The sequence below is a fragment of the Pseudomonas sp. NPDC089407 genome (assembly GCF_044900445.1).
Classification (GTDB): domain Bacteria; phylum Pseudomonadota; class Gammaproteobacteria; order Pseudomonadales; family Pseudomonadaceae; genus Aquipseudomonas.
The window spans coordinates 1-56,610 of sequence record NZ_JBJDNB010000039.1 but is presented as its reverse complement, the minus strand read 5'-3'; the positions used below and the strand labels follow the sequence as shown (position 1 = coordinate 56,610).

The window sequence follows — 56,610 nt, the reverse complement described above, 5'->3', positions numbered from 1 at the left end:
TGACTACCTGTTGGTCGGGCGGCGGGTCTGGCAGCTGGCGTTCACCCCGAATCAGAGCCAGTTGCTGGCGACCAACGGGGTCAGCGGCGACGTGTCGGTGATTGACGCAAAAACCCTGAAAGTGCTCAAGTCGGTGAAGGTCGGGCGCTACCCTTGGGGTGTGGTGGTAACACCATGAACGCCCTCGAAGTCACTGGCGTGAGCTTCGCCTATGGCCCGCGTGAAGCGCTCAAGCAGGTCGGCTTCAGTCTCGCGCCCGGGCGCTTCGCCGCGCTGCTGGGCCCCAACGGCGCCGGCAAGTCGACCTTGATCGCTCTGCTTACCCGCCTGTACGACGTGCAGCAGGGCGACATCCGCGTGTGCGGCTGCTCGCTGCGCGACGCCCCGCGCACGGCCCTGCGCCAGCTGGGCGTGGTGTTTCAGCAAAGCACCCTGGACCTGGACCTGAGCGTCGAGCAGAACCTGCGCTACCACGCCGCGTTGCATGGTTTGTCGCGGCGCCAGAGCAGCCAGCGGGTCGAGGCCGAACTGGCTCGCCAGGGCCTGGGCGAACGCCGCCATGATCGCGTGCGCGAGCTGAACATCGGCCATCGCCGGCGGGTGGAAATTGCCCGCGCGCTGCTGCACGAACCGCGCCTGCTGCTGCTCGACGAAGCCAGTGTCGGCCTCGACCCGGCCAGCCGCCTGGCACTCAACCAGCACCTGCGGCGGCTGTGCCGCGAGCAGCAGCTAAGCGTGCTGTGGGCCACCCACCTGCTGGACGAAGTACAACCCAGCGACGACCTGCTGATCCTCCATCAGGGTCGCCTGGTGGCTAGCGGCACCGCCGATGCGCTGAGCCTGGAGCACGGCGGCGACCTCGACAGCGCCTTTGCCCGCCTGACCAGCGCGCCCACAGGAGCCCATGCCCGATGAACGCTTACTGGCAATGTTTCAACGGCATCATGCTGCGCGAATGGCTGCGCTTCGTGTTGCAACGCACGCGCCTGCTCAGTGCTTTGGTACGCCCGCTGCTGTGGTTGCTGGTGTTCGCCGCCGGCTTTCGCGCAGCGCTGGGCATCGCGATCATCGAACCCTACACCACCTACATCCCCTACGAGGTGTACATCATCCCCGGCCTGGCCTGCATGATCCTGCTGTTCAACGGCATGCAGGGGTCGTTGTCGATGGTTTATGACCGCGAGATGGGTAGCATGCGCGTGCTGCTGACCAGCCCTTTACCGCGGCCGTTCCTGCTGGGTAGCAAGCTGCTGGCGACCTCGCTGATTTCACTGCTGCAGGTGTATGCCTTCCTGGCCATCGCCTGGGTGTACGGCGTGCAGCCACCGGCTGCGGGGTTGCTGCTGGCACTGCCGGCGTTGCTGCTGGTGGCTTTCATGCTCAGCGCCCTGGGCTTGTTGCTGTCGAATGCCATCCGCCAGTTGGAGAATTTTGCCGGGGTAATGAATTTCGTGATCTTCCCGCTGTTTTTCCTGTCTTCGGCGCTGTACCCGCTGTGGAAGATGCGCGAAGCCAGCGAGTGGCTGTACTGGCTGTGCGCGGTGAACCCGTTTACCCATGCCGTGGAACTGGTGCGGTTTGCATTGTATGAACGGCTGAACCTGCTGGCACTGGCGGTTTGCCTGGGGTTGACTGCGCTGTTCACGCTGCTGGCGATCCTTACCTTCAACCCCCAGCATGCAGCGCTGCGCAAGCCGCGCTGACTAATAGAAGCGATCCTGCAAATGCAATCCCTGTAGGAGCGGCCTTGTGTCGCGATCGGGCTGCAAAGCAGCCCCAAAAATTTCAGCCTTCGCCGCCTGAATTGCTGGGGCTGCTTCGCAGCCCGATCGCGACACAAGGCCGCTCCTACAGGGGCCCGCGTCAAGGCAGATGCAGTGTTTACCGTCTACTACTTTAGTACCGCATTTACTGTCTATCGTCGCATTCACAAAGCACCGCCACTGGCATGTAATGGGCCTATAACAAAAAGGAAAAACCCGATGCCACGTGCCCTGCCCCGGCTGCCACGCCTTTTGCTGGCGGCACTTTCGTTGAGCCTGTCGCTGGGCATTGCCCACGCCGACAGCACGCAGCTGTTCTCTGCCGAAGGCTATCGCACCAGCCTCTACCGCAGCCCGACCCCGCAGCAGGTCGAGGGCGGCCAGGTCATTGACACCACCGCTCTGCAACGTCTGTTGGGCCAGAACCCCAGGCCGGTGCTGATCGACGTCTACCGCCGCCAGTGGCTGCAAGGCCGTTTCATCGAAGACGCCCCCCACACCAACCTCCCCGGCAGCCTGTGGCTGGCCAACACCGGCGACGGCGAACTGAACCCGGCCTGGCAGGCGTACTTTGTGCAAAACCTGGCAAAAGCCACGGCCGGGCACCCGGAGCAACCTGTGGTGTTCTACTGCCGCTCCGATTGCTGGCTGAGCTGGAACGCGGTAAAACGCGCTAAAGCCCTTGGCTATAACAACCTGTACTGGTACCGCGACGGCCTGGACGCCTGGCAGCAGGCCAGCCTGCCGCTGCAGCCGGCGCAACCGGTGCCCTTCCCCTGACATGCTTGCCTGCGTCTGCGTGCCCTGCTCCATCCAATAAAAACAAGGTGAAAGGCCATGTACAAAATTCTGATTGCCGACGATCACCCCCTGTTTCGCGAAGCCATCCATAACGTCATCAGCGATGGTTTCTCGGGCAGCGAAGTCATGGAAACCGCCGACCTGGACAGCGCCCTGGCCCTGACCCAGGCGCATGAGGACCTGGACCTGATCCTGCTCGACCTGAACATGCCTGGCATGCATGGTCTCAATGGCCTGATCACCCTGCGTAACGAAGCGCCGACTACGCCGGTGGTGATCGTTTCGGCCGAGCAGGAAAAGCAGATCGTGCTGCAGGCCATCACCTACGGCGCCGTGGGCTTTATCACCAAGTCATCGCCACGTTCGCAAATGATTGAAGCGATCGAGCAGATCCTCAACGGCAATGTCTACCTGCCACCCGACATCATTCGCGCCCAGAAAAGCAGCACCAGCAGGCGCCATAACAATGCCCCGAGCTTCCCGCCGGAAATGCTCCAGGCCCTCACCCGCAAGCAGCTGCTGGTGCTGGAGCGCATGACCAAGGGCGAATCGAACAAGCAGATCGCCTACACGCTGGATATCGCCGAAACCACGGTCAAGGCGCATGTTTCGGCGATATTGCGCAAGCTCAATGTGCACAACCGGGTACAAGCGATTCTCAGTGCTGGGGATATCGATTTCGCTGATTACCTGCGGCGTTGACCTGTTTCGGCCTATTCGCGGGTAAACCCGCTCCTACAACGATCGCAGTCCCTTGTAGGAGCGGGTTTACCCGCGAATAGGCCGGCGCTATGAAATGCTGCTGCCCAGCAAATGGCTCATCGCTGTCTTCAACTTCAACGGCCGCACCGGCTTGTGCATCAAGGTATGGCCCAACTCGCGAATCTGCAGCTTGAGCTCGTTGCTGTAGTTGGCAGTAATCATCAACGCGGGCAGTGGTTGGGTGCGCCGGGCATTGATCCGCGCCACGGCGTCGACACCATTGCAGTCATTGTCCAGGTGGTAATCGGCAATCAGCAGGTCGGCTTCGGCGTGGTAGTTGTCCACCTGGCGCGCCAGGTCTTCCTCCGACAACGCGGTAATCACCTTGCAACCCCAGCCCTCAAGCAGGGTGCGCATGCCGGCACAAATGGCCGCGTCATTATCCAGCACCCACACCCGCGCCCCGCGCAGGCGCTCGAACATCGGTTCGCAAAGCACTTGGCTCGGCTGGGCCTTGGGTGCTGTGGCGCTCAACGGCACCTCGATGGCAAATACCGAACCCTTGCCCAGCCAGGAGCGAACACGAATCCGGTGGCCAAGAATGCCGGCGATCTTCTCGACGATCGCCAGGCCCAGGCCCAACCCGCGGTCCTGGTCCGGGCGCTGCACGTCACCGCGCTTGAACTCCTGGAACATCTCGTCCAGGTGCTCTTCGGCAATGCCGATGCCGCTGTCCCACACTTCAATCCGCAGGCCGCCCCGCAGGCGCCGGCAACCCAGCACCACACGCCCGCTGCGGGTGTAGCGGATAGCATTGCTGAGCAGGTTGCGCAGGATCCGCGCCAGCAACTGGATATCACTGCGCACCACGGCAGAGCACCCCACGAAGTGCAGTGCCAAGCCCTCGCTGCGCGCCACCTGGGCATATTCGGCGGCCAGGTTGTCCATCAGCTCGCTGAGGGCGAACGGGGCGATATCGGCCTTGATCACCCCGGCATCGAGTTTGGAAATGTCCACCAATGTACCCAGCAGGTTTTCCACATCTTCCAGCGAGTTGCTGACATTGCGCACCAGGTGGGCACTGGCGTGCGGCTCGCGGTTTTCAAGCAAGGCACTGGTAAACAGCCGCGCCGCGTTCAACGGTTGCAGCAGGTCGTGGCTGACCGCCGCGAGAAACTTGGTTTTGGAGAGGTTGGCCTGTTCGGCTTCGCGCTTGGCCTCGCGCAAGCGCGATTCAGCCCGGCTGCGCTCTTCGATTTCGCGCAACAACTGGTCGTTGAGGCTGGTCAGTTCGGCGGTGCGCTCACGCACGCGTTGCTCCAGGTGCTGATAGGCCTGGTGCAGCGCCTGCGCGGTATTGCGCCGTTCGGTAATGTCGCGGATCAGCACGAAGATGCCCACCACCTCGCCGCTGACCAGGCGGTTGGGCACATAGGAGCGCAACATGTAACGCTCTTGGCCATTGATGTTGGTTTCGGCGAACTCGAAGGTGACGCTCTCACCCGCCAGCGCCCGCGCCACATAGGCCTCCAGGCGCTGGTAATGCTGCTCGCTGTGCGCCTCGCGCAGGCTCTGGCCCAGCATGACGCCGCGTGGCCAGCAGTACCATTCCTCATAGACCTTGTTGGTGAACTCGTAGACCAGGTCGGCGTTCAGGTAGGCGATCAGTGCCGGGACGTTGTCGGTGATCAGGCGAATCTGGTGCTGGTGGGCGGTCTCGGCCCGCTGCCGGGCTTCACTGAGCAGGTGGTTGACCGCCTTGAGTTCGGCCATCGCCTGGCTCAGGGCATCGGTGCGTTCGCGCACCTGTTCGGCCAGCACCACCGAATGCTGGAAGGCGGCATAAGGGTCGTTGCCACGGGTTACCCCTGACTCGATGCGTTCGATCAACGCCCCATTGATGCGCTGCAGCTTGTGGTTCTGCAGCTGCAGCCGGGTCACCTCGGCCTGCAGTTCAGCGACCGACAGGAGGCCGGTTGCGGGCAATGGCGACGCCGGTGAAGGTCTGGTTGATGTGCATGCCATTGAACTGTTCTCCGTAGGTGTTGAAGCCGATCACCCGTTGCTCACGCAAGAACGCGCCGACTGGTTCCAGGTCGTGCCGGCCCTCCAGCTCCAGGCGCCGTAGGAAGCAGTCACAGCCGATGGTCAGCAGCAGCGGCCCGAGGCGCTGATGCAGGCCGTCGAACAGCTGGTGCAGGTTCGGCAGCAGCGGGCCGGGGGTCATCGCCGTGAGCACGATGCCGTTCTCCACGGCGCAGTAGAAGCTCAGGCTCAGGTCGGCGTGCATTTGCTGGATCGCCCGCACGTAGTACTGGTCGTGAATGCGCACGGCCAGCGGGTGGGCGGCAAACACCCTGTGGTCGAGGGCCGCCACCGGCACACCGATATGGCGGGCGTACTCTTCGGCTGCGGGTTCGGCATTCAGCTCGAAAACCCGGCGCTGGGCACTGTCGGCACCGGTCACCACCAGCTTTTCCTGGCGCGGCTGGATGTGATGGGTGGTGAACACCTCGAAGTCGAGCCAGGTGTTGACCAGCACCACCACGGCGGCACCGTTGTGAAACGCGCCGCCGTAATACACGTGGGTGCGGTTGAGGTAGTTGTCGTCACCGGCCGAACCGCCAAAATGAGGGATGTCGCCCAAGGCAGCGCTGAGCGCGGCAAGGACCATTTCCTCGCGGCTGGAAAGGCCATCCAGCAAGGTCAGGGCAAAGCTGTGGCCCTTGATCGGCGCCAGGGAATTGCTGCGGCAGGTGCCGACCAGGCGCTCGACCATTTGTTGAGCATCGATCAGGCTGAAGTGCTCCATTTCATCGATCAGCCCGGTGGCGATGGAAAATTGCCGGTGATCGAAGCCCACCGCTGTCACGCAGTTGCGGCCGTAGCCCTGCGGGGTGATTTCGCCGGCGCTGGTGCAACCGACCAGCCGGATACCGCCAAAACACTGCTCCAGGGCTTCGGCCAGCTGTTGCAGGTTGTATTCGGCAGAACAGAAGAACAGCACCAGGCCCAAGTGCGGGTGCAACAGCTGCCGCGCCAGCTCCTGGGCAGCCAGCGTGGCATCGGTGGCCTGGGACATGGCGCTGACCACACCGTCGTAATGAGCCTGTTGCATCGTGGTCTCCGGCGCGGGGTGGCTGAGGGGTCAGTGTACGAAGGTGGGCACGGGGGACGAATGCTACTTGGGTAGTGGGTGGGCTGTTCCATGGGCCTAAATTTGCCAGCATGCGCACAACTTTGTAGGAGCGGCCTTGTGTCGCGATCGGGCTGCGTAGCAGCCCCAGCAATATCAGCATCCATGCAGAAATTGTGGGGCTGCTTTGCAGCCCTTTCCGACCGGTCCGGCGCCCCGGCAAGGCCGCTCCTACAGTTGACCGCGTTGCACCATCTGGTGGGGCTTACCAGGTAAGTACCGCTCCAAGCGCCAAGGTATCAGTATCTTCGTTCTGCGCACTGCCTTCATGCCCGTCGATGGAAAACTGGTTGTACTCGGCCACCAGCTTGAGGTTGTCGTTGACGTCATGGAACAACGCCACGCCACGGGTCTCGTAGTCGGCACCGCTGCCTACCGCGCCGTTGCCATCGTCCTTGGTCTTGCCGTACGACAGCGCCACGCGGTTCTTGCCAAACTTGTACGAGCCTTGCAGCAGGTAGCCGTCACTGTCCACATTGCGCAGCACTGGCTCACCGGCGTTGTTGGTGAAGAACGGGTTGATACCCTTGGCCTGGAACCCCGAGCCGGTCAGCGACCAGCCGCCCATCTTCGCTTGCACCCCATAGCCCACGCCCTTGGACGTGACGGTCTCCACCGACGAGTCGGTGTTGTCGGAGCTCTGGTAGCTGCCGTTGACCCAGCTGTAGATCTGCGCCCCGCCGAGGTCGAACTGGTAGGTGATCTCGCTCTCGGTGCGCGGGTTTTCCTGGTAGGCCTTGCCGGTCGGGCTGCTGTCGTTGGTGTCCACCGGGTCCATGATGCCTACCGCCACCCGCAAGCCGTCCATTACTGGCGTGCGGTAGGTGATCTGCGAAGTAGGAAACGGGTACGGGTAGCCGCTGCCGATATTGCCGAACGACACCCCGCCGCCATCCACCAGGCCCAGGGTGTCACTGACCTGGCCGTAACCGGCCAGCAACTCGTCGAGCAGGATGTTGGAGCGGGCGAACAGGCCGAAGTCTTTACCGATCAGTACTTCGCCCCACTCAGGGTTGGCCACCGTGCCATAGAACTGGCGCACGTCGATGGCGGTGTCGGTGCCGTTGGTTTCGCTGTCGTTGATGGTGACCCAGAACGAGGCACGCGCGCCGAGCTTCAGGTCGTCCACCTGCTTGCCCATGTTGAAGCCGATGTAGTTGGGCAGGAAGCCCATCTTCACCCGCGACTGGCGACGGTCGAATTGCTCGCCTTCGCGGTCGACCTTGCTGTTGACGTAGAAGGCGTTGATGTAGCCGTCAGTGGAAAACGTCGTCTGCTCCTTGTCGTACAGCATGATCTCGGCTTCGGCAACGCTGGTCAGGCCCAGGGCAGAAAGGCTGGCGATGGCGGCGGCGAGGAAACGAGGCGGCAGGTGCTTATTGTTGTTGTGCATGGCGCGCTCCAAACGGGGGACGGGATGTCGGAGGCGATTATCAGAAGTGGCCTGATGCCCAGGAACGCTGCTTTGGCGTGGGGTGGTGGGTGCTTTGGGGCGGAGGGTGGGGCGCGGTGATTTAGTCTCAGGACCTGTTTGGACCTGGGTTCAGAACTTAGGGTGTAGACGGGAGGAGCAGGCGGGTATCAATACGCCTGAACTAATTGGGACCGCCTCGCGGCCCATCGCCGGCAAGCCAGCTCCCACAGGTACTGCACAGGTATCAAGGACCAATGGGGACCATGTGGGAGCTGGCTTGCCGGCGATGGGCTGCAAAGCAGCCCCAATTACACTATCTGAACGGAATAGCTTGGCTTCAGGAAGCCAGCGCCTGCGAACGCTGGCAAGCGGGCATTTCATAGCGGTGCGGTTGCTGCCAGGCCAGGCGTGACTGTACGTCGACCGCCGCTGCCTTCACCTTCTGGGCCCAGTGCTCATCCTTCGGGCACACCACCACCACGCGGAAACCATGGTCGACGCCTTCGAGGCGTACGCCTTCGGAATCGTCCACGTGCAAGTCGATATCGAACGCCGATGGCAGCTTGGACGGCGAATTCTCCAGCCCGTTCTGGGCCAGGATGTGCTGGTGCCGGTCACTGTTGACCACACCGTCGACATGAATGCCATACAGCATCAGCCAGCGGCGGATGTAGGCCGGGGTGCGCCCCGACGAGGTGTAGATCCAGATGCTGCAACCCTGGCGGCGCAGGTCGCGGATCAGTTCACGCGTGCCGCTGCGCAGGGGCTCGCCCAGCCAGCGATGGACAAAGCCCGGCAACTTGCTGTCTTCGGCCGCAGCGTGTTCGGGCTGGCAGGCCAGCGTGTCGTCGATATCGAACGAAATGCGTACCTGGCCGCGCTTGAACTTGCGCTCGATGGCCTGCCGCCCGCGCGCCAGCAGGGATACCTGTTGCATCAGCGGCCCCCCTCACAGGCAGGCACGTGCGTGCCGCGCAGGAAGAACTTGCCGGGCTCAGGCGCCTTCGCTTCAAGGAAAGCGGCGTACTTTTTCTTGATCTTGGGTAGTTCGTACAATGCCTTGACACCGTGTTTAGCGGAGTTGCGTATGACCGAGGACGGGTTGAAGTACCCCTCGGCGTTGTCCAGCGACAGCACGAATGGCGGCAGCCCGGCACGCATCAGCAAGTAGCTGACAATGAGCGAACCCGTGCGGTTGTTGCCTTCGATGAACAGCTGCGGCTTGCTGAGGATACGTACATAAACACCGGCCGCCCGCTTCCAGATCGAGTCACTGCCATACGAGCAGTACCAGTTGTACAAATCCTTGATGCCACCTTCCACGTTGTTGAAAAAGTGCGCCTCGGTTGCGGCAAGGTGCGGGGCGAACTCCAGGCGCCGGGCCGGGTCGCTGCCGCACAGTACGGTGGCGTTGATTTCCAGCATCAGGTTCAGCTGTTGCAGGTCGAACAGGTCGATACCGCGAGCGACATAATCGTCAATCAGGGCATAGCCTTCAACCACATTCAGCAGCACCTCGTCGGTAAACGGGTCGCGCGGTTCGGTGAAGTGCTGGCTCAGTTCGGCAAAGCGGCTCTGCACCTCGCGCAGTGCGCGCTCTACCGCTGAAAGATCTAGACGACGCGTCGCTCGCATTGGAAATCCCGGGTAACACTTTAACGGAAGGTAACGCGGCCGGGTGTTGCAACCTCCCTGGTTGCAACACCCGGCCACCTTGGCTCGGCGTGGCTCAGCTGAACTTGCCGCTGATGTAGTCACTGGTCAGTTGTTCGCGCGGGTTCTGGAAGATCTGCGCGGTCGGGCCCATCTCGACCAGGTAGCCGGTGCGGCTACCCTGGGAAATATCCACCGAGAAAAACGCCGTGGTGTCGGCCACACGAATCGCCTGCTGCATGTTGTGAGTCACCAGGGCGATGGTGTAGTCCTTCTTCAGCTCGACCATCAACTCTTCCACCCGACGGGTGGCAATCGGGTCGAGTGCCGAGCACGGCTCGTCCAGCAGCAGCACTTCTGGCTCGGTGGCGATGGCACGGGCAATGCACAGGCGCTGCTGCTGGCCGCCGGACAACGACAGGCCACTGACTTTGAGCTTGTCCTTCACTTCGTCCCACAGCGCAGCGCCTTGCAGGGCGTGCTTCACGCGGTCGCCCAGGTCGCCCTTGTAGCGGTTCAGGCGCAGGCCGAAGGCTACGTTGTCGAAGATGCTCATCGAGAACGGGTTGGGCTGCTGGAACACCATGCCGATGTAGCGGCGCACCACAACCGGGTCGACACCCTTGCCGTAGACGTCCTGGCCAAGGAAATGCACGTGGCCTTCGAAACGGAAGCCCTTCACCAGGTCGTTCATGCGGTTGAGGCTTCGCAGCACGGTACTCTTGCCGCAGCCGGACGGGCCAATGAAGCCGGTGATCTCGTTCTTGCGGATTGGCACGTGGCTGTCACGCACCGCCATGAAGTTGCCGTAGAAGATCTTGTCCAGCTTGCAGTCCATGACGATCGGGGTTGCTTCACTGACCATGGGAGCGGCTCTTTGCGCAGTGGATACGTTCAAGTTGGATGCTCCCTTTCTCAATACTTGGGTTTGCCGAATACACGGCTAAGGATGTTGATGACCAGCACGATCATGACCAGTACCAGCGAGGCCGCCCAGGCGAGCTCCAGCTGGTTGTCGAACGGCATGCCGGAGAAGTTGTAGATCAGTACGGCAAGCGAGGCAGTAGGGTTCATTACCGCCAACTCGCCGCTGTGGTAGATCCAGTAGTTGCTGAACAGCGCGGTGAACAGCAGCGGCGCGGTTTCGCCGGCAGCACGGGCCACGGCCAGCATTACGCCAGTGAGGATGGCCGGCAGGCCGGTGGGCAGGACGATCTTCCAGATCACCTGCGCACGGGTGCAGCCCATGCCATAAGCGGCGTCCTTCATGATCTTGGGCACCATCTTCATCGACTCTTCGGCGGTCAGCACCACGATCGGCAGCATCAGCACGGCCAGGGCCACACCACCGGCCGGGGCCGAGTAGGTACCGGTGGTCATTACCACCAGGGCGTAGGCAAATACACCTGCCAGAATCGACGGCAGGCCGGTGAGCATCTTGGCGGCAAAGCGCGCAGCGTTGGCCAGCTTGCTCTCGGGGCCCAACTCGGCAAGGAACACGGCGGCAAGGATGCCAACCGGTACTGCGATGGCGGCGGCGATGCCGACCATGACGAAGGTACCGGCCATGGCGTTACCAAAACCACCGCCCATCTCGAAGCCGGTGGGTGGCAGCTCGGTGAACACTTCCAGGTTGAGCCGTGCACCACCGCGGGTAATCAGCATGTACAACACGGAAATCAGCGGCACGCTGGCCACCAGGGCTGCGAACCAGGCCAGGCTGGTCAGGATCAGGCTGCGCAGGGCACGGCCTTCCAGCTTGCGCTGCAGGCTGGGCAACGCGGCCACAGGGGTCGTCAGGTCAGTCATTATTTGTTACCCCGCTGGGCGTAGAGCATGATCATCGAGCCAAGCACGTTCACCAGCAGGGTGATGAACATCAGCACCAGGGCTGCATACATCAGCACTTCAATCTCGTTCGGGCCGGCTTCCGGGAAGTTCAGCGCCAGCAGCGCCGCCAGGGTGTTGGCCGGGGCGAACAGGGAAAGCGACAGCGTGTTGGCGTTGCCGACCAGCATGGCCAGCGCCATGGTCTCGCCGAGTGCGCGCCCCAGGCCCAGCACCAGCGAACCGAAGATGCCGGTAGCGGCGGATGGCACCATTACCTTGAGGATGGCTTCCCAATGGGTGGTGCCCATGCCGTAGGCAGCCTGCTTGGTTTTCATCGGCACGCTGGTCAGCGCGTCCTGGGACACCGCTGCAATGGTCGGCAGGATCATGATCGCCAGGACCAGTGCCGCTGGCAGCAGGCCAGGCCCGCTGAGGGAGGTGCCGAAAAACGGGATCCAGCCCAGCTCGCTGTTCAGCCAGGTGGTCAGCGGGCGAATCGCCGGGATGACCACATAGATGCCCCACAGGCCGTAGACCACGCTGGGGATGGCGGCGAGCAGCTCGACGATGGTGCGAAACACCGCGGCAAGCCTGGCCGGAAGGAAATCCTGGGTGAGGAAAATGGCCATGCTGACGCCGAAGAAACCGGCGATCAACAGTGCGATGAAGGCACTGTAAAGTGTGCCCCAGATCGCTGGCAGAATACCGTACTTGCCTTGGTTGACATCCCAGACGGTGCCGAACAGCACGTCGAAACCGTGCTTTTCAATGCCGGGCAGTGCCTTGCGGCCCACTTCGTAAACCAGCGCGAAGACCAGCGCCAGCACCAGCACCACACCAATACGTGCAAGCGCACGGAAGGTGCGATCGACCAGGAAGTCTTTCGTAGACGGTGGCTGGCACGCGGAGTCGGGGTTATCCGGTATGGCAAAAGGTGTGTTCATGGGCAAGTTCCGGGACTGGGGACAAACACCCCCGGCATGGCTTCATGTCGATGCCGGGAGCGCCTGGGTTTTACTGGATGTTGGCAGACGCTTTACGCACCTGGTCGACAACCGACGGTGGCAGCGGGATGTAACCCATCGAGTCGGCGATCTTCTGGCCTTCGGTCAGGCCGTACTCGACCATTTCACGCATGGCCTTGGCCTTTTCCGGGTTGCCGTTGTCCTTGCGGAAGATCATCCAGGTGTAGGAAGTGATCGGGTAGGACTTGGCGCCTTCCGGGTCCGGCAGGGTCGCGATCAGGTTTTCAGGCATTTTCACCGCAGCCAGTGCCTCGGCACCGCTCTCGGCGTTTGGCACAACGTATTGACCGGCCTTGTTTTCCAGCTGGGCGAAGTCGACCTTGGCCAGCTTGGCGAAGCCGTATTCGATGTAGCCGATAGCACCTGGGGTCTGACGAACGGTGGCGGTTACGCCGTCGTTCTTCGGCGACTTGATGAACTTGTCGGTGGCCGGCCAGTTGACGGTGTTGCCTTCACCCAGCTCTTTCTTGAAGTCGGCGTTGATGGCCGACAGGTGCTTGGTGTAAACGGCGTTGGTACCGCTGGAGTCGGCACGCACGACCACAGTGATAGGCAGGTCAGGCAGCTTCAGCTCAGGGTTGGCAGCGACGATCTTCGGATCGTTCCACTTGGTGATTTTGCCCAGGAAGATGTTGGAATACACATCGCGAGGCAGTTTCAGGCCTTTCGGGTTGCCTGGCAGGTTGTAGGCCAGGACGATTTCGCCGGCGGTCATTGGCAGCAACTGCACGCCCTCGCCTACCTTGGCAATGTCTGCATCGCTCATGCCCGAGTCGCTGGCGGCGAAGTCGACAGTCTTGTTCAGGAAGTCCTGAACGCCTGCGCCGCTACCCTTGGACTGGTAGTCAACGGTGACGCCATCAGTCTTCTTGCTGAAGTCCTTGAACCAGGTCAGGTAGATAGGTGCAGGGAAGCTCGCGCCGGAACCGGTCAGGCGAATGTTTTCTGCGGCAACGGCTGCACCAGTGGCGCAAAGGGAGACGGCAACAGCGAGTGCAGCAGACTTCATCAGGCGTATCATCTAAAAGCGCTCCGTGTGATGGCCGGCACACTTTGCATCAGCTGTGTTACAGCTTTGTGACTGTTGGAAGGCAGGCCGCGTGATAGAGCTTTTTGCCTGTCCATGACGGCAACCTGATGCGATGCGAAGCGATGTGAATGACGGCCATCTGAAATCAAGGCACCGCTCGTCCATTGTCCGGCACTCTTCTGCCGCGCAGGGTTTCAACCGCTCAGGCAAACAGCGGGAGTAAAGACCATGCCACGCGGCGATAAAGACAAATACACCGACAAGCAAAAGCGCAAAGCCGAGCATATCGAGGAAGGCTACGAGCACAAGGGCTTGTCGAAAGATGAAGCTGAAGCCCGTGCCTGGGCCACTGTCAACAAGCAATCCGGGGGCGGCGAGAAGAAAGGCGGCTCGGGGAAAACCACGCCGCCGAACGAGAAGAAGGCCGCCCGCGCCGATTCGGCCAAGCGGGCAGCCAAGTCACGCCAGGGCCATTCGCGTGCCTCGGGCAATTCACTGGAAACCCAGAGCAAACAAAGCCTGATGAAAGAAGCGCGCAGCAAAGATATCAAGGGCCGCTCCACCATGACCAAGGCCGAATTGGTAGAAGCGTTGCGCAAACACGGTTGAGCAACCGCACCCGGGCTGAACAATTGCCTGGCCAGTTCAGTCCCAGCCCATAGACACAGCGCACTGTGCGAACCCGAACCGTGAGGACCTGTCATGCGAGAAACCCTCCCTGAGGGCGCCCACCTGCGCCCCATACAGATGACCGTAAATGGCACACAGCAGGCGCTGGATGTACTGCCGTGGACGACCTTGCTCGACCTGCTGCGCGAACAACTCGACCTGGTCGGCAGTAAAAAAGGCTGCGACCACGGCCAATGCGGCGCCTGTACGGTCATACGAGACGGGCGGCGGATCAACGCCTGCCTGACGTTGGCAGTCATGTGCGACGGGGCCGAGGTGGTGACTGTCGAGGGGCTGGCCGATGGCGAAAAACTCCATCCCATGCAGCGCGCCTTCATCACCCATGATGCCTTCCAATGCGGCTACTGCACGCCTGGGCAGATCTGCTCGGCTATCGGCATGGCTTACGAAGGGCGCGCCGAAACGCGTGCCGACATCCGTGAACAGATGAGCGGCAACCTGTGCCGCTGCGGCGCCTACAGCAACATCGTTGCAGCCGTCGAAGAGGCGTTGCCGCTGATGAAGGAGCAGAATTCATGAGTCCGTTCAGCTACCACAAACCGACCTCGATCAGCGAGGCGTTAAGCCTCGCCGATGCTTCATCGCAGTACATTGCCGGTGGAACCAACCTTGTCGACCTCATGAAAGAAAACGTGGTGCGCCCTCAGCGTCTGATCGACATCACCGGGCTGGCCCTTGCCAACATCGAAACAACAGCCAGTGGTGGCCTGCGGATCGGCGCGCTGGTCAGCAATGCCGACCTGGCCTGGCACCCAGCCATCCAGCAGCACTATCCCTTGCTGGCCGATGCCATCCTGGCCGGCGCCTCCGCGCAATTGCGGAACATGGCCAGCACGGCCGGCAATCTGCTGCAACGCACGCGCTGTTACTACTTTTACGACACCGGCACACCTTGCAACAAGCGCGATCCCGGCAGCGGCTGCCCGGCACGCACCGGTCTGAACCGTATTCATGCCATCCTCGGCGCCAGCGATGCCTGCGTCGCAACCCACCCTTCGGACATGTGCGTCGCCCTGGCTGCACTCGAGGCGGTGGTGCATGTGCAAGGCCCTGCCGGGAATCGCCAGATCGCATTCAGCGATTTCCATCGTCTGCCAGGCGTTGAGCCGGCGCGGGATAACCACCTGCGGCCGGCAGAGCTCATCACCGCCATCGAGCTGCCGCCACCGGCGTTTGCACAGCACTATCGCTACCTCAAGGTTCGCGATCGCGCCTCTTTTGCCTTCGCGCTGGTATCGGTGGCGGCTGCCTTGACCTTCGATGCAGGGCTGATCCGGGACGCCCGCGTGGCATTGGGTGGGGTAGCCCACAAGCCTTGGCGGGACTCGGCGGTGGAAGCTGGCCTGCGTGGTCAGCCGGCATCCGTTGCACTTTTCACGCGTGCGGCCGAACGCCTGTTGCAGGGTGCCAGCCCTCTCAGCCATAACGGCTTCAAGATCAAGCTCGCGCAACGGGCCATCGTCCGGGCGTTGAGTGACGCGGCTTTTGGCGCAACGGATCAGGGAGCGACGGCATGAACAAGGTTATCGGAACCCCTCTGGACCGTGTGGATGGCGTGGCGAAAGTCACCGGGCAAGCGCGTTACGCAGCGGACTTCCCTGAAGCCGGGCTGCTGCATGGCAGCGTGGTGTCCAGCACCATCGCCCGCGGGCGAGTGTTGCGCATAGACAGCACGCGGGCACTGCAGGTGCCGGGTGTGGTTGCCGTGCTGGACCATGGCAACCGGCCTCGTATTTCCAGTTACGATGACGATTACAGCGACGCCGACGCTGCCGAAGGGGCGCCATTTCGCCCCTTGTTCAATGACCGTGTCTTGTATAGCGGCCAGCCCCTGGCGCTGGTGGTGGCACAATCGCTTGAAATAGCGCGCTATGCCGGTTCGCTGGTAGTGATCGAATACACGCCGGACACTCACCAGTCCGATTTGCTGAGCGTGATGGGCTGCGCTCATGAGGCGCCTGCGCAAACGCCAGGGCCCCGAGGCGATTTTGCCGGGCAATTTGCCAGCGCAGCGGTGGCCATTGACGCCACCTACCTCACCGCCAACGAACATCACAACCCGATGGAGCCCCACGCGTCGACGGTGTTCTACCAAGTCGACGGCAAGCTGGAGATCCATGACAAGACCCAGGGTACGCAAAACTGCCAAGACTACCTGCATAATGTGTTCGGTTTGCCCAAAGACCAGCTCAGGGTAAAGGCAGCATTCGTCGGGGGTGCCTTCGGCTCGGGGTTACGCCCGCAATATCAGTTGACCCTGGCGGTAATGGCCGCCCTGCACCTGAAATGTTCTGTGCGTGTCACCCTCAGTCGCCAGCAGATGTTTACCTTCGGCTATCGCCCGCGCACCCAGCAGCGGCTGCGCCTGGGCGCCGACAGTAATGGCCGGTTGCAGGCGATCGCCCACGATGCCATCGGCCAGACTTCGCGTTTCGAGGACTTCACCGAGCACCTGGTGGAATGGAGCGGCATGCTTTACCAATGCGACAACGTCGCTTTGACCTATCGATTGATACCGCTGGATGTCTACACCCCGCTGGACATGCGCGCACCGGGCGCGGGCTCTGGTGTGCTTGCCCTGGAATGCGCGATGGATGAACTGGCCTGGGCAGCGCAGCTCGACCCGTTGGAACTGCGTCGGCGCAACTTCGCCAGCCACAACGGCAACGAAGGCAAACCCTATTCGAGCAAGGCATTGCTGGCGTGTTACCAACAGGGCGCGCAGCGTTTTGGCTGGGCAAAGCGCCCCCTCGCTCCCGGGTCGATGCGTCGAGGCAGGCAGTTGGTGGGCTGGGGCATGGCCGGTGGTGTGTGGGAAGCGATGCAGATGAAGGCCAGTGCCAAGGCGCGCCTTGACGCCCAAGGCCACCTGACCGTCAGCAGCGCAACCACCGACATCGGCACGGGCACCTACACGGTGATGACACAGATCGCAGCGGATGCTGCCGGCACTGACGTGGGCAATGTCACGTTCCTGCTTGGCGACTCCTCATTGCCGACCGCATTACTGCAGGGCGGCTCCTTCACCGTGTCTTCGGTCGGTTCGGCAGTACGCCAGGCCTGCCTGGCGCTGCGCGATTGCGTAATCGATCAGGCGCGCCGGCAACACGCCGACCTGGCATCGCTGGCAGACTCGGCGTTCAGCTTCGCCCACGGGTGTCTGCTGGCCGGTAATCGATCGATCGGGCTCGCCGATCTGCTTGCCGGCAGCCAGCATGCGTTTTTCGAGGTGCACGTCGAGGCGCAGCCGAGTGACAAGCGCAAGCGGTATTCCAGCGCAACACATTCAGCGGTATTCGTAGAAGTGCTGGTCGATGAAGAATTGGGCACGATCAGTGTCAGCCGGGTAGTCAGTGCCGTCGCCGCAGGGCGCGTCATCAACCCGAAAACCGCTCGCAGCCAGATTCTTGGAGGCGTGGTCTGGGGGCTGGGCATGGCGCTGCAGGAGCAGGCACAAACCGACCATCAGCTGGGGCGAATCCTCAACCACAACCTTGCCGAGTACCACATACCCGTCAACGCCGACATAGCGGATATCGACGTGATATTCGTGGAGGAGCATGACGAGGTGGTGAATGAGCTGGGTTCCAAAGGGGTGGGAGAGATCGGTATCGTTGGCGTGGCGGCGGCCGTGGCCAATGCCATTTACCATGCCACCGGCAAGCGTGTGCGAACATTCCCGATCACGCTGGACACGCTGCTTTGACCCCACCTGGAGTACTCATGCCACGCCTTGGTTTCGCCTGCATGTACCGCCACCCGCACCGCAGCCTGACGATCAAGGCGCTGGAAACCATCGAGCGTACCTTCAACCCACGCACCACCACCCTGCGCTGGATGACCGGCGCGGGCGAAGCGGCTGCTCGGGCCAAGCTACTGGAGCTGGTACAGCACAACCTCGATGCCCAGTTGCGCCTGCTGGCCTATGTCAGCGAGCTGCCGCCCATGCTGCGCATGTTGCGCCTGAGCAGCGACCTGCTGCCGCTGTACAGCCACCCAGCCGTTGCCCCGCTATACCGTGAGCCAGCCTTCCAGGCATTGATGGCCGAACGTTTCGCCGCCATCGGCCAGCTGGCCCGCGAGCAGAACATTCGCTTGTCCTTCCACCCGGGCCAGTATTGCGTGCTCGGTTCGGACCGTGCCGAAGTCGTAGAGAACAGCCTGGCCGAGTTCGAATACCACGCCGACATGATCCGTATGATGGGTTTTGGGCAGGCATTCCAGGATTTCAAATGCAACATACACATTGCCGGACGGCTCGGAGTGGCGGGCATACGGCAGGTGTGGCCACGGCTGTCGCAGGTGGCGCGTAACGTGATCACCTTCGAGAACGATGAAAAGACCTACGGTGTCGATGACTGCCTGGCGGTGGCCGATCTGGCGCCCGTGGTGCTGGATATCCACCATTGCTGGATCCATGAGGGCGACTATATGGCCCCGAACGACCCGCGCATCGAGCGCATCATTGCCAGTTGGCGGGGCGTGCGGCCAGTCATGCATTATTCACAGCCGCCCGAGCACCTGCAGGCGCTTGGTTTTGACGCCGGCACCAAGCTGACCCTTCCGGCACTGCTGGACAAGGTCAACAAGCGCGACCTGTACGCGCACAGTGCACAGATGTGGAACGACTGGACCAACCGCTACGCACTGCAGTTTCTCGAGCGGTTCGACATCATGTTCGAGGCCAAGGACAAAAACCTGGCCACGCTGGACTATTACCGCCGCTACGTCGCCTGATGCCTTGGCCGCGGCATGCACTCAACCAATGCCGACAATATCGGCATCATCGGCATCGCGGCAGCGGTTGCGGCACACGCATTCGAATTCCGCTTGGGCACGGGTGGAAAAGTTCAGGCTCAGACGCACCTTGTCATGAGTGTCGTAAAGGTCATAGCCCTCCCCCAATGCGGCGGGAAAACCGAGCCGCCGAGGGTAGACCTCTTTCTGCATTGGCACTGCGGGAACCACAACGAAACGCGTCTGCATGATCATCCCTCTTCGGCAGTGCTTAAGTATTAGTACTGCTATGTGAAAGCATCAAGATGACTCATGCAATATTTTGGATCAGCTACAAATCTTCGCTGCGATGAGTGCACAAAAAACCAGCAGGCAAATAACCCCGACGCCGTAGAACAGCGTGCGCCATGGCTGCAGGCCGAACAGGTAGGCCAGCGTATGCAATACCCTGGCAAAGGTGAACGTAATGCTCAGCCAGAGTATCGGTTGCGCGGGTGCGTTCAGCGCCACAGCCAGCCCGCCAAGGGCGAAGAACGCCGGTATGTTCTCCAGGTCATTGGCCCATACCCTGGCGGCGCGCAACACTTGCGGGCGCTCGACAGCCTGGGCGGCGCGCCCAAACACGGCCGCATCCCACCTGGTCAATGCGCCAGAAATCCGCTCTGCGGCCTGGCAACGCGCGTCCAGGGAGGCCGCCGGCAACCCGGTGCTGGCAGCGCGCTTGCGTAGCTTGCCGGCCCCGGGCAGCGCACTGGATGCGGCAGCGGCCACACCCGTGCTGCTGACCCGCTTGACCACCGCCTATGGCGAACTGGGCTTTTTGTCCACGTTTACCACCTTCGGCATGCCGCAGGACATCACGGTGCAATCGCTGCGCATCGAGCACTTGATACCCGCTGACACCCAGACCCGGCAAAGGATGCAGGCAGCCTTCGACCAGTGGTCGGCCATTGATCAGCAACCGTAACCACAGCCTTTGGCACAGCGCTAACACCGCCCGCCAGAGCGCGACGGCTAGGCGACGCGCTGTGCCTGGGGCAGTATCGTGCGGGTAACGGTATCTTCCTGCAAACGTTGCAAGCGTCGCGCCAGCAACCCGGAAAACACCAGCACCGGGATCAATGCGCACAGGGCCGCAAGCCACAGCAGTTCGCTATAGCCCTGGCTGAGCAACTTGCCGGCCAGCGCCGGCCCGGCCATGGAGCTCAAGGCGAAGGCGCCCGGAATCAGCATGATCGACCGGCCGCTGCTGTCCAGGCGGGCAATGGCTGCCGTCTGATAAACGCAGCCCCAGGTGAAGCCTACCTCCCAGATCCAGGCCCCCAGGGCATAGCTCAGAAAGCCTTCGGCATTGCCCAGCAACAACAGACCAACGCCCAACACCGCCAAAACCAGCAGATGGGGAATGCGCACACCCAAGCGGTCACCCACCAATGCCAAGGCCAGCGCCGCCGCCCCGCCCAGTAATTTCAGCACCGCAAATACAGTGCCCATTTCTGTTGGCTGCAAGGCAAGGCCATGGCCCAAGCGCTCCAGAAACGCCCAAAGGCCGATTTGCCCGCTGCCAAACAGGAAGAAACACACCAGGGCCACGTAGGCTGCCGGCGGAAAGGCGAAACGCGACAGCAGCGAGCCCGTGTGATTCGCGCTGCTTTCAACCATGAAGTCCTGGCGCCTGGGCAACGCCAGCGCACTGACACTCAGCAGCACGATAACCACCGCGAGCATCACGGCTGCACCGGCGTACTGAAAGTGCGTAATCACCAGCGACGGCAAGGCAAACAACACCGCTGCGACAACGCCAAGCTCGATGCCCAGGCGCATGCCCAAGGCCCGCTCCTTGTTGGCCATCTGCCCCATGATGCGCATGCCAAGGCACGTCATCAAAGCGGCGAAGAAACCGATCAGCGCCCACATCGGCAGCTGCACCGCCGCCGGTAGCCATGACGACATGCCGTACGCCGTTGCCGCGCCCAGGGCACAGGCCAAGGTCAACCAGCGCCAGTTCAGGTGGTCGATCAACATCACCGCCACCAACGTGCCGAGCAGATACCCGGCAAAGCATACCGAGCCCAGCAGGCCAACCTGCTCGATGCTGAAGCCAAGGCTGTCGACCATCGCGCCAAGCAGGATCGGCAAGGTATTGAACGGCAACCCGCCAATCGTCGAGGCAAAGCTTGCAGCCAGCATGATCGCCAGCGTCCTACGGCCACTCATGTTCATTGCGTGTTCCTGCCTGGCGGGTGATCAGTGCTTGTCGACGGTGACGATTTCACGGCGCTCGGCCATTGCGGCGGGCACGCTGGCTTCGTCCATGAAGAATTGCTCGTACCATTCGCGTAGCTGGTAGACCGGGCCATCGCCCTCTGCCAGCACCGGGTTGTTGACCCGGACCTTGTGCGCCCAGATATCCACATCCTGATAGAACGACTCACGGTTGCGCAGCACGTAATCCTGGGCCAGGGCTCGGTTTTGCTCCTCACTCCAGCCTTCGATCTTCTTCACCATGCAGCCGAAACGCAGCTCGAAGCTGTTGGCCGTGATCGGTACATGGCAGTTGAGCAGGATCGAATGGATTTCCATGCCCTCGAAAACCGCGCGCATGCGGGTGAAGTGGGTGGCAGGCCCGTAGTAGGCCGACTCCGCTACCAGGTCGCCGCCCAGGCGCTCGGAATCACCATGAAAGATCTGCTGCGCGATGTGGCCCTCGAACACGTTGGCAAAGTACTTGGTCGGCGTGCCATGCACCGGGCCGAAGTGCTGCGCATCTGCCAGGTTGTCGACCAGTTCACGGGGGTTGGTCTCGATGATCAGCTTGTCCATGTGCCAGTCATGCAACCACTCATCGCTGTCCTGCTCGGGCAGGTGTGGTATCACCACGTCGCTTGCCGGGGCCTTGCCTTCCGGGTTGTTCCACACGAACAACAGGTTGTTTTCCTCGCACGTCAGCCAGCTGCGGGTTTTGGCCTTGGGCGGGATGCGCTTGCAGTAAGGGATTTCCACGCATTTGCCGCTGGCATCGTATTGCCAATGGTGGAACGGGCAGACCACCCTGTCATTCTCCAGTGTCCCGCGGGAAAGGTCTGCGCCCATGTGCGGGCAGTGTGCATCGATCACGCTGATCTGGCCGCTGGACGTGGCAAAGGCCAACAAGCGAGTGCCAAAGATGTCCAGGGTATGCAACTGGCCGTCACGGTAGTCGGCAGCCTCACCCAGGCAATGCCAGCCTCGACCGAAGCGAGGTGCCAGAACACTGTCGACGTTGATTGCTGCGAGCTTGGTCATTGTTATTGTTCCTCGTGTGAAAATCCCCGGTAACTTGCCCGGTCAATCTTCACCGAGCAGCACCGGCTGCTCATCCTCCGCATGGACTAGATGAGCAGGTCACGAGCTGTGCTTGCGGCTATCGCCAGTCGTCGACGATACCGTGTTCCAGGGCAAACGGCTGTGCAGCGATGGTACGCCGCTGAAAGCGTGCTGCCTGCTCGCAGGTGGCCAACCACACCATCACCTGCGCTGGCACATGCGGCGGTGCAGTGCCGACGCGCAAGGCCAGCAGGCCGCTTTCGCCCAGCGTGGCCTTGAGCGCGTCGGTGGTTACGACACCGGGGTTGACCGTGTATGCCCTTATCCCCTGCCCGCCCAGTTCTGTCGCGATCACCCCGGATGCCCTCGACACCGCGGCCTTGCCGGCACCATATGCGTAGCCCCAGCCACCTTGCGCCGCGGCCACCGGCGGGTCGCTTTCGCCTGCGCCGGAGGTGACGTTGATCACCACACCCACGCCCTGCGCAAGCATCGCCGCCAGTACCGCCTGGGTCAGCAGCAGTGGCGCCAGCACATAACCCTTGAACACGCGTTCCAGGGTCTGTGGTTGCAATGACATGTAGGCTGCGTTCAGGTCATTGCCCTGATAGATCGCGTTGTTGACCAGCACGTCGATCCGCCCATAGGCTGCCAGCACCGCCTGGCTTGCGGCGAGCACCGAATCGCTGTCCAGCAGGTCCATCGGCACTATCAGGGCCTGACGCCCCAGCGCACGAATGGCTGAGGCGGTGCTGTCGAGGCTGCCCGGCAACGGTACGCCCCGGGCATCGAGCAGGCGATGCTCAGCCTGCGCGCCCTCTGCTACGGTGCGCGCGCTGATGGCCACATCGAACCCCGCCCGGGCGAACGCCAGTGCAGTTTCGCGCCCGATGCCGCGGCTGGCACCGGTAATGAATGCCACTTGGGTCATGGCTAGCCTCCTGCAGGCAATGGTCAGAACCGGGCCGGACGCACCATGGCATCCATGCCGCCATCAACGAAGACCACAGTGCCATGCACGAAGCTGGCCTGTGCCGACTGCAGGAACGCCACCACCTGGGCAATTTCCTCAGGGTGGCCGGAGCGCCCCATGGGCGCGACAAACTCACGCACTGCCTTGGCAAACCGCGGGTCGTTCAACGAGGCCTGGTGCAACGGTGTCTCGACTGCACCGGGGGCAACCACATTCAGACGAATCCCTTGTTTGGCCCATTGCACAGCCTTGCTGCGGGCATTGGCCGTGACGGCATACTTGGAGCAGGCGTAGGCCACGTGTGACAACTCCAGCGCATTGGCCTGCTCCAGTGCCAACGCCTCATTGCCTGCAAGCATGGCGGCAATCATCGGCTGTTGCTCTGGGTTGGCGTGGGTAGCGGCGATCGAGCCGATCACCACCGCTGCTGGGGCTTGGCCTTTGGCCAAGGCATCGGCCAGGCCGTCGAGCAGTTCACTGACGCCAAAGTAGTTGACCGCAATGATGGTATTGGACAGCGCGCTGGAGCCCACCCCGGCACAGCACACCAGGCCGTCGAGCACACCCCCGCTCTGCTCCAGCACCGCCGTGATGGCAGCCTGGCGCCCTTGTGCAGTGGACAGGTCGGCAACGACCTGCGCCTCTGCACGGTCGATGCCGATAACGCGATGGCCCGCGGCGCGTAGCGCCTGGCACACGGCTGCGCCGATTCCTGACGCAGAACCACTGACGGCTGTAACTGGCATAACGTGCTTCCTTGATAAGTGACGGTGGGTCGAGTATTGGTGGCGGGCCGGCCCGGCAACATCGTCCGCACGGACTAAAACGCCCCGGGCTGCAAGCAGACGCGGGGCGCTGGGGTTGTGGCAAAAGGCGCTCAGGCGCTGTGGCGCACCGGCGGGGCCAGCTTCAAGACAGGCGCTTCGAGCCTATCGGCCGCCGACGGGGACAACCTGGGCTTTCCCAAGGCGACCACGCTGTTGAGGATGATGCGCACCAACTCCGTCTGGCGGCGTACGCCGGTCTTCGAAAAGATCGAACGTAGGTGGGCGCGGGCGGTATTGCGACGAACGTTCAACACCTCAGCGGCTTCTTCAAGCGACAGGCCGTTGGCCAGCTCCATGGCCAGGGCGGTTTCGGCACGGGTCAGGTTGAACAGCTGCTTGGTCACGGTCTCGTTGGCCATGGAGCGGCCAACGGCGTCGCGTATGTACACCACCACCACCGGTTTGCTCTTCCCTTCGGCCCAGTCCTGGGTGCGAATGGACTCGACCACTACCCCCAGGTTAACGTTGCCCGAAGGCCGCGCCACCGACATCGCTTCAGCGGCGGCGCTGACTTTTTCGTTGTCCATTTCACGGGCAAATGCACTGCGCACCAACCGCTGCAGCTCACGGTTGTCGCTGGGATAGGTCGCCTCCAGGCGACCACCGACCATCTTCAGGCCGTCTGCGCGGTCAAGCAGCTCTCTGGCCACCGGGTTCAGGCGCAGCACGCTGCCGTTCTGGTCAAGCACGATGGTGGCCACCGACAGCCGGCTGATCGCCTGGGAGTACAGCTCACTGATCGACTCACTTCGGTCGAGCAGGTTGTGCACATGCATGGCCCGGCGCAGGTGCGGCAGGAACATTTCGCACAGGGCGCGCTCCGCAGCGGAAAATTTCGGCGCGGTTTTCGACCGGGTAATGCGAAACCGCAGCTTGCCGCCATCAGGCGTCGAGATATCAGCGCCCATGACATGGTAGATGTCCTGAGGAACGCAAAATGTCTTGAAGTAGGCCGAGCCGGTCCACTCAGCTTCGCTCATCAGGTCTTCGACGGTGAACACGCTGTCCAGCGGCTGGTTGCTGAATGGCGTCATGCCTTGCGGGTAGGCCCAGTAACTGACCTCGCCTTCACCTTCGATGTCGCCAACGACGATCATCAAGCCCATGTCCGGTTGCTCGGGTACCCGCAGGATCAAGGTCACATAGTTGGCCTGGAACAAGCTGCGAATGTGGCGCAACGACTTGGCCATCAGCTTGTGGTCCAGCGCACCGTCGTAAAATTCGCCAACAAGCCGGTCATATTCGTCAAGCTCCAGGCCCATGTCGGCCAACGCTTGCATGCTCAAGCTGGAATTACCCATCGCCCGTCTCCTCGCGGGCGCGGCCAAGGCCGTGCCCGTTCTTATTGTTATGATTTGACCAGTTGCGCATGCAGTGTACGGCGCGCCTTGGCCACCACAAGAGGTTTGCCCTGGTTGAACCAGGCCGCCAGCGCCGGCAGCAGGAAGATCGCACCCAGCACATTTACCAGAAACATGAATGAAAGCAATACCCCCATGTCAGCCTGGAACTTGAGCGGCGCAAAGGCCCAGGTGCACACGCCGATCGACATAGTCAGGGCGGTGAAAACCGCCGCCGTGCCGCGCTGGCACATGGCCTGGTAGAACGCCTGGCGCAAGTCGGCTCCTTCAGCCATCTCGTGCTGAATGCGCTCATACAGGTAGATGCCGTAGTCCACCCCTACCCCCACGCCCAGTGCCATCACCGGTAGCGTCGCGACCTTCAGGCCGATACCCAGCATCGCCATCAGCGCATTGCACAGCACCGCCACGATCGCCAGCGGCACCAGGATGCACAGTACTGCGCGCAGTGAACCGAACGTCAGCCAGCAGAACAACCACACCGACCCGAACAACGCCACCAGCATCACCACTTCGGCACGCTTGACGGCATCGTTGGCAGCTGCCATCACCCCGACGTTGCCCCCGCCCAGAACAAATTCGATTTCCGGCACCTGGACCTGGGCGATGATGCGTTTGGCCTCACTCACCACATGGGCCACGGTGGCGCCATCGTGATCGGTCAGGAACACCAGGATCTGCATGCGCTGGCAGCCATCGGTCACCAGGCCGTCATCCGGTACATAGGCCCGGGCGCCCTGGCTCAAGCCGCGGGACGAGCCCGGAATCGCGGCCCAGCGCGGGTTGCCTTCGTTGTTGCCGGCGATCACGGTCTTGCCGAACCCGGCCACGCTCTGCACCGACTGCACCCCGGCGACACTGCGCATCTGGAAATCGAACGCCTCTACCGCACGCATCACCGCTGGCGACAGGCAGGCCTCTTCCACTCCCTGCGCCTGGACGAACACAGCCAGCACATCCAGGCCAATGGAGTAACTGCCAATGATGCTGGCGTTGTCCAGGTTGTAGCGCGAGTCGGCACGCAGTTCCGGGGCACCTGCACCGACATCGCCCACCTCCAGCTGCCGCGCCTTGACCACGGCAACACCCAGCAACATCAGGCTGACCACCAGCACCGCCAGCGCCGGACGCGGCTCGGCCAGCGCCGACAGTCGCCACCACAGCGGATGCCGCGGCGCCTGCCGCACCTGGTTCAGCGCCCCACGTCCCAGGCGCAAGTGAGAAATGATGATCGGCAACATCAGCTTGTTGGTGATGATCATCAGCATCACCCCGATACAGGCGGTTACGCCCAGTTCATGCACGATCGGGATATCGATCAGCATGATCACGGCAAAACCCAAGGCATTCATCAACAGCGCCAGCGAGCCCGGAACAAAGATCTTGCAGAAGGCCAGCCGTGCGGCCTGCAACGCATCCTCGCCGGCCAGCACTTCCTGTTTCCAGGCGTTGGTCATCTGCACCGCATGCGATACCCCGATGGAGAAAATCAGGAACGGCACCAATATCGACATCGGGTCGATGCCCAGTCCCATCAGTGGCAGCAGGCCCAGCAGCCACACCACGGGTAACAACGCCACCAGCAAGGCCACCACGGTCAGGCGCAGCGAGCGTGAATACAGCCACAGCAACACGCCGGTGATCAGGAACGCGACGGCAAAGAACCCCATCACCGTCATCAAGCCATCAACCACGTCGCCCACCAGCTTGGCGAAACCGACGATGTTGATTTCAACCTGGTCGCTGCTGTATTTGGCGCGAATAGCCTCCAGGCGCTGGGCCACATCAACGTAATCGACAGCGGTGCCCGTTTGCGGGTCGGTGTCCTGAAGGTCGGCACGCACCATCGCCGACTTCAGGTCGTTGGCCACCAGGCGGCCGACTTGCCCGGAACGCGCGGCATTGTTGCGCACCTGGGCCAAGTCCTGTTGGGTGCCGGTAAAGCGCGGCGGCACCACCACATCGCCAAAAAAGCCGTCTTCGGTGATCTCGATGTAGCGCACATTGGCCGTGAACAAGGAGGTCACACTGGCGCGGCTGACGCCGTTGATGAAGAACACATCGTCAGTGACCTTGCGCAGGGTGTCGAGAAACTGCGGGTTGTAGATATCGCCCTCGCCTTTCCAGCGCACACTGACCAGGAAGCGATTGGCACCCGTGAAGTATTGGCTGAACTCCAGGAAGTTGAGCATGTACTCATGACGCACCGGGATCTGCTTGTTGAACCCGGGGTCGAGCCGGGTATGCGTGGCGCTGTAGCCCAAGCCCAGGGTCAGCAGCACGAACAGGGTCAACAGCGGCTTGCGGTGGGCCAGCAACAGGTCGGCGCAGCGCTCGACCGTGCGTGTCACCCAGGTATCAGCGTGCTTCATGAAGCGACTCCCCTTGATTCAGGGCGGCAACAGGATTGCCGTTCCCCTGGAACACACCACGCTCGCCAGCCACCAGCACCTGGCCGGTGCCGACGACAATGGCTGAGGTCAGCGTGCCCAACCCCGCTTGACGCTGGCTTGCCAGCAGGCGCCCCTTGCCATCCAGGCGCACCATCGCACTGCCGGCACCCACAATCAGTACCCCGGCGTCACCGGGTAACAGCACATGCCCATATAGCGGTTGGCCGCTGTCAACCTTGATGGCTTGCCATGTCTCGCCAAAGTTGTCGGTAACGAACACATTGCCGCGCATGCCATAGGTGACCCAGCGCTCAGCGCTGAGGCGCACCACGCCAAACAGTGAACCGTTGTAGAACGCAGGCAACTGCTGCCAGTGCTGGCCACTGTCGGCGCTGCGCATGACCAGCCCCTGCTCACCTACCAGCATGCGCCGCCCGGTACGGTCGCCGTCCATTGCGTTGAGGTGCGCGCGGTCAACCGGCAACGGCAGTGCCTGCCAGCTCGCCCCGGCGTCGTCAGACTGGTAGAACTTGCCGTAGCTGCCGAACGCAAACACCTGTTGCCCGCTCGCGGCCCAGGCACCGAGCAGCGGCTCGCCGGTGTCGGCTTCCAGATGAACTTCCTGCCAGCTGGCGCCGGCATCCTGTGAGCGCAGGATCCAGCCGTCCTGGCCCACCGCAACCAGGTGTTCGCCATCAAGTGCGGCCAGGCCGGTGAGGGAGATATGACGTTGCGGTTGAACCGTGGCTTGCTGCCAGGTTTGCCCGCGGTTTTCGCTGATGAGGATGGTGCCCCGCTCGCCGACAGCAACCTGGCGCTTGCCGAGGTTGAGCAGGCCGTTGACCTGCATGCGAGCGGTGTTCAGCTCGGTATCGGCAACAGGCTTTGGCTCACGAGGCGTAAATGCCAGTGCAACCACCCCGGCGACCGTGATGCACACCAGATAAGCAATCAGTTGGCGCATGGGCGACTCCTTGCAGCAACATCCAGGCGCTCGACAATCTCCATACGGCCACCCTCTTGTTCTTGTAGTAGTGAATCGCTGCCCCCACGGGGCAGCGCTTACAACCGGTGTTGACTGAGGTGTGTAGATAGTCGGCCTGCCTGGCTGCCGGGGCATCGTCCAAATGGCCTAACCCGGCAACTGGCATGCCGATTCCCGATCAGCTGATTTCAAACAGCCCCGCGGCCCCCATGCCGCCGCCAATGCACATGGCCACTACCACGTAGCGCACGCCCCGGCGGCGCCCTTCAAGCAGCGCATGGCCGACCATGCGTGCCCCCGACATGCCAAACGGGTGGCCGATGGCAATGGCCCCGCCATTGACGTTCAGGCGCTCCGGGGCAATGCCCAGGGCATCGCGACAGTGCAGTACCTGGCATGCGAAAGCCTCGTTGATTTCCCACAGGCCGATGTCGGCGACCGTCAGCCCGAAACGCTTGAGCAGCTTGGGTACCGCCAGCACGGGCCCAATGCCCATTTCCTCGGGCGCACAACCGGCCACCGCGATACCGCGGTAGACGCCTAACGGCTGCAGGCCGTGCTGAACAGCCTGGGCACGGCTCATCAGCAGGCTGGCCGAGGCACCATCAGAAAATTGCGAGGCATTGCCGGCGGTAATGAACTCACCCTGAGTAACCCAATGGCCGTTCTTCCACACCGGGTTCAACGCCGCCAGGTCTTCGGCCCGGGTCGAGGGGCGGTTGCACTCGTCGCGATCAGCCAGCACCTGCTGGTGCCCGGCCGGCTGGCCCTCTTTGTCAAACAGTTGCTGCTGCGCAGTCAGGGGCACGATTTCATCAGCGAACAAACCATCGCGTTGCGCTGCGGCCGTACGCTGCTGGCTTTGCAGTGCGTAGTCATCCTGCGCCGCGCGGCTGATGCCGTAGCGGCGCGCGACGATCTCGGCGGTTTCTATCATCGGGATATAGGCGGCAGGCGTGCACGCCAGCACGGCCTGCGACTGGTTGCGGTAGGTGTTCTTGTGCTTGTTCTGGGTCAGCGACAACGACTCGACGCCACCGGCGACAACAATGTTCATTTCACCGGCCAGAATGTTCTTTGCCGCCACACCGATGCTCATCAGGCCAGAGGCGCACATCCTGTCCAGGGCCATGCCTGGCACGCTCTCGGGCAAGCCGCCGGTGTAGGCACACAGCCTGCCGATGTTGTAGCCCTGGGTACCTTGCTGCACGGCGGCGCCCATGATCACATCCTCCACCGAGGCCGGCTCGATGCCGGCACGCGCCACCACGGCACGCACCACATGCCCCCCCAGCACCGGCGCCTCTGTGTCATTGAACGAGCCGCGGAAGGATTTGGTCAGCGCAGTACGCGCCGTGGCAACGATAACAACGTCATTCATGCTCATGTTCAGGCTCACTCGGTTACGGGGTTGAAGGTGTAGCGGCTGATGGTGTCGACCACGCAGCCGGGGCGCTCGGCGCCTTCGATCTGCACGGTGATGCGCACCACCACCTGCACCGCGGTATCGATCACCTGGGCGCTGACAAGCTGGCCGTGGCCGCGCACACGGCTGCCTACACGCACTGCCGCCGGAAAGCGCACGCGGTCAGTGCCGTAGTTCACGCCCATGGCCATGTTCTCCAGGGTCATCAGTTGCGGCATGAACAGGTTGGCCAGGGCCAGGGTCAGGTAACCGTGGGCGATGCACGCGCCGAACGGGCCGCTGGCCGCACGCGCCGGGTCGACGTGAATCCATTGCCGGTCGCCGGTTGCCTCGGCGAACAGGTTGACCCGCGCCTGGGTCATTTCCAGCCACTCGGTCACGCCCAGGTCCTGGCCCTGGGCGGCCAAAAGCTGCGCTGCACTGCTGAATCGTGTGCTCATTGCCTACCCTCACGCCTGTTGGGAACTGACCGACAGCACTTCGCCGACCATGTACGAGGCGTAATCGCTGGCCAGGAACACCATCACATTGGCGACTTCCCACACCTCGGCTGCGCGGCCAAAGGCCTCACGGCCGGCCAACTGGCCCAGCAATTGCTCACTGGCAGCCTTTTTCAGGAAGTCGTGCAAGGCGATCGACGGCGACACCGCATTGATGCGCACCCCATGCTCGGCGGCCTCCAGGGCACTGCAGCGGGTCAACGCCATGACCCCGGCCTTGGCCGCGGCGTAATGCGCCTGCTCCTTCTGCGCGCGCCAGCCCAGCACCGAGGCGTTATTGACGATTGCCCCGCTACCACGACGCTGCATGTGGGGCAACATTGCCCGGGTCATGCGGAAGGTGCCGGTGAGGGTGACGTCGATGACCCGCAGCCATTCTTCGTCGCTCATATCGACCACACGCTTCTGGCCACCGAGGCCCGCGTTGTTGATCAGCACATCGACGCCACCCAGTGCCTGTTCAGCGGCACTGACCAGCGCCTGCACCTCGGCTTCGACGGTGACGTCGCATAACTGGCCGTACACGGCATGCAGGCCGGTGTCGGCCTTCAACTGCTCAACCGCCTGTTCCAGGCGACGCGGGTGGACATCGGACACCATCAATGCCCGGCAACCTTCTTCGGCGCAGCGCTTGGCTGCGGCATAGCCGATGCCGGCGCCAGCAGCGGCTGTAATGAGTACGGACTTGCCCGCCAGCAACTGGTGGCCGGGCACATAAGGAGGGGCTTGCTTCACGATGAATACCTCTGACGGATAAGCTTTCCGACAGGTATAAAGCCCGTGATCATCGGGCACATCGTCAAAACGGACGGGGTGTACGCCGTGCCTTAAGCGTCGCCAATGCAATCGAGCGCCGCCCGCGCGGCGCTTCGCGGCACAAGCCCTAATGCCGGTCAGTTAATACTGCCGGGGCTGCTGCGCAGCCCATCGCCGGCAAGCCAGCTCCCACAGGTATGGCGCATGGCTTGAGATTAGTGCTATCGGTGTGGGAGCTGGCTTGCCGGCGATGGGCCGCAAAGCGGCCCCAAATTGCTTAACTGACTGGCATAGAGGCTTTCCGCGCGGGCGGCGCTCGGTCTCACAGGCGCTGCAATACCCAAGGCATACGCTCAGCTGCCCCAGACTTTCTGTGCCTTGGGCGCTTCGTCGAGAATGGCTGCTACCACATCACCCACCTCGCCTACCTCCCAGCGCGCGCCTTTGTCACGCGTCACACCGGTGCGCCAACCGTCGCCAAGGGAAATCCGCCCGCCCTGGCTTTCAAACAGCTGGCCGCTGACGTGCCCGGACTCGACACTGCCCAGCCACACCACCAAGGGCGCAACGTTGTCTGCCGCCCAGGCGTCGAAGCTGTCGTCTTCGGGTTTCTTGACCATGTCCGGCATCGCGCTCTCGGTCATCGCGGTACGCGCCGCCGGCGCCAGGGCATTGGCAGTGACCCCGTAGCGGCCCAGCTCTGCCGCCTGTACCAGCGTCAGTGAAGCAATACCGCCTTTGGCGGCCGAATAGTTGGACTGCCCGATCGAGCCCTGCAGGCCCGCACCGGAGCTGGTATTGATGATGCGCGCAGCCACCGGCGAACCGGCCTTGGCAAGGTCCCGCCAACGCCGGCCAAGGATGTTGGCCAGGCAATAATGGCCTTTGAGGTGCACGCGCATCACTTGGTCCCAGTCTTCTTCGGACAAGCTGATGAACATGCGATCGCGCAAGACCCCGGCGTTATTGACCAGCACATGGACTTCACCAAACGCTGCCAACGCGGCATCCACAATCTGCTGCGCCGTGTTCAGGGTGGTGATGTCGCCATCGTTGGCAATGGCGTGGCCGCCCTTGGCACGGATCTCGGCGACAACCGCCTGTGCGGCGTCAGCACGGATGTCGTTGACCACCACATTGGCGCCTTCGGCGGCAAATGCCAGTGCATAGGCACGGCCCAGGCCGCCACCAGCGCCGGTGATGATCACGGTACGGGCGTCACAAATACCCATGGAGGTGCTCCTGTTGTTGGATGTAGGCGGCTTCAGAGCCGTTCGATGATGCTGACGTTGGCCTGGCCACCGCCCTCGCACATGGTTTGCAGCCCGTATCGCCCGCCCGTGCGCTCCAGCGCATGCAGCAAGGTGGTCATCAGGCGCGCCCCGGTGGCCCCAAGCGGGTGGCCGAGGGCGATGGCGCCACCGTGGACGTTGGTGCGCGCAGGGTCGTAATCCAGTTCCTTGGCCCAGGCCATTACCACCGAGGCGAAGGCTTCGTTGATCTCCACCAGGTCGATGTCGGCCATGCGCATGCCGGCCTTCTTCAGCGCCGCGCGGGTTGCGGCAATCGGCGCGGTGAGGTGCCAGATCGGGTCATCACCCAGCACCGACAAATGGTGAATACGCGCCCTGGGGGTCAGGTTGTAGCGTTTCAGCGCTGCCGCCGAAACCACCAGCAAGGCCGCTGAGGCGTCGCAGGTCTGGCTCGATACCGCCGCCGTAATCGACGGGTACTCCGGGCTTACCGGCTCCAGGCTGGCCATTTTTTCCAGGCTGCTGACACGCGGCGTTTCATCGTGTGCCAGCCCCTGGCACGCCACGATTTCCCGCGCGAAGTAACCCGCATCGGCTGCGGCCAATGCCCGCGCGTGGCTTTGTAACGCGAACGCTTCCATGGCCTGGCGGCTAAGCTGCCAGTGATCGGCAATGCGCTGCGCCGCATAGAACTGGTTGACCGGCTGGTTGCCGAAGCGCGCCTGCCAACCCAGGCTGCCGGAAAACGGGTCGCTGAAACCCAGCGGCTGGCCGGCCAGCATGGCCGATGAAATGGGGATTTGCGTCATGGTCTGCACCCCGCCCACCGCCACCACATCCTGGGTACCACTCATCACCGCCTGGGCGGCAAAGTGCAGCGCCTGCTGCGAAGAACCGCACTGGCGGTCCACCGTGGTACCCGGCACGTTCAGCGGCAAGCCGGCGGCCAGCCAACTGGTCCGGGCGATGTCGCCGGCCTGCGAGCCGATGGCGTCGACACAGCCAAAAATGACATCGTCATAGTCTTCGGCCGGTACGCTATTGCGCTCGACCAGCGCCTTCAGAACGTGTGCGCCCAGGTCAATCGCATGTACGTGGGCAAGGCTGCCCTTGCGCTTGCCGGTAGGGCTGCGCAGGGCGTCGACAATATAGGCTTCGGGCATGGCTCAATCCTCGAATGTTGCGCCAGGCCCAAGCCGGACCTGATCACTGAGCACGTAGGCGGCGACACGGGACTTGTGCGTGGCACGGTCACCCCAGGACGGGTCGAGCGACCACACCCGTTTCATGAACATCTGCAGGTCGACCTCCCAGGTGTAACCCATCGCCCCGTGCACCTGGATACCGTGACGGGCGGCCAGCCAACTGGCCTCGCAGCAGGCCAGCCTGGCCTGCGAAACATACACATCTGCGCCCTGCTCGCCCTTGCTCAGCGCGTAAGCGGCCCGGTACAGCACAGGCTTGGCAAACTCGATCTTGCTGGCTATATCGGCCAAGTGGTGCTTTACCGCCTGAAAACTGCCGATCGGCTTGCCGAACTGCTTGCGCTGGGCCACGTAGTCCACCGACAAGTCGAGTATCCGCTGAGCCAGGCCCAGCAGTTGGCCGGCTACTGACAAGGCACCGCGGTTCAGCGTTTCGGCCCACAGCGCGCGGCCCTGCTCGCCGCCGACCAGGCGCGTGTCGGGGCTGGGGTTCCAGCTGACCTTACCCAGCCGCCGCGAGGCATCGATACTGGCATTGGGCTGCACATCCACCTGCGCACGCGGCACTGCGTGTACCTCATCGCCATGGGCCAGGATCAACCACTCGGCCAACGGTGCATCGGGCACCAGCGGGTTGATCGGGTGGCCGATGGCGATGCGCACGCTGCCATCGGCAATGCGCGGCAACAAGCTGGCTTTCACCGGGCAGTCGGCAGGCAGGCCGTTCAACAAGCCCGTTACCACATAGGCGGTATCGGCCAGTGAATCGGGGATGGCGTAGTACCCCAGCTCCTGGGTCATCAGCGACCAGGCGACATCGTCCATGCCCAAACCGCCAAACTGCTCGGGCACCGACAACGCGGTAAGCCCTTGCTCGGCGATCTTGCCGCGTAAATCGGCAGACCGGCCGGCGTCTGTTTCCCAGATCTGGCGCAGCATTTCCGGCGCCGCCTCGGTCATCAGAAAGCGGCTGATGGCTTCACGGAAGGTGAGCTGATCATCGGTAAAGGTAAAGTCCATGGCCGGCTCCTACTTCGGCAGGCCGAGCATGCGCTCGGCAATGATGTTGCGCTGGATTTCGTTGGTACCGGCATAGATCGGCCCGGCCTGTGCGAACAGGAACCCCTCGAGCCAGGCCCCGGCAACCGCCTGCGGCGCACTGCTGAGCAGTTCGCCGTGAGCCCCAAGGATGCGCATGGCGGTGGCATGCATGCGCAGGTCCAGCTCGGACCAGATGATCTTGTTGATGCTCGACTCGGCGCCAATCTGCGCACCGCGGCTCAAGCGGCCAACGGTGTGGTAGGAGGACAGGGCATAACCTTCTGCACCCAGCCAGGCGTCGACCACTGCTTCGCGGATGCTCGGGTCGCGGTCTGCGCTGGCGCGGTGGGCGTGGTACAGCTGTACCAGCTTGCGCGCCGTGGCCTGGAAGCGCGCTGGCGAGCGCAGCAGCAAGCCACGCTCGAAGCCAGCGGTAGCCATTGCCACCTGCCAACCCTGGCCTTCTGCACCGATGCAGTTTTCGACCGGCACGCGGACATCGTCGAAAAACACTTCGGCAAAGGTATTTTTGCCATTCAGCGCCTTGATCGGCCGAATGGTCACGCCGGGCGCATCCAGTGGCACCATGATGAACGACAGGCCATGGTGCCGGCTTGAATGCGGGTCACTGCGGAACAAGCCAAACAGCCAGTCGGCGAACAGCGCCCGGCTCGACCAGGTCTTTTGCCCGTTGAGCACGTAGTGGTCACCCTCCCGGATGGCCTTGCTGGTGATTGCGGCCATGTCCGAGCCCGCGTTGGGTTCGGACCAGCCTTGCGCCCACATGTCGACGCTCGACGCCATTCGCGGCAAGAACCGTTGCTTCTGCGCCTCGGTACCAAACTCCATCAAGGTGGGGCCAAGCATCAGCTGGCCGTTCTGGTTGATGCGCATGGGGGCGTCAGCGCCGTAATACTCTTCTTCGAAAATCAGCCATTCGATCAGGTCGCACCCGCGCCCACCGAGGTGCTTGGGCCACATCACCATCGACAGGCGATGCTCGAACAGCTTGGCTTCCCAGGCGCGATGCTGCTCGAAGCCTTCGCGGGTGTCGTAGCTGCCCAGGGGGCTGGTCGGCAGGTTGGCGGCCAGCCATTCACGGACTTCCTGGCGGAAGGCCTTCTGCTTTGCGGTATAGGCTAGTTCCATGGCGCTCTCTCAGAACTTCGCGTCGCGTTTTTCGACGAAGGCGCGGCGGGTTTCGGCGGAATCCGGGCTGGTGTAGGCCTGAAGGGTAAAGCCCTGCTCCCAGCGGTATTTGTCTTCAAGGTTGCCGTCTTCGATGCCGTTGAGGGCTTCCTTGGCAATGCGGATCATCGCCGGGCTCTTGGCGGCGATTTTGGCGGCGATTTCCAGGGCGGTTTCGCGCAACTGCTCCTTGGGCACCACACGCTCGATGAAGCCATACCGAGCGGCCTCGGCGGCGCCAATCTTGTCGCCGGTCAAGAACAGGTAGCGTACCTTCTGCACCGGGAACAGCCGTTGCAGGTGTGCGCCCCCGCCCATCGCGCCGCGGTCGACTTCCGGCAAGGCAAACGTGGCACAGTCGGCAGCGACCACGATATCGGCCGCCCCTGTCAGGCCGATCCCCCCACCCAGCACAAAGCCATGCACGGCAACAATGACCGGCACCGGGGTGCGATGTACGGCCTTGAACGCGGCATAATTACCGGCGTTGACCGCCACGATCCGCTCGGGGTGGGCGTCCAGTTCCTTGATGTCGACGCCGGCGCAAAAACCGCGCCCCTCGGCACGGATCACAATCACCCGCACTCGCGGGTCGTCGCCCAGGGCCTCAACGTGGTTGGCAAGGTCCATCCACTCCTGGCTGTTCAAGGCGTTGACCGGCGGTTTGGCGAGCACCAGTTCGGCGATGCCCGCTTCGATCTGTGTAATGAATGCGTGAGTCACGATGGCTCTCTCCAAAGTTCAGCGGGTTGGCGTGCCAGCAAGGCTTCCAGGCATTGCTCAGCCTGCTCGGCAATTTCTTCGATCAATTGCTGGCAACTTTTCAGTTCGCCGATGGCTGCTGCAACTTGGCCACTGGGCAAGATGCCTTCGTCCGGAACACCATCGATCATCGAGCGCTGCAACAGCACCGGCTGGTTGGCAGCCATGACCGTTTGCGACAACGCAGCGGGGTCGTCTTTCAGTGCCTGGCGCAGGATTGACGCCACCTGCAGCAGGCTCATGCCGGTGTGCTGCTTCCATTTCCAGGCACTGCGCAAGGCAACGCGCAGGCGCCCTAGTGGCCCGGCCTGCTCCAGGCGCTGGATGAACGGGTTGTCGATCATGCGGTGGCGCATACCGTCGACCGCCGTGGTCACTCGCACCCTCTGCGGGTCGTTGACCTTCAGGTAGTGCACCAGGGTGGCCGGCGGCGTCGGCGAGTCCTTGCTCATCAAGAACCGCGTGCCCATGGCAATGCCTGCCGCGCCCGCGGCCAGCGCGCCGGCCAGGCCCCGGCCAGTGGAGTAGCCCCCGGCAGCGATGACCGGCACCGACACGGCATCCAGCACCTGCGGCAACAGGATTGAACTGGGTACACCGCCGGTGTGGCCGCCGCCCTCGCCCCCCTGGATGGTGATCATGTCTGCACCCAGTTCTACCGCCTTGAGCGCATGCTTGAGCGCGCCCACGGTGGGGACGCACAGCACCCCGGCAGCCTTGAAGCGGGCAATGGTCTGTTTGTCCGGCCCACGGCCATAGCTGACCGCACGCAAGCGGTAGCGGATGGCCAGGTCGACGCACTGCGCGGCGTTGTCCTGGAACATGTGGAAGTTGAGGCCGAAATTGCTGCCACCAGTGGCGGCAATCACCTTGTTGATTTCACCCTCCAGGGCCTGGGCTGCAATGGTTGCCCCAGCCAGAAAACCGAAGCCACCGGCCCGGGTAGTGGCGATCACCAGGTTGGCGTCTGCCACCCAGCCCATGGCCGTCTGCACGATGGGGTAGCGGCACCCCAACGCCTCTGTCAGTGGCGTTGCCAGCCAGCGGCTCATGCTTGCTCTCCGCCGGCGGCCAGCTTGTTGGCCTGGGCCATGGCCTTGGCATCAAAGCCGCCAAGCTTGTCCCCGCTGAGCAGCTCGTTGTGGGCATGGGCAAAGTGGTGCCAGGCAAACGCAGCCTCCATTGCCGTGCGCTTGCCCTGCAGGTCTTCTACGTGGTTGATGGCCTGCTTGGTCAAGGCCAGGCCCATGCGCGGCTGGCGTGCGATGTTCGCAGCCAGTGCGTAGGTGCCTTGCTCCAGCTCGGCACGTGGCAGCACGCGGTTGACCATGCCCATGTGGTACGCACGGTCGGCGCCCATGCGTTCGCCGGTGAACAGGAACTCCTTGGCAATGCGCGGGTTCAGCTCGTAGGGATGGGCAAAATATTCCACCCCGGGTATGCCCATGCGCACCACCGGGTCCTGGAAGAACGCGTCATCGCTGGCCACGATCAGGTCGCAGACCCAGGCCAGCATCAACCCGCCGGCCACACAAGCGCCCTGCACCATCGCAATGGTTGGCTTGGGCAGTTCGCGCCAGCGCCGGCACATGCCCAGGTACACTTCCTGCTCACGGGCGTACAGTTGCTCGCCGCCCGGTTTGTTGGTGTGGTCCCACCACAAGTGCGCGCGCTCGAATGGCTTGTTGATGTCGCGCCCTGGCGTGCCGATGTCATGGCCGGCAGAAAAGTGCTTGCCCGCGCCGCGCAGCACGATGACCTTGACCGCGTCATCATTCACGGCTTGGCGCAGCGCCGCATCCAGTGCGTAGGTCATTTGCGAATTCTGCGCGTTATTGAAGCCTGGCCGGTTCATGGTCAGCGTCGCGATCCCCTCGGCCACGCTGTACAGCACGGGTTCCTGTGTTTCGTAGACCGAATGGTCTTCACGCTGGACAAATTCGCTGTCTGTGCTGTTCATGCTCTGTCCCTCCCCTTACGCCGGGCGCACGCCAGCAGGGTTGCCCTTGATTGCCGTGCTGCGGTAATCGTGGGGATCAAGCCGACGGATCAGCGCCAGTTGCTCTGCCGTCGGGTGCGCGGTTTCTGCCAGCGACGGCGACCTGAGCAGCGGGAAGCCGGTTTTTTCCTGAACTTCCTCAAAGCTCACACCAGGGTGCAACGTGCGCACCTGCACGGCTCGCTGCGGGCCCTCGAAGTCCATGACACACAGGTCGGTGACAACCCGACGGATATCCATCAGGTCACGGCGAACCCCTTGCGGCCAGCGCTCGGCCTTGAACCCCACGCCCGACACCATGTCCACTTCGCCACCGACGAACACGCGGGTACTGTGGTTGGGCACGAAGAACGAGTTGATGTGGTTGATGCTGTTACCGGGCAAGCCCCGCACGCCGAGCATGGCTGCCTTGGGTTGCCGGTAGTCGCCTACGCAAGACAGGTTGCTCTGGCCCCAGCGGTCAATCTGGGTTGGGCCGATCATGGCGTGCCGACGCCCCCCCCAGACACATTCGAACACCCGCTCGAAGCTCAGGTAACCCGAGTACCTGGGCACGTAGTCACCGCGCGGCCCCAGCGGGATAGGCTCTTCAACCAGAAACGCCTCACTGTCGGTCATCAGCAGTTGCGGGCTGTGGCTGAGTTTGGCCAGGCTTGCGCCAAGCCGTGGAATCACACCCAGGCCCGACGCTAGCCATTCGCCATTGCCCCGCCAGGCCTCGCTGGCGGCCACGATCAGCAGTTCGGCGAGGGTAAATTCACAGTTGCTCGACATGTCCATCCTCCTCAGAACACCGGCAGGGGCAATGTGCCCATGCGTGCGGCACCGCCATTCTTGTCGTGATACGCCAGCTCGCCCGGCGCCACGAACGCATCGATGTAGGCCTGCCAGCCGCCTGCTTCGGCGGCGCTGGCGGCATATTCTTTCAAGTGTTTGAAGTCCCAGCCGTATGCAGGCGGGCACGACGTCGGGTGCGCACCAAACGGGGCGTGAATCACGCCGCTTACCAGGTAGCGCTCAAAGGTGTTACTGCGCGCTTGCTCGGCACTCAGTTCCAGGCGTTCATGCAGCGTCTCGCAGGACACGAAGCACTGCTGGGCGGCGCGGGCAAACAGGTGATCGAAATACGGGTCAGGCCCGGTCACCAGGGTATTGCCCAGGCGGTCGGCGACGTTGACGTGAACAAATGCCACATCCAGGTTCAGTGCCGGCATGGCCAGCAGCACTTCGCGGTCGTCGTAGGGCGACTCAATGGTTTTCAACCCAGGGTTGAGCGCCGTAACATCCGTCGCCAGGCCACAACGGGTCGGCAGAAACGGCAAGCGCATGGCGGCTGCCCGCAACCCCCACTGGAACATGCCTTCATCGACCTCCAGCAGTTCCAGCTCACCTGCTTCGCGCGCCTTGCGGTAATAGGGTTCCAACGGGATGGCATCCAGCGTTGCAAAGCCGAATACCAGCTTGCTGACCTTGCCGGCCGCGCACAGCATGCCCACCTCGGGGCCGCCATAGGCCACCACGGTCAGGTCCTTGACCGTAGATCGCAGGATTTCCCGAACGATGGTCATCGGCTTGCGCCGCGGGCCCCATCCGCCAAAGCCGATGGTCATGCCATCGCGCAGCTGGGCCACCGCATCGGCCGCCGTCATTTGCTTGTTCATTGCACATCTCCTTGCTGCTGGCCGACCGAAAAGTCATGCCCCCACAGGCTCACGCGGGTGAATTCGAAGGCCGAGTGCCCGGCCCAGTCCACTTGCAGGCCGCCGTAGCCGTACTCCAGGTCGAAGCCGGACGGGGTCTTCATGTAAAACGAGGTCATCAAGTCGTTCAGGTGCTGGCCGAGGGTGGCCGACAGTGGCACCTGTTGCGCCTGGCGCCGGTCGTGGGCACGGCCGACTTCGGTCATCGAGTCGACTTCGACCATGACGTGCACGCACCCCGAGCTCACCGCGAACTCGGCCAATGCCAGGGAGTGGTGACGGCTGTTCTGGCAGTGCAGAAAATGGATGCGAATGGGCGGCGCGGCAGGGTCCGGGCAGAAATTGAAGATGTCCGACAGTTCAAAACCCAGCACGTCCTTGGCGAACGCCAAGGTGGCCTCGAAGTCGGGGGCCGGCAGCACGGTGTGGCCCAGCCCCATGTCGCCGGTCAGAAAGCGCGGCACGCCCTGCGGCGAGACAAACGGCAGGCAATCGGAGCGGTGCCCCCAGCTCAGCTCGTGGCGGTTACCGGACGGGTCGATGACGCTGACCAATGCCTGTACGCCGCGCTGTTCGATCTCGGCTGCCGTGCCGGTGGCCCAGTGCACCCCGGCTTTGTCCAGGGCCTGGATGGCGGCATTGAAGGCGCGTTCGCTGGCCAGTTCCCAGCCGGAAGCGACATAACCCGCAGCAGCGCCCTCAACGATCAACATGCGAAACGGGCGCTCATCCATCTTCACATACAGGCCGCCGCCGGGCGCGGCTGTCACCATCATGCCCAGCACGTCTTCGGCATAGCGTTGCCATTGACTGAGGTTTTCGATTTGAGCAACGAAGTAGCTCAGACCCCGTATATCCATCATGCCCTGCTCCCCAATGACTGCACCTTTGATGGTGTTCATTGTGCGGAGCGCGGACGAGCGCCTCATCGTCCGTTGAGACTAAGCCTCTGATCTGGCGGCAAAACAGCTGATACCCGGGATAAGCGAGGCGCACCCGGCAGACCCAGGTGGCAAAAAAAGGGGCGCAATGCGCCCCGGTCTCCGGCAATGCCGGGCCAACGGTTAAATGAGCCAGACGGCTACAGGTACAGAATCACCAGGTCATTGATGACCGAAGGGCGGTCGCTGCCAACCACATGGGTATTCACTTCCAGCGTCAACTGCGTGCCACGTTTGCCCTGCACCACCTGCTTGACCCTTGCCCGCGCATGCACCCGCGACCCGGCTGGCACAGGTGCGGGGAAACGCAGGCGGTCAGAACCATAGTTGACCATGGTGCTGAACCCGGTGATCTCGAAACCCAAGGGCAACTTCAACCGTGATTGCAGCACCTGCACCAGCGCACCGTGGGCGATAGTGCCGCCAAACGGGCTTTGCTTGCGCGCACGCTCCGGGTCCGTGTGGATCCAGTAGTCATCGCCCGACAGGGTGGCAAAGGCATCGATCAGGGCCTGATCGATGACAATTTCATTGCTCCAGTCGGTAAAGGCTTCGCTGACCAGGCTTTGCAGCGCCGCTTCGTCGTCCATGGCCACCTTGCGCACGGCCGTAACCTGCGCAGGGGGGGCAGCGTGTGCCGTAGCCAGCCCGGCCCCACGCTGCAGGCTTGCCACGTCGATGTCCGGGCCGGTAAAACGCAGCAAGCGCGTGCCCTTGGCGTCGACTTCGGCGAACACGGGTTTCAGGCGCATGCCGATGTGAATCTGCGCTTCGTCGAGGCCCACCAACGTTGTGTTGATACGCACGCCCTCGTCGAGTTCGACCACCGCCAGCAGCTGCGGCATCTCATCGGCGAAGTCGGGCAACGTGGCGATGCGCGCCACGGTAAAGCTGTACAGGCTGGCGCCACCGCTGGCTTCACGCCAGCTCAGCGCATGGGCAAGGCAGCCAGGGCAATGACGCCGCGGGTAGAACACCCAGCGGTGACAGGCGTCGCACTGCTGGATCAACAGCCGCTCGGCCTTCAGACCCTCCCAGAACGGTGCCGAAATTTCCGTGGGCACCGGCATTGGCTTGTTGTTCGACATGCTGGTCACGCTCCCTGAAGTATCAATGCGGCCTGCTCGCTCATCACGCCACCGGTGCCAGAGACATAGACACTGTCGCAGCGTTTTAGCTGCCGCTCGCCGGCCTCACCACTGATTTGCGTCACGGCCTCGATCACCTGTGACATCCCCCCCGCCGCGCCGGCCTGACCGAAACTGAGCTGGCCACCGTGGGTGTTCATCGGGAAGTCGCCGCGCCAGGTCAGGTCATGCTCACGAACAAAACGCATACCCTCGCCCTTGGCGCAGAACCCGGCATCTTCCAGCGTCAGCAGGGCCGTGATGGTGTAGCAGTCATAGATCTGTGCCGCATGCACGTCGGCAGGCTTGAGCCCGGCCATGGCAAAGGCACGTTGCGAGGCAGGCCCTATCGGAGTATTGAGCATGTCCTGCGCATAGGAAGGCGACTTGAACGCCAGGTGCTCTCCAAAGCCGGTAATGAATGCCGGCCGCTTGCGCGCACGCGCGGCCACTTCTTTGGAGGCGATGATCATGGCCGCACCACCGGCCACCGGCATGACGATTTCGAGTATGTGCAGCGGGTCGGCAACGCACTTGCTGGCCAGTACCTGCTCGATGCTCAGTGGCTGGCCATGGAACATAGCCTGGGGGTTGGCCAGGGCGTTGGTCCGCTGGTCCACGGCGATCTTGGCCAGGGCCACCGGGTCGTAGCCATACTGCGCGGCATAACGCTGGGCAATCATGGCATAGCCGGTGTTCTGGCCCATGTGCCCGTAGGGCAGGTCGAATTCGGCCTCGGGGGCGCCGAAGGCGGTGCTGTGGCCACCGTAACGCATAGCCCGGGCCATGGCGCCCGGGTCTTCATCCGGCCCCATGGGCGCCAGACGCGCAGGCAGCACGCAGAGTACCGCCTGGCACAGGCCCAGCTCGATGGCGGCGGCGGCCCGCCATACCATGCCCACGGACGTGCACCCGCCCAGGTCGACCACTTCGGCGAAGTTCAGGCTCAAGCCCAGGTATTCAGCGGCCATGGCCGGCACGAATACCGAAGCTTCATGAAAATGCGGCCCGTTGATCACCAGCCCGTCCAGGTCTTCGGCGCGCAGGCCTGCGTCGTGCAGGGCTTGCGCGGCAAGGTCGGCGACTTGCTCAAGGTGGAACATGCGTGGCGCGGTAGCGTATTTTTCCGGTTTGTACTGGGCGGCGCCTACAATCGCCGCATGACCTTTCAGACCCATGTGTCCCTCACTTGAAGGCTTGTGAATCAGGTTTTTGTTGTGCGCTGACGATGCCACACCTGAGCGGGTGGCGTAATCGTCCGTTTTGACTAGCGGCAGTTTGGCGCTGGCGCGTCAGAAGCTGTACTTCACCGAAATCGAACCGTAGTCACGGTCGGCCAGCAAGCGTTTGACCGGGTCGGCATCGCCCAGGTAGCTGGTTACCCGCAGGGCCACTTCGAGGTTACCCAGGTACTTGAAGGTTGTGCCCACACTCAACCGCCGATCGCCCTGCAGCCCGGAAATGGTCCCCGCCATCGGCGTAGCACCGCTGAACACGTTGGAGAAGTTCACCGGCACCTCCAGGTCCCAGCCTTCGAATACGTTGGGGTAGCTGAACGATGCGCCCACGGTATACGCGCTGGCGGTCTTGCTGCGCCAGGCCGAAGCGGTCTTGTAGGTGTAGTCATTCGAGGGCTGGACCAACGGGCGCATGGCCGGGATCAAGGCGTTGCCCAGGCCCAACAGGTTGGGTGCGGCGGACGCCTCATCCACGCTGTCGACCCGTACGTGGACAATTTCGGCGGTGAGCGTGGTCTGGCTGGCCCACGGCCGGTCACCGAGGATACGGATGGCCGACAGCTGCATCTGCTGCCCTTTGCCGCGCGCCGGCGTGGGGCCCAGGCCGGTATTGACCATGACGGGCGCCCCATCGCGGTAGGACCACTCGCCGCCCACCTGGGTTTCTCCGATCTTGGTCGACACACTCATACCGGTCAGCTTGATGTCTTCGAAGTAGGTGATGCGATAGCCATCAGGGGCGCCAAAAAATGCGCCGGGGCCAGCCGGAACGGCGCGATAGCCGACCAACGCGGTTGCCGGGTTCTTGTCGTGGTAATTGACATGGAACAGCGAAAGCTCCAGTGCCTGCACCGGGCGCACGCGCACCTGCACCCCCCACTGGCCGCTGTCACGCGGCTCATCGGTACCGCGGTAGTTGATGCGCGAGCCGTCGGCCCCCAGGATGAACTCACGCCCCGGCCCCACCACGTCAGTGGTCGACAGGTAACTGCCCACCGGTGGCAGCTCCGTGCCCATCCACTCATATTGCACATAGGCGCCAAAACTGAGCTGCGGGTTAAGGCGATAAGACGCCGACACCTGCCCGACGGGCAACAGCACTTCCTTTACCTCAACCCCGGGTTGCGCCGCCTTGACCGCATCGGACGGGCTCTGCACACCGCTGACGCCCGGGTAGAACAGGCTTTCACCCCAGGACTCCACGTGCCGACCGGCTTTGACATCCAGCATCGAGTCATTGTCGAAACGCCAGCCGCCGAATACATAGGCATCGAGGAACTTGCTGCGCCCACCACTGTAGTATTTGATGTCGCTGGTAAATTCGTTGAAGTCACCGTCTTTGTTGACCGTGCCCGGTGAGTCGTTATCGTTGCTGCGGTGGTACACATCGTCATAGAAGGTGCTGGCACGCAGCACCGCACCGTAGTTGTCCTTGCGCAGAATCATCTCGGCCAGCGCGCCGATGCGGTTGGTTACCAGGCTGCCTTTGTCGAAGTTGCGATCGCCATCGTCGCCGTTGAGCGTCAGCAGGTTTTTGTCCGGGCTTTCCAGGCGCACGCCAAGGCCATAGCTGGTGGTCACGGTCCAGTCGAGCGTCGCGCCGTTATCGAACTCGATGGTTTCACCTGCCCAGACCGGCGTCGACACCATCCCGATCGCCACCATCAGCCCCGATAACGCAAAGCCCTGAACAGCTGGGCCAGTACACTTGTTGTTGTTTTTATACGTCACCATGCCTCTCCCGTTATACGACCCGACGGCCGCGCTTGAGTGCAAAACAGCACTTCTGTTTCACCGTTCGCTCATAGCTGCCCGAGTATCGGCTTAGCCTCTACACCGGCAGGTGTACGGCCATAGCGCAATACCCCGGCAACTTCTTCACGCCCCAATTGCCCCAGGGCAATCAGGTAGTTGATGTGCGCCAGGGTCTCGCCCAAGGCCATCAGCTCATCGAACCGCCCGCTGACCTTGGGGAACAGCACCGCCATCAGCTCTGCGGCGCTACGCGGCAAGGTGCACGCGCCCAGCACTTGCTGCAGGTGCGCGTGGTGGTGGTCGCGCAACTGGTCAAGGCGCAGGTGCAGATTGAAGAACGGCCGTTCATGGGCCGGCAGCACCAGCACGTCATCCGCAACGCTGCGCAAGTGCTCCAGGGACTCAAGCCACTCACGCAAGGGGTTCGCATCCGGTTCGGTGACCTGCACGCACACGCTTGAGGTGATCCGTGGCAGCACCTGGTCGCCTGCGATCAGCAACTGGTCTTCAACGCAGTACAGGCAGGCATGCTCTGGCGAATGCCCACGGCCAATTCGCACCTGCCAAAGGCGGCCACCGATGCGCAGCTCGCTGCCTTCGCGCAAGCGGTGAAAACTGGTGGGCACTTCGGGGCGAAAGTGTGCCGAGTTCAACAACGGGAACAGCGCTTCGGTCTGTTCGGCGCTGAACCCGGCTTTCTGGTAATGCGCACGGAACGCCCAACTGCTGCCGGCATCGCCCTGCCCACCCAGCTGGTGCATCGCCTGGTACTCGCTGGCCGTCATGAACACCGGGCAGCGGAAGCGCTCGGTCAACCAACCAAGCACGCCCACGTGGTCGGAGTGAAAGTGCGTGCAGATCACCGCCAGCAACGGCAAGCCGCCCAGCGCCTGCTCGAACAGCCGCTCCCAGATTTCACGGGTTTGCCGGTTGTTCAGGCCGGTATCCACGGCAACCCAGCCCTGCCCGTGGCGCAGCAGGTAGAGGTTGATGTGATCGAGGCCGAATGGCAGCGGCATGCGCAACCACAACACCCCTTCGGCGACCGCCTGCACCTCGCCATTGGCCGGCGGCACGGGCCACGGGAAGCGCAGGCCCGCCCGCCATTCATGGCCCTGCGCGTCCAGGCTACTCACTGGCATCACCGGCAAAGGCCGCCAGGCCGGCGCGGGCCAGCACGTCGGCGCTGTAGGGCATGTAGCTGCGGCTGCTTTCGTCACGAATGAACAACGGGTCGCTGAATGCGCTGGGCGCGTAGCCTTGGCGTTGCAGGTCAACCTTGCGCAGCTTGAAGGTGCTGGTCAGGTCGGCAGCGGCCGACACGCGGACAAACACCGGTGCGGCGTAACGCGGCAAGCGCTGCTCGGTCAGGGCGTAGAATGCCGCCGGATCGAAATGCTGCCCCGGCTGCATCAGCACCGCCGCCATGCCCGCGCGCCCCTCTTGGCCGGGCACCTGCACGCCGTAGATATTGATCAGCTCAAGGCCCGGGAAATCACCCAGCGCGGCGGCCACTTCCTGGGTCGAAACGTTCTCGCTCTTCCAGCGGAAGGTGTCGCCCACGCGGTCAACGAAGTAGAAGTAGCCGTCTTCGTCATAGCGCAGCAGGTCGCCCGAACTCCAATAGGCGTCACCTTCAACCAGCACGTTGCGGCGTATCTTGCTGGCAGTGGCCTCGGCCGAGGTGTACCCCTCGAAACGCCCGCCGCCAATGTCAGGGTGGTTGATGATGTAGCCCAGGGCTTCGCCCACCTCACCCGCTTCACACAGCTGGTAGAACCCCTGTTCGTCCCGTGGGTGGCTGTCGCTTTCCACGTCATAGCGCACCAGCCGCAAATTGCTTTTGTCCCAGTACGGAACACGACCGCAAGCACCCACATAATTGTCGACGTTGACCAGATTGGCATTGGATTCGGTAGAGCCCCAGCCCTCGAACACCTGAATCGGTCCAAAACGCTGCACCCAGTGCTGCCAGGTTTCGCGCGACAACCCGGCGCCCAGCATGCAGCGCAGCCCGTGATCCTGCTCACCGGGCACTTCAGGCTGGTTAAGCAGGTAACGGCAGATTTCGCCGATGTATTGGAACACGCTGATACGGTGCTGGCGCACGTCGCCCCAGAACTCCCGCACACTGAACTTGCGGCGCACCACGATGGCCGCACCGGTTTTCAGTGCGGTGGAGGTGACCGATGTGGCGGCAGCGCCGTGATACAACGGCAAGCAGCAATAGAACACGTCTTGCGGCGTGGTTTGCAGGGTCACTTCCATGATGTCGCCGGTGGACATCCAGCGCATGTGGCTGTAGCGGGCCGCCTTTGGCAAACCGGTGGTGCCAGAGGTGAAGATCAGCAGGCTTGGCGTTTCTGCCGGCAGGTCGGCACGCAAGTCGCGGGGAAACGGCGTACCCGGTGCCTGGGCCATGGCAGCGTCCAGGCCGGTATCGAGCTCATCGGGCATGGCGGCTGTCCAGGGCCGCTCGCTGTCCGCCGCCAGCCACAATGGCACGTTCGGCAAGCCTGGCGTGGCAATGAAGTTACCGAGCACCTCTTCGCCCACGATCACCGCGTTGGCGGCGATGGACTGCAACGCGTGCACCAGCGGCCGGCCACTGACCTGGGTGTTGACGAAGCCTGCCACCACGCCCAACTTGGCCAGGGCAAACCAGCAGCAGAAGAATGCAGGGCGATTTTCCATGGCCAGGGCGCACACATCGCCCGGGCGCAGGCCGCGTGCGTGGAACACATGGGCCAAGCGGTCGGCCTGGGCATTGACCTGGGCGTAACTCAGGCGCTGGTCGCCATAAATGATGAAAGGCCGCTCGCCATGCCGGCGTGCCTGCTCTTCCACACGGTCAGCCAAGGTGTAGCGGTCTGCCGGCTTGATGCGCGCACTGGCCTCGGCCCGGCGATCCAGAATGGCCTGCGTGTGCTCGCGCGGTACCGGGCCGAGCGCGTCGGCGGGCCGCAGGTTGAGGTTACTGAAATTGTTCATCCCGTTCTCCGAATAACCGGCTGTTCATGGACCGCTCAGGGGTGGCTCGGGTAGTCCGAATAGCCTTGCGATCCTTTTGTATAAAGCGTCTTGCGGTCGAAGCCGGCCAACGGCAGGCCGGCGCGCAGGCGCTCGACCAGGTCCGGGTTGCCGATAAAATGGCGGGCGAATGACACCGCCACCCCCTCGCCCGCCTGCAGCGCCGCAGCGGCCGAGGGCCCGTCGAAACCATCATTGAGAATCAGCCCGCTGCTGCTGTGGCGGCGAGCCAGGGCAAACGCATCCAGCCCGGCCGCAGGCGAACGCATGATGTGCAGGTAGGCCAGCCCTAGCGGTTCGACAGCCCGGCACAGTGCGGCGGCGGTCGCGGCCGGCTCGGCGTCGCTGATGTCGTTGTACGGGTTGCCTGGGCACAGGCGAAAACCCACCCGCCCGGCACCTATGGCAGCGCTCATGGCCCCCAGCACTTCGGCAGGAAAGCGCACGCGGTTGTCGACCGAACCGCCGTAACCATCAGTGCGGTGGTTGCTACCGTCAGCCATGAACTGCATGGGCAGGTAACCACTGGTACAGTGCAGCTCCACCCCTTCGAAGCCCGCCTCACGCGCGTTCAGCGCGGCCTGGCGGTACTGCTCGACGACCCTGGCGATGTCTTCAACGCCCAAGGCCTGCGGTTCATCGGTGTCGACCAGCCCGGCACCATCGCTGTACAGCTGGGTACGGGCACGCACGGCCGACGGTGCCACGGTGCGGGCGCCCACCGGCTTGTTCAGCCGGCTGGCCGCACGGCCGACGTGCATCAGTTGCAGCACCATCCGCCCCCCTGCGTTGCGTACCGCACGGGTGACCTGGCGCCAGCCCTCGATCTGCGCCGCGTTGTAGATTGCCGGTGTGCGGCAATAGCCCAGGCCATCGGCAGACGGTGCCGTGCCCTCGGCAATGATCAGCCCGGCACTGGCCCGCTGGCGGTAATAGTCGACCATCTCCGCTGTCGGTATGGCCTGCGCGGTGGCCCGGCTACGGGTCATCGGTGCCATGACGATACGGTTGCCCAGCTCCAGCTCGCCCAGGCGCAGGGGTTCGAATAAAAGGCTCATCGGGGTTCCTCAGCGCACGCGAATCTTCGGCGCCGAAGCGCCACGTCGCAGGGTGGTCAGAAAGTGCTCCAGAGGCGCAGCCGGGGCCACCTCGGGCAGTTGTGCCTTGTCTGGGCGCTGCGCCCAGAATTCGGCCCAGGACGGGAACAGGTCGTGAAAGCTGCCGGCATAGGGCTCACGCCCCGGCCAGCGCATCTTGCGCTCGCCAATGGGCGGCTTGTTGAGGTCGCTGGCATACCAGTAGCACGGCAGCCGACGGCGAAAGTACCAGCGCCCGCCAATGCGCTCGTAGTCATCCCAGTAGAGCATTTGCATGGTGACCCACTCCGGGCCTGTCTCATGCTCGTTCTTGGAATACACAACGCCCACGGCATGGTCCGCATCCAGCAATTCGATGATGTGCTGGCCCAGGTGGTGGGAAGTGCCGCTGAACTGGTCGCGCAGGGTGGCATCAACCCAGGCCTTGAGGTGTGCACGCCCGGTTTTTTCACGGCCCACCCGGATGTCCTCGGCAAACAGGTTGACGTGCGCATCCAGGTCGCGCATGTCCAGCGACAGCGAATACTTGGCGGCCAGCTGGCGAATTTCCTCGATCGATTCCAGGCGCTCGATACGCGCCAACACATTGTTCGGTTCCATGCGCGTCACTCCAGCACCGTATACAGTTCAGCACTGCGCCCGCCGTCCACCGGCAAGCAGGCACCGGTGATGTAGGACGCTTCGTCACTGACCAGGAAGAGGATGGCGTTGGCCACCTCCTGCGGCAGGCCAACGCGGCGCAGCGGGATCAGCCTTTCGGTGTTGCCGCGCGCGTTTTCATCGGCAAGCATCCCCGCCGTTGCCGGCGTGTCGATCACCCCAGGGCTGACCACATTGCAGCGAATGCCGTACTGGGCGCCCTCGCTGGCGGCAGCGCGGCTGAAGTTGATCACCGCCGCCTTGGCCGCCGAGTAACCGGCCATCCAGGGGGTGCCGAACAGGCCGCAAATCGAGGCGATGTTGACGATCGCACCACCACCGCCCTGGGCTTTCATCAGCGCCATTGCGCTGCGCGTGCCCCAGAAGGTGCCGTCGACGGTGGTGCTGAAGTTGGCGTGCCATTGTTCGGTCGAGGTGCTGTCGATAGCGCCCCAGGTATACGCCATGGCGTTGTTGACCAGGATATCCAGGCGGCCATGGCGCTGGGCTGCGGCCTCGATGGCGCTACCCAGGGCCTGCTCGTCGCTGACGTCGGCCACCACCGGCTCGGCCAGGCCACCGGCCTCGCGAATGGCCGCAGCAACGGCTTCCAGGGGCGCCAGGTTGCGCCCGCACAGCAGCACTGTTGCACCTTCCTGCGCAAAGCGCCGGGCGGTAGCGGCACCGATCCCCGACCCTGCGCCCGTGACCAACGCTACCTTGCCTTGCAAGCGAATACTCATGCCCAGCTCCCGTTTCAGATAAAGGCCATGCCGCCATTCACAGCGAGGTTCTGGCCGGTAATGAAACTGGCGTCATCGCTGGCCAGAAACACCGCCACGCGGGCAATTTCATCGGCTTCGCCCATACGCCCGAGCGGGATCGCCTTGAGCATGCCTTGCAGCCACTCGTCAGCAATGCCCGCCATCATTGGCGTGTTGGTAGGGCCGGGTACCAGGGTGTTGACGCGAATGCCGCTGGCTGCAAGCTCCCGTGCCATGCTGCGCGTCAAGCCCATCACCCCGGCCTTGGCCGCGCAGTAATGGCTTGGGCCTTCGCCGCTCACGGCCGCCGTGCTCGACACATTGATCAGCACGCCTGCGGTGGCGTGCCGGTGCATCAGCCGCACCGCTGCGCGGCTGCACAAGAAGGTGCCGGTAAGGTTGACGCCGATCACCCGCTGCCAGTTTTCGTCGGGGGTGTCGACCAAGGCGTCGACCGCGCCGACGCCGGCGTTGTTGACCAGGATATCGAGCCGGCCAAAGCGCGCTTCCACGGCGGCCATCGCCGCCGCCACCGACGCGCTGTCGGCCACATCGCAGGCAACCGCCAGCGCGTTGTCACCCATGCTTTCAACCGTTTGCCGAGCGGCCTGCAGGTTGATGTCGGCTGCCACCACCCAAGCCCCGGCCTGGGCAAACTGCCGGGCAATCGCCTGGCCCATGCCCTGCCCGGCCCCGGTGATCAGGGCCACTTTGTTCGCTAACTTCATCATCGGTCTCCCGCAAGCCTTGGCTACCTCGATCACCGGCACGTTTGGCCTGACGGTCGAGCACGGGATTGATCATTGACGCTTGGCACACCCGCTACATCGTCCGATGGGACTAGCCAGTGCCATTTGCCGGCGCAGGGCAAACGGCTGGTCTGAACGGACGATGTCGCCTGCCAGGATTCGTGCGACGCTCCTGCCCACTGGAACAAGACCGGGAGCACCTGCTGTGAACTCATCGACCCCCGTTACCTGGCGTAGCCACTACGCACTGTTCGTGCTGGCCGTGATCTACATCTTCAACTACATCGACCGGCAGTTGATGGCGATCCTGATCGAGCCGGTCAAGGCCGAATTCGGCATCTCCGACACTGGCATCGGCCTGCTCTCGGGGGTGACCTTCGCGGTGTTTTACACCGTGTTCGGCTTCCCGCTGGGGCGCCTGTCTGACCGTATCGGGCCAAAGCCGGTCATCGCCGCCTGTTGCATTGCCTGGAGCGTGATGACCATGGCCTGTGGCCTGGCCACCAGCTTCTGGCTGCTGGTTCTGGCGCGCATTGGCGTGGCGGTCGGCGAAGCCGGCGGTACGGCACCTTCGGTGGCGATGATCTCGCAGCTGTATCCAGCCAAAAACCGCTCCACTGCACTGTCGATCCTGATGCTAGGGTCGAGTTTCGGGGCAATCTTCGGGCTGGGTTTTGGCGGCTGGATTGCCCAGCACTACGGTTGGCGGTCAGCGTTCCTGATCATCGGCGTGCCCGGCATCCTGCTGGGTTTGCTGTTGTTGTTGACCGTACGTTCGCCAAAGGTCGCGAGCCAGGCGCGGCTCAAGGCCCAGGTCGCCGAGGAAGGCTGGGCCAGAAGCGTGGCCAGCATGCTCGAAACCCCTTCGTATGTCTGGCTGTTGCTGACCGGTGCGTCCAGTGCCATTGCCGGCTATGCCATTGGTACCTGGAGCCCCAGTTTCCTGATCCGCTCCCACGGCCTGAACCTGCAGGACGCCGGTTTTCTGGTAGGCGTGGTCGGCGGCACCGGCGCCACGTTCGGCACCCTGGCCTGCGGCATCATCTCGGACCGCATGGCCCGGCGCGACGCCGGCTGGCAAATAGGTGTACCGCTGCTGGCCACCTTGGTCAGCATCCCGTTTGCGCTGGCCTACTTCCTGTGGCCAACCGGCACCCTGTTCCACCTGGGCAGCACCCCGGTACCGACCGCGTTCCTGTTCTATGCAGGCTTTGCCTTCTTCGGCACCTGGTGGGCGACACCGTGCCTGGGCGCCGTCACCCACCTGTTCCCGGCCGCACGCCTGGCCCAGGCCACCGCCATCTTTGTCATGGCCATGACCTTGCTGGGCGTGGGTGTCGGCCCGTTGCTGATCGGCGTGCTCAGCGACTGGTTCGCCCCTGCCCTGGGCACCGAAGCCTTGCGTTACGCGCTGGCCAGCTCGATTTCAATGCTTGTGCTGTCGAGCGTGTTCCTGGGCATGGCCCTGCCCCGCTATCGCGCACACCTGGGGCGATCGGCAACCGCAGTTGCCGACCCTGAAACTGCTGTAACCGCCTGATGAATGGAGATCCGAAGATGTCAGAACAAGACCTACCGTTGCCCCTTGGCCATTTCGTCACCCTGGACAACGGCCTGCGCCTGCATTACCTGGATGAAGGCACTGGCCCCGTGGTGCTGTGGCTGCATGGCAGTGGCCCGGGGGCCAGCGGCTACAGCAATTTCAAAGGCAACTACCCGGCCTTCGTCGCGGCAGGCTTTCGCAACCTGGTCATCGACCTGCCCGGGTTTGGCCGGTCGGACAAACCCGACAACATTCACTACGACCTGGACTTTTTCGTAGGTGCCGTGAGTGGTTTGCTCAAAGCCCTGGGGATCAAGCGCTGCACCCTGCTCGGCAACTCGCTGGGCGGCGCCATCGCCATCGGCCTGGGCCTGGCCGAACCGCAGATCCTCGACAAATTGATCCTGATGGCGCCGGGTGGCGTCGAAGAGCGCGAAACCTACTTCCAGAAGATCGGCATTCGGACCATGGTCGAGCTGTTCAATGCCGGCCCGCTGGACATCGACACGATGCGCCAGATCATGAGCCTGCAGCTGTTCGATGCCTCGCAACTGCCCGACAGCCTGCTGGCCGAACGCGTTGCGGTGGCGGTGCATCAACCGCACTGCCTGTTCTCGACCATGATGGTGCCGAACATGACAGAGCGCCTTGGTGAACTGAAGGTGCCGATCCTTGGCTTCTGGGGAACCAACGACAACTTCAACCCGGTGGGCGGGGCCATGAAAGTGCTCGACAATGCCCCCAACGCCCGCTTTATTGTGCTCAACCGCTGCGGCCATTGGGTTCAGGTCGAACACCGCGAGCTGTTCAACCGCTCCTGCCTGGACTTTCTTCGCCAGGCATAACCCCCTTGCGACAGCGGCAGCCTTGTCGCTGTCGCACGGGCATGTCACCACCAAGGGCTGAGATAACAATGACAAACTTGTCCCATTTGCTTGCACCGGGGCGCATTGGCCCGTTGCAGTTGCGCAACCGCATTGTCATGGCGCCCATGGGCTCCAACTTTGCCGAAGCTGACGGCCATTGCGGCGAACGCATTCAGGCTTACTACGAAGCCCGGGCCGCCGGCGGCGCCGGGTTGCTGATCATGGGCGTATGTGCCATCGCCTTCCCCGCCGGCACGGCTGAACCGTACCAGGTGGGTGTCAGCCACGACGCGTTCATCCCGGGCCTTGCGCGCCTGGCAGCGCGTGTACACAAGCACGGTGCAAAAATTGCCATGCAACTGCAGCACGCCGGCAAGAATGCCATTCGCGACATGGCGGCCGGCCGACCATTGTGGGTGCCTTCGCTGCCACCGCCCAGTAGCTCCGACATGATGCTGGCCCTGACGCCTGAAGAAACCGCCTCGTTTGTGAGTGCCGTACGCGGGCGCAAGGGCGGCATCGACATACGCGTGATGGACACACCGGACATCGCCCAGATGGTCGAGTGGTTCGCCGCCGCGGCGTACCGGGCGCAACAGGCGGGCTTCGATGGCGTCGAGATTCACGCCGCGCACAACTACATCCTGGCGGGTTTCCTGTCGCCTTACTACAACCGACGCGACGACCAATACGGCGGCACGCTGGAAAACCGTGCGCGCCTGCTGCTGGAAGTGCTGGCGGCCGTGCGTGCCCGGGTTGGCGCAGGTTTTGGCGTGTGGCTACGCCTGGATGCGGAAGAAATGCACACCCCCGGCGGCATTACCCTGGCCGACGCGCAAGCGGTAGCGAAGCTGGCCGAGGCGGCCGGGGTGGATGCCGTCAGTGTTTCGGCGTACGCGGCCACCACCAGCGGCGTGGCGTTTACCCAGGCGCCGCTGGTTCAGCAGCCAGGTGGTTTTCTGGAGTGGACAGCGGCCATCAAGCAGGCGGTGGACATACCGGTGATCGCGGTAGGTCGCATCGAGCCAGAGGTGGGCGACAACGCCATTGCCGCCGGCCACTGCGACTTCATCGCCATGGGGCGCAAACTGTTGGCCGACCCGCAGCTGCCGGAAAAGCTCGCTACAGGCCAGGCGCAGGCGATTCGCCCCTGCATCTATTGCTACGTGTGCGTGAGCCAGATCTTTATCAATGAACGCGTCAAGTGTGCAGTCAACCCGCAAACCGGGCACGAAGCCGAGCGGGTCATCACCCCAGCCGACCATGCCCGGCACATCGCAGTAGTCGGTGGCGGGCCGGCGGGGCTTGAAGCTGCGCGGGTTGCTGCCTTGCGCGGGCACCGCGTGACGTTACTGGAACGCAGCGAGCGCCTGGGCGGTACGTTGTTCTTTGCTGCCCTCGCCTACCCCGAAAACGGCCGTTTGCTCGACAACCTGCAGTATCAGGTTAAACAACTGCCCATCGATGTACGCCTTGGCGTGGGGGTGAGTGCTGCCCTGTTGCGTGACCTGGGTGTTGATCAGGTAATCGTCGCCACCGGCGCGCAGCGTGCAGCCCCTGATATCCCGGGGGCAACGCAGGATCATGTGTGGAGCGGCGACGAACTGCGCCGGTTGCTGACCGGTGACCGCGCCGAAGAGATCGCCCGAAGCAAGCTGTCGCTGACGCAGCGCGCGATGATGAAGGCCGGCAGCCTGATCGGGGTTACCGACAGCAGCGAAGCCATGCAGAAGCTTTCGCATGTATGGATGCCCTTGGGTAAGCGCGTGACCATCATCGGTGGCGGGCTGGTGGGCCTGGAACTGGCGGAATTCCTGATCGCCCGCGGGCGCCAGGTGTGTGTACTGGAAAGTGCCTCGCACCTGGGCCGGGAGCTGGCGATTGTTCGCCGCTGGCGTGTATTGCACGGTATCCGCGTGCACGGCGGGCAGTTGCTGACAGGCGTTACTGTCACGGCCATCGAAGGTAAGTACGTGCGTTACCGCACCGCCGAGGGTGAAGCCTGCGAGGTACGTGCCGATTCGGTGGTACTGGCCAGCGGCGCAATGCCAGACACCACGCTTGCGCAAGCCCTCGGCAACGAAGGGTTCAAGGTGGTCAGCATTGGCGATTGCGAAAGCCTGGGTTACATCGAAGGCGCCATTGCTGCAGGCCATCGCGCCGGCCGCGAAGCCTGAGGCCAAGCGGGTTTACCCGCGTTGGCTGGTTCGCGGGACAAGCCTTGATGCCGGTCAGTTAAGGAGTAAGGCTGACAGGTGCTTGCCTTGAGATGTTGAGGGCCTGTGAGATCGAGCGCCGCCCGCGCGGCGCTTCGCGGCACAAGGCCGCTCCCACATCTGTTTCGG

The 56,610-nt window shown here is 63.1% G+C and carries 52 protein-coding genes and 2 pseudogenes (1 of these 54 only partly in view); 14 read left to right on the top strand and 40 right to left on the bottom strand.

Translation table 11 applies throughout. The features are described 5' to 3' along the window. The 5 genes from ACI2KG_RS24665 to ACI2KG_RS24645 all read left to right on the top strand — a co-directional run. A protein-coding gene (locus ACI2KG_RS24665) for a YVTN family beta-propeller repeat protein (RefSeq protein WP_404663628.1) crosses the window boundary here: on the top strand, positions 1-178 show its 3' end. It extends 812 nt beyond the left edge of the window; only the last 178 of its 990 coding nucleotides appear in the window; its start codon lies off the left edge, out of view; the stop codon is at positions 176-178. Further along, complete coding sequence (locus ACI2KG_RS24660; RefSeq protein WP_404663627.1) at positions 175-915, top strand: ABC transporter ATP-binding protein; 741 nt, start codon at positions 175-177, stop codon at positions 913-915. The genes ACI2KG_RS24665 and ACI2KG_RS24660 overlap by 4 nt, the downstream gene beginning before the upstream one ends. Next, the gene (locus tag ACI2KG_RS24655) at positions 912-1,703 is read left to right on the top strand and encodes an ABC transporter permease (protein WP_404663626.1); all 792 of its coding nucleotides are present in this window, start codon (positions 912-914) and stop codon (positions 1,701-1,703) included. Before ACI2KG_RS24660 ends, ACI2KG_RS24655 begins: the two co-directional genes overlap by 4 nt. Before the next feature lie 279 nt (positions 1,704-1,982). Then, complete coding sequence (locus ACI2KG_RS24650; RefSeq protein WP_404663625.1) at positions 1,983-2,543, top strand: PQQ-dependent catabolism-associated CXXCW motif protein; 561 nt, start codon at positions 1,983-1,985, stop codon at positions 2,541-2,543. A gap of 57 nt (positions 2,544-2,600) precedes the next feature. Then, positions 2,601-3,266 carry a response regulator gene (locus ACI2KG_RS24645; protein ID WP_404663624.1) on the top strand — a complete coding sequence of 222 codons (666 nt, stop codon included), beginning with the start codon at positions 2,601-2,603 and terminating at the stop codon, positions 3,264-3,266. An 87-nt stretch (positions 3,267-3,353) separates the two neighbouring features. On the opposite strand, the gene ACI2KG_RS24640 is transcribed toward ACI2KG_RS24645, so the two are convergent. From ACI2KG_RS24640 to pstS, 9 genes are all read right to left on the bottom strand, one after another. Next, complete coding sequence (locus ACI2KG_RS24640) at positions 3,354-5,252, bottom strand: NahK/ErcS family hybrid sensor histidine kinase/response regulator (RefSeq protein ID WP_404663623.1); 1,899 nt, start codon at positions 5,250-5,252, stop codon at positions 3,354-3,356. Then, positions 5,221-6,384 (bottom strand): nitric oxide-sensing protein NosP, encoded by a 1,164-nt coding sequence (nosP, locus tag ACI2KG_RS24635; RefSeq protein WP_400622493.1) that lies wholly within the window; start codon positions 6,382-6,384, stop codon positions 5,221-5,223. The genes ACI2KG_RS24640 and nosP overlap by 32 nt, the downstream gene beginning before the upstream one ends. A 283-nt stretch (positions 6,385-6,667) precedes the next feature. Beyond that, positions 6,668-7,855 carry a porin gene (locus ACI2KG_RS24630; RefSeq protein WP_404663622.1) on the bottom strand — a complete coding sequence of 396 codons (1,188 nt, stop codon included), beginning with the start codon at positions 7,853-7,855 and terminating at the stop codon, positions 6,668-6,670. A 358-nt stretch (positions 7,856-8,213) separates the two neighbouring features. After that, positions 8,214-8,813 carry a hypothetical protein gene (locus ACI2KG_RS24625; protein WP_404663621.1) on the bottom strand — a complete coding sequence of 200 codons (600 nt, stop codon included), beginning with the start codon at positions 8,811-8,813 and terminating at the stop codon, positions 8,214-8,216. After that, positions 8,813-9,511 carry a hypothetical protein gene (locus ACI2KG_RS24620; RefSeq protein WP_400622499.1) on the bottom strand — a complete coding sequence of 233 codons (699 nt, stop codon included), beginning with the start codon at positions 9,509-9,511 and terminating at the stop codon, positions 8,813-8,815. The genes ACI2KG_RS24625 and ACI2KG_RS24620 overlap by 1 nt, the downstream gene beginning before the upstream one ends. 94 nt (positions 9,512-9,605) lie before the next feature. Next, the gene (pstB, locus tag ACI2KG_RS24615) at positions 9,606-10,394 is read right to left on the bottom strand and encodes a phosphate ABC transporter ATP-binding protein PstB (protein ID WP_016500238.1); all 789 of its coding nucleotides are present in this window, start codon (positions 10,392-10,394) and stop codon (positions 9,606-9,608) included. A gap of 50 nt (positions 10,395-10,444) precedes the next feature. After that, positions 10,445-11,338: a phosphate ABC transporter permease PstA gene (gene pstA, locus ACI2KG_RS24610; RefSeq protein WP_404663620.1), complete on the bottom strand. Its 894-nt coding sequence runs from the start codon at positions 11,336-11,338 to the stop codon at positions 10,445-10,447. Continuing rightward, a complete protein-coding gene (pstC, locus tag ACI2KG_RS24605; protein ID WP_201207020.1) occupies positions 11,338-12,303 on the bottom strand; it encodes a phosphate ABC transporter permease subunit PstC in 966 nt (321 codons plus the stop codon). Before pstC ends, pstA begins: the two co-directional genes overlap by 1 nt. A 70-nt stretch (positions 12,304-12,373) precedes the next feature. After that, positions 12,374-13,405, bottom strand: a complete 1,032-nt coding sequence (pstS, locus tag ACI2KG_RS24600) for a phosphate ABC transporter substrate-binding protein PstS (RefSeq protein WP_400622504.1) — start codon at positions 13,403-13,405, stop codon at positions 12,374-12,376. Between the two features lie 237 nt (positions 13,406-13,642). On the opposite strand from pstS, the gene ACI2KG_RS24595 reads away from it, so the two are divergent. The 5 genes from ACI2KG_RS24595 to uvsE all read left to right on the top strand — a co-directional run bounded on the left by ACI2KG_RS24595 (position 13,643) and on the right by uvsE (position 18,841). Next, positions 13,643-14,023 (top strand): termination factor Rho, encoded by a 381-nt coding sequence (locus tag ACI2KG_RS24595; RefSeq protein WP_404663619.1) that lies wholly within the window; start codon positions 13,643-13,645, stop codon positions 14,021-14,023. 93 nt (positions 14,024-14,116) lie between these two features. After that, the gene (locus ACI2KG_RS24590) at positions 14,117-14,623 is read left to right on the top strand and encodes a (2Fe-2S)-binding protein (protein ID WP_404663618.1); all 507 of its coding nucleotides are present in this window, start codon (positions 14,117-14,119) and stop codon (positions 14,621-14,623) included. Beyond that, on the top strand, positions 14,620-15,621 hold the full coding sequence (locus tag ACI2KG_RS24585; protein WP_404663617.1) for an FAD binding domain-containing protein: 1,002 nt from the start codon (positions 14,620-14,622) through the stop codon (positions 15,619-15,621). The genes ACI2KG_RS24590 and ACI2KG_RS24585 overlap by 4 nt, the downstream gene beginning before the upstream one ends. Next, on the top strand, positions 15,618-17,810 hold the full coding sequence (locus ACI2KG_RS24580) for a xanthine dehydrogenase family protein molybdopterin-binding subunit (RefSeq protein ID WP_404663616.1): 2,193 nt from the start codon (positions 15,618-15,620) through the stop codon (positions 17,808-17,810). Before ACI2KG_RS24585 ends, ACI2KG_RS24580 begins: the two co-directional genes overlap by 4 nt. Positions 17,811-17,827: 17 nt before the next feature. After that, the gene (gene uvsE / locus ACI2KG_RS24575; protein ID WP_404663615.1) at positions 17,828-18,841 is read left to right on the top strand and encodes a UV DNA damage repair endonuclease UvsE; all 1,014 of its coding nucleotides are present in this window, start codon (positions 17,828-17,830) and stop codon (positions 18,839-18,841) included. Between the two features lie 21 nt (positions 18,842-18,862). On the opposite strand, the gene ACI2KG_RS24570 is transcribed toward uvsE, so the two are convergent. Both ACI2KG_RS24570 and ACI2KG_RS24565 read right to left on the bottom strand, forming a co-directional pair. After that, the gene (locus tag ACI2KG_RS24570; protein ID WP_404663614.1) at positions 18,863-19,096 is read right to left on the bottom strand and encodes a hypothetical protein; all 234 of its coding nucleotides are present in this window, start codon (positions 19,094-19,096) and stop codon (positions 18,863-18,865) included. 72 nt (positions 19,097-19,168) lie between these two features. Continuing rightward, positions 19,169-19,474, bottom strand: a pseudogene (locus tag ACI2KG_RS24565) (MAPEG family protein); the annotation flags it as partial. Between the two features lies 1 nt (position 19,475). On the opposite strand from ACI2KG_RS24565, the pseudogene ACI2KG_RS24560 reads away from it, so the two are divergent. Next, a pseudogene (locus tag ACI2KG_RS24560) lies at positions 19,476-19,808 on the top strand (transcriptional regulator); the annotation flags it as partial. Positions 19,809-19,855: 47 nt separating this feature from the next. On the opposite strand, the gene ACI2KG_RS24555 reads toward ACI2KG_RS24560, so the two are convergent. The 29 genes from ACI2KG_RS24555 to ACI2KG_RS24415 all read right to left on the bottom strand — a co-directional run bounded on the left by ACI2KG_RS24555 (position 19,856) and on the right by ACI2KG_RS24415 (position 51,835). Further along, complete coding sequence (locus ACI2KG_RS24555) at positions 19,856-21,064, bottom strand: MFS transporter (protein ID WP_404663613.1); 1,209 nt, start codon at positions 21,062-21,064, stop codon at positions 19,856-19,858. Between the two features lie 24 nt (positions 21,065-21,088). After that, positions 21,089-22,126: a Rieske 2Fe-2S domain-containing protein gene (locus tag ACI2KG_RS24550; protein ID WP_404663612.1), complete on the bottom strand. Its 1,038-nt coding sequence runs from the start codon at positions 22,124-22,126 to the stop codon at positions 21,089-21,091. Positions 22,127-22,244: 118 nt separating this feature from the next. Then, positions 22,245-23,078: an SDR family NAD(P)-dependent oxidoreductase gene (locus tag ACI2KG_RS24545; protein ID WP_404663611.1), complete on the bottom strand. Its 834-nt coding sequence runs from the start codon at positions 23,076-23,078 to the stop codon at positions 22,245-22,247. Between the two features lie 23 nt (positions 23,079-23,101). Next, entirely contained in the window at positions 23,102-23,866 is a 765-nt protein-coding gene (locus tag ACI2KG_RS24540) for an SDR family oxidoreductase (protein WP_404663610.1), read from the bottom strand. A 131-nt stretch (positions 23,867-23,997) separates the two neighbouring features. Then, complete coding sequence (locus tag ACI2KG_RS24535; RefSeq protein WP_404663609.1) at positions 23,998-25,248, bottom strand: helix-turn-helix transcriptional regulator; 1,251 nt, start codon at positions 25,246-25,248, stop codon at positions 23,998-24,000. Positions 25,249-25,295: 47 nt separating this feature from the next. Then, on the bottom strand, positions 25,296-27,680 hold the full coding sequence (locus ACI2KG_RS24530) for an RND family transporter (RefSeq protein ID WP_404663608.1): 2,385 nt from the start codon (positions 27,678-27,680) through the stop codon (positions 25,296-25,298). Then, entirely contained in the window at positions 27,667-28,665 is a 999-nt protein-coding gene (locus tag ACI2KG_RS24525; protein ID WP_404663607.1) for a WD40/YVTN/BNR-like repeat-containing protein, read from the bottom strand. Before ACI2KG_RS24525 ends, ACI2KG_RS24530 begins: the two co-directional genes overlap by 14 nt. Positions 28,666-28,864: 199 nt before the next feature. Further along, on the bottom strand, positions 28,865-30,073 hold the full coding sequence (locus tag ACI2KG_RS24520) for an acetyl-CoA C-acyltransferase (RefSeq protein WP_404663606.1): 1,209 nt from the start codon (positions 30,071-30,073) through the stop codon (positions 28,865-28,867). A gap of 8 nt (positions 30,074-30,081) precedes the next feature. Then, positions 30,082-30,552: a MaoC family dehydratase gene (locus ACI2KG_RS24515; protein ID WP_404663605.1), complete on the bottom strand. Its 471-nt coding sequence runs from the start codon at positions 30,550-30,552 to the stop codon at positions 30,082-30,084. A 9-nt stretch (positions 30,553-30,561) separates the two neighbouring features. Beyond that, on the bottom strand, positions 30,562-31,347 hold the full coding sequence (locus ACI2KG_RS24510; RefSeq protein ID WP_404663604.1) for an SDR family oxidoreductase: 786 nt from the start codon (positions 31,345-31,347) through the stop codon (positions 30,562-30,564). Positions 31,348-31,721: 374 nt separating this feature from the next. Further along, the gene (locus ACI2KG_RS24505) at positions 31,722-32,600 is read right to left on the bottom strand and encodes an SDR family oxidoreductase (RefSeq protein WP_404663603.1); all 879 of its coding nucleotides are present in this window, start codon (positions 32,598-32,600) and stop codon (positions 31,722-31,724) included. Positions 32,601-32,632: 32 nt separating this feature from the next. Next, a complete protein-coding gene (locus ACI2KG_RS24500) occupies positions 32,633-33,784 on the bottom strand; it encodes an acetyl-CoA C-acetyltransferase (protein WP_404663602.1) in 1,152 nt (383 codons plus the stop codon). 3 nt (positions 33,785-33,787) lie between these two features. After that, positions 33,788-34,846, bottom strand: coding sequence for an acyl-CoA dehydrogenase family protein (locus tag ACI2KG_RS24495; protein WP_404663601.1), 1,059 nt, complete (start codon positions 34,844-34,846; stop codon positions 33,788-33,790). A 9-nt stretch (positions 34,847-34,855) separates the two neighbouring features. Beyond that, on the bottom strand, positions 34,856-36,016 hold the full coding sequence (locus tag ACI2KG_RS24490; RefSeq protein WP_404663600.1) for an acyl-CoA dehydrogenase family protein: 1,161 nt from the start codon (positions 36,014-36,016) through the stop codon (positions 34,856-34,858). Positions 36,017-36,025: 9 nt separating this feature from the next. Then, positions 36,026-36,778 carry an enoyl-CoA hydratase family protein gene (locus ACI2KG_RS24485; protein WP_400622544.1) on the bottom strand — a complete coding sequence of 251 codons (753 nt, stop codon included), beginning with the start codon at positions 36,776-36,778 and terminating at the stop codon, positions 36,026-36,028. After that, the gene (locus ACI2KG_RS24480; RefSeq protein ID WP_404663599.1) at positions 36,775-37,869 is read right to left on the bottom strand and encodes an NAD(P)H-dependent flavin oxidoreductase; all 1,095 of its coding nucleotides are present in this window, start codon (positions 37,867-37,869) and stop codon (positions 36,775-36,777) included. Before ACI2KG_RS24480 ends, ACI2KG_RS24485 begins: the two co-directional genes overlap by 4 nt. Beyond that, positions 37,866-38,777 (bottom strand): enoyl-CoA hydratase, encoded by a 912-nt coding sequence (locus tag ACI2KG_RS24475; protein WP_404663598.1) that lies wholly within the window; start codon positions 38,775-38,777, stop codon positions 37,866-37,868. Before ACI2KG_RS24475 ends, ACI2KG_RS24480 begins: the two co-directional genes overlap by 4 nt. Before the next feature lie 15 nt (positions 38,778-38,792). Next, complete coding sequence (locus ACI2KG_RS24470) at positions 38,793-39,590, bottom strand: CoA-transferase subunit beta (protein ID WP_404663597.1); 798 nt, start codon at positions 39,588-39,590, stop codon at positions 38,793-38,795. An 11-nt stretch (positions 39,591-39,601) separates the two neighbouring features. After that, the gene (locus ACI2KG_RS24465; protein WP_400622552.1) at positions 39,602-40,477 is read right to left on the bottom strand and encodes a CoA transferase subunit A; all 876 of its coding nucleotides are present in this window, start codon (positions 40,475-40,477) and stop codon (positions 39,602-39,604) included. After that, complete coding sequence (locus ACI2KG_RS24460; RefSeq protein ID WP_404663635.1) at positions 40,474-41,379, bottom strand: VOC family protein; 906 nt, start codon at positions 41,377-41,379, stop codon at positions 40,474-40,476. Before ACI2KG_RS24460 ends, ACI2KG_RS24465 begins: the two co-directional genes overlap by 4 nt. A 218-nt stretch (positions 41,380-41,597) precedes the next feature. Further along, a complete protein-coding gene (locus ACI2KG_RS24455) occupies positions 41,598-42,545 on the bottom strand; it encodes an OB-fold domain-containing protein (RefSeq protein ID WP_404663596.1) in 948 nt (315 codons plus the stop codon). A gap of 5 nt (positions 42,546-42,550) precedes the next feature. Beyond that, positions 42,551-43,762 carry a thiolase family protein gene (locus ACI2KG_RS24450; protein WP_404663595.1) on the bottom strand — a complete coding sequence of 404 codons (1,212 nt, stop codon included), beginning with the start codon at positions 43,760-43,762 and terminating at the stop codon, positions 42,551-42,553. A gap of 114 nt (positions 43,763-43,876) precedes the next feature. After that, entirely contained in the window at positions 43,877-45,553 is a 1,677-nt protein-coding gene (locus ACI2KG_RS24445) for a DUF1302 domain-containing protein (protein ID WP_404663634.1), read from the bottom strand. A 71-nt stretch (positions 45,554-45,624) separates the two neighbouring features. Then, positions 45,625-46,713, bottom strand: a complete 1,089-nt coding sequence (locus ACI2KG_RS24440; protein ID WP_404663594.1) for an MBL fold metallo-hydrolase — start codon at positions 46,711-46,713, stop codon at positions 45,625-45,627. Next, the gene (locus ACI2KG_RS24435; RefSeq protein ID WP_404663593.1) at positions 46,706-48,568 is read right to left on the bottom strand and encodes a long-chain-acyl-CoA synthetase; all 1,863 of its coding nucleotides are present in this window, start codon (positions 48,566-48,568) and stop codon (positions 46,706-46,708) included. Before ACI2KG_RS24435 ends, ACI2KG_RS24440 begins: the two co-directional genes overlap by 8 nt. A gap of 35 nt (positions 48,569-48,603) precedes the next feature. Beyond that, a complete protein-coding gene (locus tag ACI2KG_RS24430) occupies positions 48,604-49,665 on the bottom strand; it encodes an alkene reductase (RefSeq protein ID WP_404663592.1) in 1,062 nt (353 codons plus the stop codon). A 9-nt stretch (positions 49,666-49,674) separates the two neighbouring features. After that, positions 49,675-50,304 (bottom strand): nuclear transport factor 2 family protein, encoded by a 630-nt coding sequence (locus ACI2KG_RS24425; RefSeq protein WP_404663591.1) that lies wholly within the window; start codon positions 50,302-50,304, stop codon positions 49,675-49,677. A gap of 5 nt (positions 50,305-50,309) precedes the next feature. Further along, positions 50,310-51,086 carry an SDR family NAD(P)-dependent oxidoreductase gene (locus tag ACI2KG_RS24420; protein ID WP_400622566.1) on the bottom strand — a complete coding sequence of 259 codons (777 nt, stop codon included), beginning with the start codon at positions 51,084-51,086 and terminating at the stop codon, positions 50,310-50,312. A 14-nt stretch (positions 51,087-51,100) separates the two neighbouring features. Next, a complete protein-coding gene (locus ACI2KG_RS24415) occupies positions 51,101-51,835 on the bottom strand; it encodes an SDR family NAD(P)-dependent oxidoreductase (protein ID WP_404663590.1) in 735 nt (244 codons plus the stop codon). A gap of 226 nt (positions 51,836-52,061) precedes the next feature. Here ACI2KG_RS24415 and ACI2KG_RS24410 point away from each other — a divergent pair, with 226 nt between their 5' ends. The 3 genes from ACI2KG_RS24410 to ACI2KG_RS24400 all read left to right on the top strand — a co-directional run bounded on the left by ACI2KG_RS24410 (position 52,062) and on the right by ACI2KG_RS24400 (position 56,442). Beyond that, positions 52,062-53,396: a spinster family MFS transporter gene (locus tag ACI2KG_RS24410; RefSeq protein ID WP_404663589.1), complete on the top strand. Its 1,335-nt coding sequence runs from the start codon at positions 52,062-52,064 to the stop codon at positions 53,394-53,396. Between the two features lie 17 nt (positions 53,397-53,413). Continuing rightward, positions 53,414-54,244 (top strand): alpha/beta fold hydrolase, encoded by an 831-nt coding sequence (locus ACI2KG_RS24405; RefSeq protein WP_404663588.1) that lies wholly within the window; start codon positions 53,414-53,416, stop codon positions 54,242-54,244. Between the two features lie 68 nt (positions 54,245-54,312). Beyond that, the gene (locus tag ACI2KG_RS24400) at positions 54,313-56,442 is read left to right on the top strand and encodes an FAD-dependent oxidoreductase (RefSeq protein ID WP_404663587.1); all 2,130 of its coding nucleotides are present in this window, start codon (positions 54,313-54,315) and stop codon (positions 56,440-56,442) included. The last annotated feature ends 168 nt before the right edge of the window (positions 56,443-56,610 follow it).

Excerpts from the sequence above, each read along its gene's own strand:
- nosP (WP_400622493.1), bottom strand. The coding sequence starts at position 6,384 with ATGCAACAGGCTCATTACGACGGTGTGGTCAGCGCCATGTCCCAGGCC.
- ACI2KG_RS24505 (WP_404663603.1), bottom strand. The coding sequence starts at position 32,600 with ATGGGTATTTGTGACGCCCGTACCGTGATCATCACCGGCGCTGGTGGC.
- ACI2KG_RS24570 (WP_404663614.1), bottom strand. The coding sequence starts at position 19,096 with ATGATCATGCAGACGCGTTTCGTTGTGGTTCCCGCAGTGCCAATGCAG.
- ACI2KG_RS24540 (WP_404663610.1), bottom strand. The coding sequence starts at position 23,866 with ATGCCAGTTACAGCCGTCAGTGGTTCTGCGTCAGGAATCGGCGCAGCC.
- ACI2KG_RS24655 (WP_404663626.1), top strand. The coding sequence starts at position 912 with ATGAACGCTTACTGGCAATGTTTCAACGGCATCATGCTGCGCGAATGG.
- ACI2KG_RS24520 (WP_404663606.1), bottom strand. The coding sequence starts at position 30,073 with ATGAGCATGAATGACGTTGTTATCGTTGCCACGGCGCGTACTGCGCTG.
- ACI2KG_RS24420 (WP_400622566.1), bottom strand. The coding sequence starts at position 51,086 with ATGAGTATTCGCTTGCAAGGCAAGGTAGCGTTGGTCACGGGCGCAGGG.
- ACI2KG_RS24595 (WP_404663619.1), top strand. The coding sequence starts at position 13,643 with ATGCCACGCGGCGATAAAGACAAATACACCGACAAGCAAAAGCGCAAA.
- ACI2KG_RS24535 (WP_404663609.1), bottom strand. The coding sequence starts at position 25,248 with ATGGGTAATTCCAGCTTGAGCATGCAAGCGTTGGCCGACATGGGCCTG.
- ACI2KG_RS24500 (WP_404663602.1), bottom strand. The coding sequence starts at position 33,784 with ATGCCCGAAGCCTATATTGTCGACGCCCTGCGCAGCCCTACCGGCAAG.
- ACI2KG_RS24550 (WP_404663612.1), bottom strand. The coding sequence starts at position 22,126 with ATGACCAAGCTCGCAGCAATCAACGTCGACAGTGTTCTGGCACCTCGC.
- ACI2KG_RS24475 (WP_404663598.1), bottom strand. The coding sequence starts at position 38,777 with ATGAACAGCACAGACAGCGAATTTGTCCAGCGTGAAGACCATTCGGTC.
- ACI2KG_RS24525 (WP_404663607.1), bottom strand. The coding sequence starts at position 28,665 with ATGCGCCAACTGATTGCTTATCTGGTGTGCATCACGGTCGCCGGGGTG.
- ACI2KG_RS24415 (WP_404663590.1), bottom strand. The coding sequence starts at position 51,835 with ATGAAGTTAGCGAACAAAGTGGCCCTGATCACCGGGGCCGGGCAGGGC.
- ACI2KG_RS24585 (WP_404663617.1), top strand. The coding sequence starts at position 14,620 with ATGAGTCCGTTCAGCTACCACAAACCGACCTCGATCAGCGAGGCGTTA.
- ACI2KG_RS24555 (WP_404663613.1), bottom strand. The coding sequence starts at position 21,064 with ATGAACATGAGTGGCCGTAGGACGCTGGCGATCATGCTGGCTGCAAGC.
- pstB (WP_016500238.1), bottom strand. The coding sequence starts at position 10,394 with ATGGTCAGTGAAGCAACCCCGATCGTCATGGACTGCAAGCTGGACAAG.
- ACI2KG_RS24400 (WP_404663587.1), top strand. The coding sequence starts at position 54,313 with ATGACAAACTTGTCCCATTTGCTTGCACCGGGGCGCATTGGCCCGTTG.
- ACI2KG_RS24645 (WP_404663624.1), top strand. The coding sequence starts at position 2,601 with ATGTACAAAATTCTGATTGCCGACGATCACCCCCTGTTTCGCGAAGCC.
- ACI2KG_RS24515 (WP_404663605.1), bottom strand. The coding sequence starts at position 30,552 with ATGAGCACACGATTCAGCAGTGCAGCGCAGCTTTTGGCCGCCCAGGGC.
- ACI2KG_RS24405 (WP_404663588.1), top strand. The coding sequence starts at position 53,414 with ATGTCAGAACAAGACCTACCGTTGCCCCTTGGCCATTTCGTCACCCTG.
- ACI2KG_RS24480 (WP_404663599.1), bottom strand. The coding sequence starts at position 37,869 with ATGAGCCGCTGGCTGGCAACGCCACTGACAGAGGCGTTGGGGTGCCGC.
- ACI2KG_RS24545 (WP_404663611.1), bottom strand. The coding sequence starts at position 23,078 with ATGACCCAAGTGGCATTCATTACCGGTGCCAGCCGCGGCATCGGGCGC.
- ACI2KG_RS24455 (WP_404663596.1), bottom strand. The coding sequence starts at position 42,545 with ATGTCGAACAACAAGCCAATGCCGGTGCCCACGGAAATTTCGGCACCG.
- ACI2KG_RS24490 (WP_404663600.1), bottom strand. The coding sequence starts at position 36,016 with ATGGAACTAGCCTATACCGCAAAGCAGAAGGCCTTCCGCCAGGAAGTC.
- ACI2KG_RS24435 (WP_404663593.1), bottom strand. The coding sequence starts at position 48,568 with ATGAACAATTTCAGTAACCTCAACCTGCGGCCCGCCGACGCGCTCGGC.
- ACI2KG_RS24650 (WP_404663625.1), top strand. The coding sequence starts at position 1,983 with ATGCCACGTGCCCTGCCCCGGCTGCCACGCCTTTTGCTGGCGGCACTT.
- ACI2KG_RS24590 (WP_404663618.1), top strand. The coding sequence starts at position 14,117 with ATGCGAGAAACCCTCCCTGAGGGCGCCCACCTGCGCCCCATACAGATG.
- ACI2KG_RS24465 (WP_400622552.1), bottom strand. The coding sequence starts at position 40,477 with ATGAACAAGCAAATGACGGCGGCCGATGCGGTGGCCCAGCTGCGCGAT.
- ACI2KG_RS24430 (WP_404663592.1), bottom strand. The coding sequence starts at position 49,665 with ATGAGCCTTTTATTCGAACCCCTGCGCCTGGGCGAGCTGGAGCTGGGC.
- pstS (WP_400622504.1), bottom strand. The coding sequence starts at position 13,405 with ATGATACGCCTGATGAAGTCTGCTGCACTCGCTGTTGCCGTCTCCCTT.
- ACI2KG_RS24470 (WP_404663597.1), bottom strand. The coding sequence starts at position 39,590 with ATGTCGAGCAACTGTGAATTTACCCTCGCCGAACTGCTGATCGTGGCC.
- ACI2KG_RS24580 (WP_404663616.1), top strand. The coding sequence starts at position 15,618 with ATGAACAAGGTTATCGGAACCCCTCTGGACCGTGTGGATGGCGTGGCG.
- ACI2KG_RS24530 (WP_404663608.1), bottom strand. The coding sequence starts at position 27,680 with ATGAAGCACGCTGATACCTGGGTGACACGCACGGTCGAGCGCTGCGCC.
- ACI2KG_RS24460 (WP_404663635.1), bottom strand. The coding sequence starts at position 41,379 with ATGATGGATATACGGGGTCTGAGCTACTTCGTTGCTCAAATCGAAAAC.
- ACI2KG_RS24425 (WP_404663591.1), bottom strand. The coding sequence starts at position 50,304 with ATGGAACCGAACAATGTGTTGGCGCGTATCGAGCGCCTGGAATCGATC.
- ACI2KG_RS24495 (WP_404663601.1), bottom strand. The coding sequence starts at position 34,846 with ATGGACTTTACCTTTACCGATGATCAGCTCACCTTCCGTGAAGCCATC.
- ACI2KG_RS24625 (WP_404663621.1), bottom strand. The coding sequence starts at position 8,813 with ATGCAACAGGTATCCCTGCTGGCGCGCGGGCGGCAGGCCATCGAGCGC.
- ACI2KG_RS24450 (WP_404663595.1), bottom strand. The coding sequence starts at position 43,762 with ATGGGTCTGAAAGGTCATGCGGCGATTGTAGGCGCCGCCCAGTACAAA.
- ACI2KG_RS24660 (WP_404663627.1), top strand. The coding sequence starts at position 175 with ATGAACGCCCTCGAAGTCACTGGCGTGAGCTTCGCCTATGGCCCGCGT.
- uvsE (WP_404663615.1), top strand. The coding sequence starts at position 17,828 with ATGCCACGCCTTGGTTTCGCCTGCATGTACCGCCACCCGCACCGCAGC.
- ACI2KG_RS24630 (WP_404663622.1), bottom strand. The coding sequence starts at position 7,855 with ATGCACAACAACAATAAGCACCTGCCGCCTCGTTTCCTCGCCGCCGCC.
- pstA (WP_404663620.1), bottom strand. The coding sequence starts at position 11,338 with ATGACTGACCTGACGACCCCTGTGGCCGCGTTGCCCAGCCTGCAGCGC.
- pstC (WP_201207020.1), bottom strand. The coding sequence starts at position 12,303 with ATGAACACACCTTTTGCCATACCGGATAACCCCGACTCCGCGTGCCAG.
- ACI2KG_RS24620 (WP_400622499.1), bottom strand. The coding sequence starts at position 9,511 with ATGCGAGCGACGCGTCGTCTAGATCTTTCAGCGGTAGAGCGCGCACTG.